Origin of the sequence: uncultured Oribacterium sp. (genome assembly GCF_902481605.1) — a bacterium.
GTDB lineage: Bacteria > Bacillota > Clostridia > Lachnospirales > Lachnospiraceae > Oribacterium > Oribacterium sinus.
Genome location: NZ_CABSXI010000010.1, coordinates 1 through 53,850, shown reverse-complemented (window position 1 = coordinate 53,850; position 53,850 = coordinate 1). Strand labels below are relative to the sequence as shown.

General features: G+C 40.7%; 50 protein-coding genes. 42 read left to right on the top strand and 8 right to left on the bottom strand.

What is annotated here, in order from left to right:
* From RDQ32_RS03345 to RDQ32_RS03230, 24 genes are all read left to right on the top strand, one after another.
* The coding region (locus RDQ32_RS03345) for a translation initiation factor 2 (protein ID WP_308579110.1) at nt 1–948 on the top strand (948 nt) is incomplete at its 5' end.
* Nucleotides 949–1,098: 150 nt separating this feature from the next.
* Nucleotides 1,099–1,575, top strand: coding sequence for a hypothetical protein (locus tag RDQ32_RS03340; protein WP_308579109.1), 477 nt, complete (start codon nt 1,099–1,101; stop codon nt 1,573–1,575).
* Nucleotides 1,576–1,700: 125 nt separating this feature from the next.
* Nucleotides 1,701–3,725, top strand: a complete 2,025-nt coding sequence (locus RDQ32_RS03335; protein ID WP_308579108.1) for a nucleoside-diphosphate sugar epimerase/dehydratase — start codon at nt 1,701–1,703, stop codon at nt 3,723–3,725.
* Nucleotides 3,726–3,904: 179 nt separating this feature from the next.
* Nucleotides 3,905–5,848 (top strand): sugar transferase, encoded by a 1,944-nt coding sequence (locus tag RDQ32_RS03330; protein WP_308579107.1) that lies wholly within the window; start codon nt 3,905–3,907, stop codon nt 5,846–5,848.
* 4 nt (nt 5,849–5,852) lie between these two features.
* A complete protein-coding gene (locus RDQ32_RS03325; RefSeq protein WP_308579106.1) occupies nt 5,853–6,977 on the top strand; it encodes a glycosyltransferase family 4 protein in 1,125 nt (374 codons plus the stop codon).
* A gap of 86 nt (nt 6,978–7,063) precedes the next feature.
* On the top strand, nt 7,064–7,852 hold the full coding sequence (locus RDQ32_RS03320; RefSeq protein WP_050768763.1) for a glycosyltransferase: 789 nt from the start codon (nt 7,064–7,066) through the stop codon (nt 7,850–7,852).
* Complete coding sequence (wzy, locus tag RDQ32_RS03315; RefSeq protein WP_007157043.1) at nt 7,853–9,181, top strand: O-antigen polysaccharide polymerase Wzy; 1,329 nt, start codon at nt 7,853–7,855, stop codon at nt 9,179–9,181. It abuts the gene before it with no gap.
* Nucleotides 9,174–9,959 carry a hypothetical protein gene (locus tag RDQ32_RS03310; protein WP_308579105.1) on the top strand — a complete coding sequence of 262 codons (786 nt, stop codon included), beginning with the start codon at nt 9,174–9,176 and terminating at the stop codon, nt 9,957–9,959. The genes wzy and RDQ32_RS03310 overlap by 8 nt, the downstream gene beginning before the upstream one ends.
* 10 nt (nt 9,960–9,969) lie before the next feature.
* Nucleotides 9,970–11,004, top strand: coding sequence for a polysaccharide biosynthesis protein (locus tag RDQ32_RS03305; RefSeq protein WP_308579104.1), 1,035 nt, complete (start codon nt 9,970–9,972; stop codon nt 11,002–11,004).
* Between the two features lie 51 nt (nt 11,005–11,055).
* Complete coding sequence (locus RDQ32_RS03300) at nt 11,056–12,438, top strand: oligosaccharide flippase family protein (RefSeq protein WP_308579103.1); 1,383 nt, start codon at nt 11,056–11,058, stop codon at nt 12,436–12,438.
* Nucleotides 12,419–13,567, top strand: a complete 1,149-nt coding sequence (locus RDQ32_RS03295) for a hypothetical protein (RefSeq protein WP_308579102.1) — start codon at nt 12,419–12,421, stop codon at nt 13,565–13,567. The genes RDQ32_RS03300 and RDQ32_RS03295 overlap by 20 nt, the downstream gene beginning before the upstream one ends.
* Before the next feature lie 12 nt (nt 13,568–13,579).
* Entirely contained in the window at nt 13,580–14,674 is a 1,095-nt protein-coding gene (locus tag RDQ32_RS03290; protein ID WP_308579101.1) for a DegT/DnrJ/EryC1/StrS family aminotransferase, read from the top strand.
* 54 nt (nt 14,675–14,728) lie between these two features.
* Nucleotides 14,729–15,157 carry an FdtA/QdtA family cupin domain-containing protein gene (locus RDQ32_RS03285; RefSeq protein ID WP_040649048.1) on the top strand — a complete coding sequence of 143 codons (429 nt, stop codon included), beginning with the start codon at nt 14,729–14,731 and terminating at the stop codon, nt 15,155–15,157.
* Nucleotides 15,158–15,191: 34 nt separating this feature from the next.
* Entirely contained in the window at nt 15,192–15,704 is a 513-nt protein-coding gene (locus RDQ32_RS03280) for a GNAT family N-acetyltransferase (RefSeq protein ID WP_308579100.1), read from the top strand.
* A gap of 65 nt (nt 15,705–15,769) precedes the next feature.
* Nucleotides 15,770–16,777: an acyltransferase family protein gene (locus RDQ32_RS03275; RefSeq protein ID WP_308579111.1), complete on the top strand. Its 1,008-nt coding sequence runs from the start codon at nt 15,770–15,772 to the stop codon at nt 16,775–16,777.
* Nucleotides 16,778–16,824: 47 nt separating this feature from the next.
* Nucleotides 16,825–18,021, top strand: coding sequence for an NAD-dependent epimerase/dehydratase family protein (locus RDQ32_RS03270; protein WP_308579099.1), 1,197 nt, complete (start codon nt 16,825–16,827; stop codon nt 18,019–18,021).
* A gap of 74 nt (nt 18,022–18,095) precedes the next feature.
* Entirely contained in the window at nt 18,096–19,229 is a 1,134-nt protein-coding gene (locus RDQ32_RS03265; protein ID WP_040648751.1) for an FAD-dependent oxidoreductase, read from the top strand.
* Nucleotides 19,219–20,157, top strand: a complete 939-nt coding sequence (locus RDQ32_RS03260) for a glycosyltransferase (RefSeq protein ID WP_308579098.1) — start codon at nt 19,219–19,221, stop codon at nt 20,155–20,157. Before RDQ32_RS03265 ends, RDQ32_RS03260 begins: the two co-directional genes overlap by 11 nt.
* A gap of 9 nt (nt 20,158–20,166) precedes the next feature.
* A complete protein-coding gene (locus RDQ32_RS03255; protein ID WP_007157030.1) occupies nt 20,167–21,090 on the top strand; it encodes a sugar nucleotide-binding protein in 924 nt (307 codons plus the stop codon).
* A complete protein-coding gene (locus tag RDQ32_RS03250) occupies nt 21,091–22,395 on the top strand; it encodes a hypothetical protein (RefSeq protein WP_007157029.1) in 1,305 nt (434 codons plus the stop codon).
* Between the two features lie 58 nt (nt 22,396–22,453).
* Nucleotides 22,454–23,245 (top strand): sugar phosphate isomerase/epimerase, encoded by a 792-nt coding sequence (locus RDQ32_RS03245; RefSeq protein ID WP_007157028.1) that lies wholly within the window; start codon nt 22,454–22,456, stop codon nt 23,243–23,245.
* A gap of 37 nt (nt 23,246–23,282) precedes the next feature.
* A complete protein-coding gene (locus tag RDQ32_RS03240) occupies nt 23,283–24,074 on the top strand; it encodes a glycosyltransferase family 2 protein (RefSeq protein ID WP_040648749.1) in 792 nt (263 codons plus the stop codon).
* Between the two features lie 326 nt (nt 24,075–24,400).
* Entirely contained in the window at nt 24,401–25,132 is a 732-nt protein-coding gene (locus RDQ32_RS03235) for a DUF6577 family protein (RefSeq protein ID WP_007157025.1), read from the top strand.
* A 331-nt stretch (nt 25,133–25,463) separates the two neighbouring features.
* A complete protein-coding gene (locus RDQ32_RS03230) occupies nt 25,464–27,527 on the top strand; it encodes an IdeS/Mac family cysteine endopeptidase (protein WP_007157024.1) in 2,064 nt (687 codons plus the stop codon).
* Between the two features lie 143 nt (nt 27,528–27,670).
* On the opposite strand, the gene RDQ32_RS03225 is transcribed toward RDQ32_RS03230, so the two are convergent.
* The 4 genes from RDQ32_RS03225 to RDQ32_RS03210 form a co-directional block, all read right to left on the bottom strand.
* Nucleotides 27,671–27,886, bottom strand: coding sequence for a DUF4160 domain-containing protein (locus tag RDQ32_RS03225; protein WP_007157022.1), 216 nt, complete (start codon nt 27,884–27,886; stop codon nt 27,671–27,673).
* The gene (locus tag RDQ32_RS03220; protein ID WP_007157021.1) at nt 27,870–28,112 is read right to left on the bottom strand and encodes a hypothetical protein; all 243 of its coding nucleotides are present in this window, start codon (nt 28,110–28,112) and stop codon (nt 27,870–27,872) included. Before RDQ32_RS03220 ends, RDQ32_RS03225 begins: the two co-directional genes overlap by 17 nt.
* Complete coding sequence (locus RDQ32_RS03215; RefSeq protein ID WP_040648747.1) at nt 28,096–28,380, bottom strand: hypothetical protein; 285 nt, start codon at nt 28,378–28,380, stop codon at nt 28,096–28,098. The genes RDQ32_RS03220 and RDQ32_RS03215 overlap by 17 nt, the downstream gene beginning before the upstream one ends.
* A gap of 218 nt (nt 28,381–28,598) precedes the next feature.
* The gene (locus tag RDQ32_RS03210; protein ID WP_007157019.1) at nt 28,599–29,915 is read right to left on the bottom strand and encodes an ATP/GTP-binding protein; all 1,317 of its coding nucleotides are present in this window, start codon (nt 29,913–29,915) and stop codon (nt 28,599–28,601) included.
* A gap of 315 nt (nt 29,916–30,230) precedes the next feature.
* Here RDQ32_RS03210 and rfbH point away from each other — a divergent pair, with 315 nt between their 5' ends.
* A complete protein-coding gene (gene rfbH, locus RDQ32_RS03205) occupies nt 30,231–31,586 on the top strand; it encodes a lipopolysaccharide biosynthesis protein RfbH (protein WP_007157017.1) in 1,356 nt (451 codons plus the stop codon).
* A gap of 400 nt (nt 31,587–31,986) precedes the next feature.
* Nucleotides 31,987–32,913 (top strand): cell wall-binding protein, encoded by a 927-nt coding sequence (locus RDQ32_RS03200; protein WP_308579097.1) that lies wholly within the window; start codon nt 31,987–31,989, stop codon nt 32,911–32,913.
* A 135-nt stretch (nt 32,914–33,048) separates the two neighbouring features.
* Here the strand turns inward: RDQ32_RS03200 and RDQ32_RS03195 are convergent, their stop codons facing one another.
* On the bottom strand, nt 33,049–33,558 hold the full coding sequence (locus RDQ32_RS03195; protein WP_308579096.1) for a BrnT family toxin: 510 nt from the start codon (nt 33,556–33,558) through the stop codon (nt 33,049–33,051).
* Between the two features lie 628 nt (nt 33,559–34,186).
* Here RDQ32_RS03195 and RDQ32_RS03190 point away from each other — a divergent pair.
* The 15 genes from RDQ32_RS03190 to RDQ32_RS03120 all read left to right on the top strand — a co-directional run bounded on the left by RDQ32_RS03190 (nt 34,187) and on the right by RDQ32_RS03120 (nt 47,845).
* Complete coding sequence (locus RDQ32_RS03190) at nt 34,187–34,570, top strand: Asp23/Gls24 family envelope stress response protein (protein WP_040649042.1); 384 nt, start codon at nt 34,187–34,189, stop codon at nt 34,568–34,570.
* Nucleotides 34,563–35,120, top strand: a complete 558-nt coding sequence (gene nusB / locus RDQ32_RS03185; protein WP_007157012.1) for a transcription antitermination factor NusB — start codon at nt 34,563–34,565, stop codon at nt 35,118–35,120. Before RDQ32_RS03190 ends, nusB begins: the two co-directional genes overlap by 8 nt.
* A 171-nt stretch (nt 35,121–35,291) precedes the next feature.
* The gene (gene xseA, locus RDQ32_RS03180; protein WP_308579095.1) at nt 35,292–36,710 is read left to right on the top strand and encodes an exodeoxyribonuclease VII large subunit; all 1,419 of its coding nucleotides are present in this window, start codon (nt 35,292–35,294) and stop codon (nt 36,708–36,710) included.
* A 165-nt stretch (nt 36,711–36,875) separates the two neighbouring features.
* A complete protein-coding gene (locus RDQ32_RS03175; protein WP_007157010.1) occupies nt 36,876–37,139 on the top strand; it encodes an exodeoxyribonuclease VII small subunit in 264 nt (87 codons plus the stop codon).
* Entirely contained in the window at nt 37,132–38,175 is a 1,044-nt protein-coding gene (locus RDQ32_RS03170) for a polyprenyl synthetase family protein (RefSeq protein WP_308579094.1), read from the top strand. The genes RDQ32_RS03175 and RDQ32_RS03170 overlap by 8 nt, the downstream gene beginning before the upstream one ends.
* Before the next feature lie 27 nt (nt 38,176–38,202).
* Nucleotides 38,203–40,074 (top strand): 1-deoxy-D-xylulose-5-phosphate synthase, encoded by a 1,872-nt coding sequence (dxs, locus tag RDQ32_RS03165; protein WP_007157007.1) that lies wholly within the window; start codon nt 38,203–38,205, stop codon nt 40,072–40,074.
* Nucleotides 40,075–40,184: 110 nt separating this feature from the next.
* Nucleotides 40,185–41,012, top strand: coding sequence for a TlyA family RNA methyltransferase (locus RDQ32_RS03160; protein WP_308579093.1), 828 nt, complete (start codon nt 40,185–40,187; stop codon nt 41,010–41,012).
* 137 nt (nt 41,013–41,149) lie between these two features.
* Nucleotides 41,150–41,965, top strand: a complete 816-nt coding sequence (locus RDQ32_RS03155) for an NAD(+)/NADH kinase (RefSeq protein ID WP_183682620.1) — start codon at nt 41,150–41,152, stop codon at nt 41,963–41,965.
* Between the two features lie 12 nt (nt 41,966–41,977).
* Nucleotides 41,978–42,430 carry an arginine repressor gene (argR, locus tag RDQ32_RS03150; RefSeq protein ID WP_007157004.1) on the top strand — a complete coding sequence of 151 codons (453 nt, stop codon included), beginning with the start codon at nt 41,978–41,980 and terminating at the stop codon, nt 42,428–42,430.
* A gap of 17 nt (nt 42,431–42,447) precedes the next feature.
* Nucleotides 42,448–44,124 carry a DNA repair protein RecN gene (recN, locus tag RDQ32_RS03145; RefSeq protein WP_308579092.1) on the top strand — a complete coding sequence of 559 codons (1,677 nt, stop codon included), beginning with the start codon at nt 42,448–42,450 and terminating at the stop codon, nt 44,122–44,124.
* Between the two features lie 156 nt (nt 44,125–44,280).
* Nucleotides 44,281–45,726, top strand: coding sequence for a glycogen synthase GlgA (gene glgA, locus RDQ32_RS03140; protein ID WP_308579091.1), 1,446 nt, complete (start codon nt 44,281–44,283; stop codon nt 45,724–45,726).
* 29 nt (nt 45,727–45,755) lie between these two features.
* A complete protein-coding gene (locus tag RDQ32_RS03135) occupies nt 45,756–46,226 on the top strand; it encodes a divergent PAP2 family protein (RefSeq protein ID WP_007157000.1) in 471 nt (156 codons plus the stop codon).
* Entirely contained in the window at nt 46,204–47,199 is a 996-nt protein-coding gene (locus RDQ32_RS03130) for a peptidylprolyl isomerase (protein ID WP_308579090.1), read from the top strand. The genes RDQ32_RS03135 and RDQ32_RS03130 overlap by 23 nt, the downstream gene beginning before the upstream one ends.
* A gap of 137 nt (nt 47,200–47,336) precedes the next feature.
* A complete protein-coding gene (locus RDQ32_RS03125; protein WP_007156998.1) occupies nt 47,337–47,597 on the top strand; it encodes a type II toxin-antitoxin system Phd/YefM family antitoxin in 261 nt (86 codons plus the stop codon).
* A complete protein-coding gene (locus tag RDQ32_RS03120; protein WP_007156997.1) occupies nt 47,585–47,845 on the top strand; it encodes a Txe/YoeB family addiction module toxin in 261 nt (86 codons plus the stop codon). The genes RDQ32_RS03125 and RDQ32_RS03120 overlap by 13 nt, the downstream gene beginning before the upstream one ends.
* A gap of 108 nt (nt 47,846–47,953) precedes the next feature.
* Here the strand turns inward: RDQ32_RS03120 and RDQ32_RS03115 are convergent, their stop codons facing one another.
* The 3 genes from RDQ32_RS03115 to RDQ32_RS03105 form a co-directional block, all read right to left on the bottom strand.
* Complete coding sequence (locus tag RDQ32_RS03115; protein WP_308579089.1) at nt 47,954–48,808, bottom strand: DegV family protein; 855 nt, start codon at nt 48,806–48,808, stop codon at nt 47,954–47,956.
* A 163-nt stretch (nt 48,809–48,971) separates the two neighbouring features.
* Entirely contained in the window at nt 48,972–50,678 is a 1,707-nt protein-coding gene (locus RDQ32_RS03110) for a hypothetical protein (protein ID WP_308579088.1), read from the bottom strand.
* Nucleotides 50,675–51,595: an AAA family ATPase gene (locus RDQ32_RS03105; protein WP_183682637.1), complete on the bottom strand. Its 921-nt coding sequence runs from the start codon at nt 51,593–51,595 to the stop codon at nt 50,675–50,677. Before RDQ32_RS03105 ends, RDQ32_RS03110 begins: the two co-directional genes overlap by 4 nt.
* Before the next feature lie 329 nt (nt 51,596–51,924).
* Between RDQ32_RS03105 and RDQ32_RS03100 the strand changes: the two genes are divergently transcribed.
* The gene (locus RDQ32_RS03100; protein WP_308579087.1) at nt 51,925–53,472 is read left to right on the top strand and encodes a carbon starvation CstA family protein; all 1,548 of its coding nucleotides are present in this window, start codon (nt 51,925–51,927) and stop codon (nt 53,470–53,472) included.
* Nucleotides 53,473–53,850 lie beyond the last annotated feature (378 nt).

Below are 53,850 nucleotides of genomic sequence, written 5' to 3'. Positions count from 1 at the left end.
AAGCGGATTCGCTTTGCATTTTCTATAAAAAGAAATATCAATATTATCCGAGGAGATAGTGCTACAGGAAAAACAACGCTTTTCTCAATGATTGAAGAATATGGAAATCTTGGCAAGGATTCTGGCGTGCAAATTCAATGCGATAAGGCCTGTGTAGCACTATCTGGAAAATACTGGCAGGAGACGCTGGAAAATATTCATGATTCCATAGTCTTTGTTGATGAAGATAGTAAGTTTTTAAAAACTAAGGATTTTGCAAAAAGAATTCGTAATTCCAATAATTATTATGTGCTGATTACCAGAGAAAATTTACCTTCCTTACCCTACTCCGTGGAAGAAGTATACGGGATTCATTGTTCGGGAAGATATATGGATACAAGGCAGGTATATAACCTGTTTTATAAGATATACTCGGAGACAAATCCCGGAAAGCTATTGGTAAAGTCCTTAATAACGGAGGATTCTCAAGCAGGATTTACCTTTTTTTCACACGTTTCCGAGATAAGGGGGATTTGTTGCGAGAGCGCAGGGGGAAAATCCAATATTCTAGGGATTTTACAAAAAAGATTGCTTGATAAAGAGCAGAAGGAAACTTTGGTGATAGCGGATGGTGCGGCATTTGGACCGGAAATGGCTCATATTTCTCAATTACTTAGAGAGAATGTAAATATCAAACTCTATCTTCCGGAATCCTTTGAATGGCTTTTATTGTATGCGGATATTTTAAATAAACCATTTATTCGTAAAAGGCTTGAAGAAGCAGAAAATTATATAGAGAGTGAAAAATACTTTACCTGGGAAAGATATTTTACAGATTTACTAATGGAAGAAACAAAAGATTCCCCCTATCCTTATGACAAGTCGAATCTGAAGGACTTTTATCTTCAGGATAAGGTTGTTCAAAAAGTGTTAGAGGCAATGGTACCAATCTGCTTGGCTAAAGAATAGATGTATCAGTATGATAGGGTACTTATAAAGTCTCTAAGATAAGAGAATGTGAGTCATAAAAAATTGCTAAAAAGTCCGTTCAATGCTATACTGCTTTAGCATATAAGATGTGAGAGAATATATAGGAAAATTAATTTTTAAGGAGATATCATGTTGAGAACAAGAGGATTTTTACTATGCCTTCTGGCATTATTTTTTCTGGTATCCTGTAAACCCAAGTACGGAGTGAATTCTGCTCCGAATTTAACCACAGCGGCGGCAGATCAAGTAATTCTTATCGATTTCGACCAGATTTCCGACGATGTGATAGAGAGCATGGATCCTGAGGATTTCCCTTTTGTAAAGAATCTGACGATTTCCGGAAGTAATGATACCCATATGGTGGAAGTCAATGCGGAAATTGTGGACAATGTCAGCAATGAAGCACTGACCATCTTCCTGGATCAGCTGATGCGGGAGATTTCCAATGCTGCAGCGGTACAGGATTTCCGTTATAGTAAGTCCACAGACGACAGCTATGGAAGCTTCTTCCAAAAATACGGTGTACACTATGTAATCACCAAGGGAGAAGAGACTATGGAGGATGTTACCGTGCAGCCGGGAGAGAGCTTCCCTTTCACGGCGTAGAGATAAAAAATTAGCCTCTCGGAGCAAGAAATAGGGTCTTTCACTTTATTGCCTGAGAAGAAAAGAGTGGCAGAATTTTTTTGCAACAAGTACAAGGACTGTAGCAATAGGAGAAATCATTCTTCATGGAAAATACTAAGGACAAGATGTCTAACGAAAATATAGACAATCAAGATAGGGGAAAAGTACCCCAACGAGAAAAGAGAGGGCAGGGTTTTCAATTAGAGCATTGGCATATCATTGCTTTGGGACTGATGCTTTATGATTCCCTTGCCCTCAGCTTTTCCTATTTGATTGCCCTTTGGCTTCGCTATGATTTGCGCTACAGCACCATTGACACGATATACATAGAACGTTGGAAAGCGTTTCTTCCCTTCTACATTCTAGGGTCACTGGCGGTTTTTTGGTTTTTAAAGCTTTATAAAAGCATTTGGCGCTTTGCCAGTTACTCCGAGCTTCTTCGGGTAAGCATGGCCACCGTCATTTGCTCCTTCTTTCATATCATCGGCATCACGTTTTTTTGGGGAAGAATGCCCATTTCCTACTACGTCATCGGAGCGATTTTACAGTATCTGGCGGTACTGGGCATTCGCTTTTCCTATCGCTTTATCCTGCTTCTCCGAAAGGTCAATAACAAGAAAAGCCATCATCGGATTATGGTGATTGGGGCAGGAGCCGCAGGGCAAATGCTGATTCGTGACATTCAACGCTCCGGAGAAGTAGACGGGGCGGTAGTTTGTATTATCGATGACAACAAAAACAAATGGGGAAGACTCATTGACAATATCCCTGTGGTGGGAGGAAGAGAAAGCATTTTGGAGGCGGTGGAGAAATTTGCCGTGGATAAAATCTTCTTAGCAATTCCTTCCGCTACCGTTTCTCAAAGAAGAGATATTCTGCAAATCTGTAACGAAACCACCTGTGAGCTGAAGAACCTTCCCGGAATGTATCAGCTGGTTACCGGACAGGTCAGTGCCAGCGCCATGCGGAAGGTTTCTGTGGAGGATTTACTGGGAAGAGATCCGATTAAGGTGGATCTTCGGGAAGTATTTTCCTTTATTAACGGAAAAACGGTATTGGTTACCGGCGGCGGAGGCAGCATCGGCTCGGAGCTTTGCCGACAGATTGCAGGCCACAGTCCTAAGAAACTGATTATCTTCGATATCTATGAGAACAATGCCTACAATATCCAATTAGAGCTACGGGAAAATTTTCCGGAGCTGGATTTACTGGTGTTGATTGGATCCGTACGAGACTCCCGGAGAATGTTCCAGATTTTTAAGGAGTACAGACCGGAAATCGTTTATCATGCGGCGGCTCATAAGCATGTGCCCTTGATGGAGGACAGCCCCTGTGAAAGCATTAAGAACAATGCCTTAGGAACTTACAAGACTGCCTATGCGGCTATGGTAAACGGTTGCAAGCGCTTTGTGCTGATTTCCACGGATAAGGCGGTGAATCCTGCCAATATCATGGGAGCAAGCAAACGACTTTGCGAAATGATTATCCAGGCTTTTGACAGCAAGATTAAGGCGGGACGGGTGCAGGATATTCCCCAGCTCTTCACCCATAAGGGAATGGAGAATGCGGACAAGGACGGCACGGGGGCAGTATTCCAGGATATTCAGACAGAATTTGTGGCAGTACGCTTCGGAAATGTATTGGGATCCAACGGATCCGTCATTCCCATCTTCAAAAAGCAAATCGAAAAGGGCGGGCCGGTAACCGTAACTCACCCGGATATTATTCGATATTTTATGACCATCCCGGAGGCGGTAAGCCTTGTCTTAGAGGCGGGAACCTTCGCTAAGGGGGGAGAAATCTTTGTCTTGGATATGGGAAGCCCGGTAAAGATTGATACCCTGGCCAGAAATCTGATTCGCCTCTCCGGCTTTAAGCCGGATATCGATATCAAGGTACAGTACAGCGGACTTCGCCCGGGAGAAAAGCTATACGAAGAAAAGCTGATGGCGGAAGAGGGCTTGCAGAACACCGCCAACGAGCGTATTCATATCGGAAAACCATTAAGTTTCGACATTGATGCCTTCCTTGGAAAGGTGGACGACCTGATGGAAGCTGCCTACAAGAACAAGGAGGATATCCGGGAAATGGTGAAGGAAATTGTGGGAACCTATAAGCCGGCGGAATAAGGAAAAGTCTTAGGTAATACCTATATTCTTGTGAAAAAAAGAGCAGAATGCTAAGAAGAAATAAGTTTGTAGAATGAGAAGTTGGGAAATAGGAGTCTAAAAAACAGGAAACTACAAAACAGGAATCTACAAAATAGGCACAAAGCGATGGAGACTGTAAGCAAGAGAGTGGAGGAGTTATGCGGAATCATAAAGATAGCAATCAGAAAGCTTGGATAGCGCTTATCCTGGGAGGATGTCTGGCAGGCCTTACCCTCTTACTTTCCCTGTGGAAAAAGAAATCCTGTTCCTCAGAACTTTCCGGAAAAGAAAAGAAGCTTTGCTTAGAAAATAAAAAGGCTTCTATTTTCCAAAATAAGAAACGAGGAAATCAATCTTCCGAATATCGGAATCCCTTTGAGGGAAAGAAGGTTATATTCGTGGAAAACCCTTTTGAAGCAGAAAATGCAGACGGGGTAAGAGGGCATCTGGAAGCGGTAGGAGACAGTGACTATATTCCTAATTTCTATACAAGAGTTATTAAAAGGGGAGGAGATACTATCCTCTCCGCTTTTGCTTTGATTTTACTGTCTCCGGTTTTTCTTTTCCTCTCTGCTGCTATATTTTTGGATGATCCGGGACCTATCTTTTTCACCCAAAAGCGTCTAGGGAAGAACAAACGCTATTTTCCCCTGCATAAATTCCGCAGCATGAAGATGTGTACTCCCCACGATACCCCAACCCACATGCTGGAGAATCCGGAGCAGTATATTACTCGCATGGGTAAATTCCTTCGGGCTCATTCTTTAGATGAGCTTCCCCAGATTTGGGATATTTTTGTGGGGAATATGTCTATCATCGGGCCAAGACCGGGTCTATGGAATCAGGATTTGCTTACCGCAGAGCGCGATAAATATAATGCCAACGATGTCCAGCCGGGGCTTAGCGGCTGGGCGCAGATTAATGGCAGAGACTCCATAGAGATTCCGGATAAGGCTAAACTGGACGGAGAATATGTGGAGAAAATCGGATTCCTTATGGATCTGCGTTGTTTCTTCGGAACTATATTTTCCGTGCTTAGGAAGGATGGGGTTGTAGAAGGGGGAACGGGACAGTTGAAGCAGGCAGGACATGTTGATAAGGATAAAGACAGGTCAGAAGTAGAAGACGATTTGAAAGGTAAGCAAGATAAGCAAGCTATTAGTATTTTAATCACCGGCGCTCATTCCTACGTAGGAGAACAGGTCGAGCAATATTTAGAAGAGTATAATCAAAAGCTATTTCCCGATTATCCTGCATCAAGACGATATTTAATAGACACGATTAGTTTATTTGGAGAAGAATGGAAAAAGATAGATTTTTCTTCCTACGATGTGGTTTTTCATGTGGCAGGGGTAGCGCATCAGGATGATGACACAAAGGGAGTAAAAAAAGTAGCTCATGAAAAAGACTCAAAGGATAAGGAAAATAGTCCGGAGGCAAAGTATTATGCGGTAAATCGTGACCTTGCGATTGCATGTGCAAAAAAAGCAAAAGCGGAAGGTGTTAAACAATTTATTTTTATGAGTTCCATGATTGTATATTCAGGAATAGAGCAAGATTGTATTACTTTAAAGACTCCTATGAAGGCTCTAAATTATTATGGAGATTCAAAGTTACAGGCCGATTTGACTTTACAGGAAATGCAATCAGATCAATTCAATGTTGTTATTCTTCGTCCGCCTATGATTTATGGGGAGGGATGTAAGGGGAATTACCCGAAGATGGCCAAATTAGCCAAGATGCTACCATTTTTTCCGGTAGTAGGGAATAGGCGCTCAATGCTTTATATTGGAAATTTGGCCGAGTTTATAAGGCTCATGATTGAAAATAAGGAAAGAGGGATATTTTTCCCACAAAACAAAGAGTATGTTGATACAGGGGAGATGATTCGGGAAATTGCAAGAGTACATCATTGGACATGTTTCACCGTACCGGGAACAAAACCACTTATTCATGCATTACAATTCGTGCCGGGAACGATTGGTACTTTAGGGAAAAAGGCATTTTCTTCCAGATATTATCGAGAAGATTGTTCCCGGTATATAGAAGATTATCAAATCTTTTCTTTTAAGGAGTCTATTCGAAGAACAGAGGGAAGATAGATTTATGGAAAAAAGAGTCTTAATATTAGCTTCTGTTGCATCAATGATAGGACAGTTTAATAGAGACAATATATCTCTTCTACAGAAAATGGGCTACAAAGTTGATGTTGCATGTAATTTTAAAAATGGAAGTACCTTTTCTGAAGAAAGTGCTAAACAGCTAAAAAAGGAGTTAATAGAACAAGGTGTAAGGTGTTTTCATGTAGATTTTTCTCGTTCTCCGGTTCAAATAGGAAAGCATGTTCAATGCTATCGTACAGTGAAACGACTGATGCTGGAAAATCAATACCTATTTTGCCATTGTCACAGTCCAATTGGTGGAGCGATTGCAAGAATTGCCGGGCATGTAACAAAAACAAAAATAATTTATACAGCTCATGGATTTCATTTTTTTAAGGGAGCAAGTGTTTTAAACTGGGCTATTTATTATCCAATAGAGTTACTTCTATCTTATTGGACCAACTGTCTTATTACCATTAATAAAGAAGACTATTACCGCGCAAAATATAAATTTCATGCAAAGAAAACAGTATATATTCCGGGAGTAGGAATAGATAGTAACAGATTCCAAAGTTTAGGCATTTCCAGGGAACAGAAGAGGAAGGAGCTGGGACTTTCCAAGGAAAATATCTTTATCCTATCTGTTGGGGAATTAAATAAAAATAAAAATCATGAAGTGGTGGTCCAAGCTTTAGCCGGAATAAAGGATCGAAACATTGTTTATATGATTGCCGGAGAAGGCAATCAAAAAGAGCATTTAAAAACATTGGCAGAGGAAAACGGTGTCTCTCTCCGCTTACTTGGTTTCAGAGAGGATATCTGCGCTCTTTTGGAGGCTGCTGATGTATTTGCATTTCCATCTAAAAGAGAAGGACTTTCCGTTTCAGTGATGGAAGCCATGTTTATGAAAAAACCTGTAATTGCGTCCAAGATAAGAGGAAATACAGACTTGATAAAGGATGGGGAAAATGGTTTGTTAGTGCATCCGAACACGGTTGAAGCTTGGGAGCAAGGCATGCATAAAATGATAAATACTATAGGTACTTATCATCTGGGAGAAAAAAAGAGATTAAAATCCTTAGAAAAAAAGAATATTAATGAAAAAATGATGCAAATATATAAAGGGTGATGCCTATATAAAGGAAAAGGCATAAAGTTAGACTCGGTGCAGTGTACTTTTATGTCGAGAATGATTTCATAGAAAGGATGGGAAAGATGGAAGTAGATATTATTATGGGTGTCTTCAACGAACAAAAAACGATTAAAAGAGCCATTGATTCCATTCTGGAACAGGATTATTTGCAGTGGAAACTGCTTATTTGTGATGATGGTTCTACTGATGAGACTGTTTCTATTATTGAAAATTATGTTCATAGCTATCCGGATAAAATTGTATTATATAGAAACGAAAGAAATAGAGGCTTGACCTATTCCCTGAATAGGTTATTAAAGTACAGTACGGCACGATATATTGCCAGAATGGATGCTGATGACTATAGTGTTCCATCAAGAATAAGAGTAGAACTGGAGTTTTTAGAGAAAAATCCACAATATGCAATGGTTGGATCTGCTATTGAAAAGTTTGATAAAAATGGTGTATTCGCAACAGTTTTATTTCCGGAAAAACCGGGTAGAAAAAGTTTGTTATGGAATAGTCCTTTTGCACATCCGACAATTATGATTCGTCGGGAAGTTATCCTTTCCTTACATGGATATAGAGACTTACCTAAAACCAAGAGATGTGAAGACTATGACTTATGGTTTCGGCTATATGCAAGAGGTTTTTTGGGATATAATATTCAGACTCCTCTTTTAAAATACTTTGAGGATAGATCTTCTTATAAGAAAAGAAAATATAGATATAGAATTAACGAAATGAGGGTGAGATTCGAGGGGTATCTTCATAATCATTTAATGCCGATTGGCTTGGCTTATGCTATAAAACCACTGCTAGTCGGATTGATACCCTATTCAGTAATACAGAAATTTAGGAGATTAAAATAAATGGGTTCGAAAGAAATAAAAATTATATTGCTATCGCAACTACTTTCGATTTTCTTAGGGATTTGCTCTTTGGCTTTTTTATCAAGCACAACCCTTCATTTTTTTTATGTTCTTATAGCTTCTATTTCTTTAGTGATTGTCCCTTTTTGTAAGAAGAATGGTCTCGTTTCGCCTCTCTCCTATTTCATCTTATCTTTTTTTGTGTTTGTTTGGATGAGATATCTTTTACATATTTTCTTCTCTATGTCTGTTATTTCTGTGGGTATGGGCATAACAGATACGAATTTACATTTGGTAGCAGCTTATTTGGGAATTTCTGCAAATGTGATTGTTATTGTTTCTAATCTTGCTACATGCTATTTCTCGGAGAAACCACGAATGATATTTAAGCAGGAATATCGAATGGTAGTACCCAAACTCATACAATATCTTATTCTTCTTTGCAGTTTATTGGCATTTGGTTTCTTTATTCTTGATTCCGTTCGAAAAATATCTATTATAAGATCATCCAATTATCTTATGATTTCAGAAACGATATTATTGCAGGGATACAGGTATTTTTCCATAGGAAAGCACTTGCTATTGTTATGGTTGATTTTTGGGAATTATAAGAATCGTTTTTTTATTGCCAGCTCTTTATTGGTGGTCTCTTCTGTGGGATATTTGATGAGAGGTGCCAGAGGATATGCAATTATGTATATTTTTTTGTGGCTGCTCTTTTTCTCTCTAAAAAGAAAAATAAAGCTTTTACCTTTAGTGGCCCTTGGAGTAGCACTTATTGTTATGGCTAATTTTATATTATCCTATCGTCTAAAAGGAAGTGTAGCATCGGGCTTTGGTTCCATATTGCTTTCGACTCTCCACTCTCAGGGAGCATCCGTAGAGTCAGTTTTCGGAAGTGTAGTATTTCATGATACAATTGCAAAAGAATTTTCATTTTTAGAACTGTTTACTCGAAATGACTATGGTATAGTAGTGGATCGTGTCAGAGGGACAGGATTTGAGAGAGGTGGATTTGGATCAAGTTTTTTTGGGGAAATATATTTGGGAGGAATTGCTTTAAGCTTTTGTTTCTTAACGATAGCAGGGATTTGTATAGGATTTCTTGAAAGTGCATATAATTATATTGTAAAATCAAAAAAGGCAAGTTTTTATGCCAATCTTCTCTTGTTTATGACTGTTCCGAATCTTGTATATCTGGGAAGATCCAGTATAAAAGACTTTGTAATGAAATGCATTTCAACTACCGTTATTCTTTTGCTATTACATACGTATACGATGTATAAAGAGGGAAGAATGATGAAAACTGGAGGAAATAAGAATGGATAATTCTTGTGCTATATTGGTTCTGGGATGTGATAAGAACATCAGTGTATTGAATATATTTTTTGATTTTTTAAAAAAATTTTGGCCGAATTGTAAGTATCCTATTTATCTTGGTTTGGAAAAATCCACAGTTCGGTATGAGGGAGTATCTACCTTAAACTCTAATGAAAAGCAATGGGCAAAGAGAATTAAATCCTATTTAATGTCTTTAAAAGAAGAACGGGTACTGATTATTTTGGATGATTTTCTTCCGGAAGCTCCTGTGGATTTTCATAAAATAGAAACTTATATTGCTTATATGAAAGAAAATCAGGATATCGTAACCATCAGTCTGGCTGAAATTTATGACAAAGCTAATTTCCCGAGTACATATCCGGGGCTGATGAGGAGGAAAAGCAGGGGAGATTATTTACTGAATATGCAGGTAGGCTTGTGGAATAAATCGATTTTGTGTGCTTTGCTACGAGATAAAGAAACTCCTTGGGAAACGGAGCTATTTGGATCGATTCGTGCCAGAAAATATGCTAAATATCAATTTCTCTGTATTCCTTCAGATCAAAACAGCCCTTATCGATATGGGAGAGGTTGGCTGTTGGTTAGAGGTTGCTGGAATGGCAATGAAATCAAAAGGTTGGGGCTGGAATCTTATTATAAAGATATTTTTGATGGCAAGGATATCATTTATAAAGGCTTCATGCAGATTAGTTTTGTACAAAGAGTAATTCGAAGACTGAGAATTATATACAGAAAGATGCTTAGTAGAGTAGGTGTTTATATTTAAGGAGGTTATCATGTCAATTTTTGCAAATAAAACATTATTAATTACCGGAGGAACAGGTTCCTTTGGCAATGCTGTTCTCAGAAGATTTATTGATACAGACATAAAAGAAATCAGAATCTTTAGCCGAGATGAACTAAAGCAAGATGATATGAGACACCTCTACAATAATGATAAGATTAAGTATTATATTGGAGATGTTAGAAATTTATCTTCTTTAGAGGATGCTATGTTTGGTGTTGATTTTGTTTTCCATGCAGCGGCGTTAAAAGAAGTTCCCAGCTGTGAATTTTTCCCCTTGGAAGCAGTGAAAACAAATGTCATTGGGACAGATAATGTATTAACGGCAGCTATAGCAAAAGGCGTAAAAAAAGTAATCTGTTTATCGACGGATAAGGCGGCTTACCCTATCAATGCAATGGGGGTGAGTAAGGCCATGATGGAGAAAATTGCAGTTGCCAAGTCCAGAACGGTAGACCCGCAGAATACCTCTATTGTTTGTACCAGATATGGAAATGTCATGTATTCCAGAGGCTCCGTAATTCCTCTTTTTATTAGCCAAATCAAGCAAGAAAAAGCATTGACACTAACAGAGCCCAGCATGACCAGATTTATTATGTCTCTGGATGAAGCTGTGGACTTGGTGATGTTTGCTTTTGAAAATGGCCAGTCGGGAGATATTCTGGTTCAGAAAGCTTCAGCAACGACTATAGATGTTTTGGCTTCTGCGATAAAAAATCTTTTTCATTATCAAAAGGAAAATGTGGTTATAGGTCTTAGACATGGAGAAAAAATGTATGAGACCTTATTGACTAATGAAGAATGTGCAAGTGCCATAGATATGGGAAACTTTTATAGAGTGCCTAGCGATAAAAGAGACTTAAATTATGATAACTACTTATCCAAGGGAACCAAGAGAAACGGAATCAATGAATTTAATAGTAGCAATACAAGAATGCTTAGTGTTGCTGAAACAATGGATAAGTTGATGGAAATTCCCGAAATGCAGAGAGAAGTGGAAAAGTATTGCGCACAAAAAGGTATCTAAACAGAAAGAGTATCATGGCAAGTTTGTATTTTGTTGGTATAGAGTTAAAGAATGGGAAATAAAAAGAAGTATTATGATTTACTAAAAAATATATTTGCATTGGGCTTTGGTTTGGTTGGCGCTAAGGGCGTCCAGTTCTTACTGTTACCGTATTTTACCAATGTCTTAACTACCGGACAATATGGTGTTATTGATCTTGTGGTTACTTTTGTTGGGCTGATGGTGCCGATTGTAACACTTGAACTTTCCGATTCAGTATTACGTTTTGGTCTCAGTGAAGAAACAAATAAAACAGACTTGATTCAATGCTCGACCATCATTTTGGCTTTTGCGACATTACTAACAATCATACTATCTCCATTGCTGTATTTTTATAAATCAATCAGAGAATACAGTCCTTATGTGGTTCTGATGATTGTTTTGCAAAGTATCAGAGTGAATTCTTCTCTTTATGTTAAATCCCAAAACCGTGTAAGTGTATATTCCATGGATAGCGCACTAACCGCATTTGTTACGGCTATCTTGGATATTTATTTTATTTCTATTTTAAAAATAGGGCTTCAGGGATATTTTCTGGCAGAATTAATAGGGACTTGTGTTTCCATTACGTTTTTATTCTTTGTGGGAGGTATATACAGAAACTTCAAGCTAAATCAGCCTTTAGATAAAGCGCTACTAAAAAGAATGCTGAGTTATTCTATTCCTCTGATGTTTAATGCGATTTCCTGGTGGATTGCCAGTTTTTCCGATCGTGCCATGTTGAATCTTTTTTTCTCAGAAAGCGAAGTGGGAATTTACTCCGTTGCAGCTAAAATTCCTGCAATTATTACGACGCTTTTGTCGGTCTTTACCCAAGCTTGGATCATGTCTGCTGTCAGAGAATATGAAAAAGAAAGAAATCCGATTTTCTTTGAAAGAGTATATAAAATATACTCTGCTTTTCTGTTTCTTTCTGTTGCGGCCTTATCTTTAGTTATTAGGCCAATCATGAAGATTTATGTCGGACAGGATTTTTTTAAAGCATGGTATTACATTCCCTTGCTTCTTTTTGGAACGGTTTTTTTAGGCATCAGTAATTACTATGGTGCAATATATGCAGCTGCAAAAGCAAATTTACTGGAGATAAAATCTACAATTATCTGTGCTGTTTCCAACATTATCATGAATCTAATTTTTATTCCTCATTATAGTATTTTGGGAGCCGTATATGCAACGGCCTTATCTTACGTTATTGTGGTAATTGTTAGAATTTTAGATACTAGAAAACTTATGCATTTAAAGATTAGTGTTTTGGACTTGGCAATGAGTAGTGCATTATTGTTGGCTTTGGTATGGCTGGTAATGCAGGGAAATATTGTTATATCTGTTCTGTTGTTTGTTATGCTTCTGGCATGGAAAGTAGGGTATTATTTCTATGAATATCGTTGTGTGTAAGCAAAATTTATATGGGGGAACAGATAAACTTTTAGAACGGATGATTCAATGGCTAAGAGTATATGGATACCATGTAGATGTATATTCTACTGAAGCTTGCCTTAAGAACAAAATATATGATTTAGCAATTATTCCCTCTTCTCAGTTTGGAGATTTATGGGAAATGAAGAAGTCGGGAATTGAAGTACATCATGTTTTAGTATGGATTATGGGTATGGGAGCCTTTAGAGATTCATATTATAACCCCAATGCTGAAAAAGGAATATTTCGTTATCTGATTCGATTTTTAAAGTACAAGGCAAGTCAGGCATTACGGCTTTTATATTCTCATCGCTCGATTGTTTTTACCGATATAGTAGGAGTATATAATAGCTTTCTTGCAGAGCCTATTGATTATGAGTCTTCCTTAGAGGAACTTCTTTTACCAATAGCGATTGAAGTTCCGGAGGAACAGAGCGCTTTGGAAAAAAAAAATAACTCAATCCTACGTATTATGTGGGTAGGCAGAGTATCCAAAGATTTTAAAGAGATTCCTTTGAAGAAAGTGATAAAAGACTTGGAGCATCTACAAGTAGAAGGAAAATCAAAAATAGAATTCACAATCGTAGGAAGTGGAGATGCGATAAATAGTGTAAAGGAATATGCAGAAGGATATAGCTTAAATATTAGATTTGTCGAGGAAGTGGAATATAATCAACTTGGTGAATTTATTAGAAAGAATACAGATTTGCTGATTGCCATGGGTACCAGTGCACTGGATGGAGCAAAGGTCTCTTGTCCGACAGTTATTGTTACACCGGTTCGAGAGTTTGACCGGCAATCGGTATATTATAGGTGGATTTATGAATCTAAAGGCTATTCTTTGGGCGAATTCCCCGGACTGGATACTGCAACACATCAAGTACAAAAAGATATTGAAACTATAATTGATGAATATTATAACGAAGATAATCAGGGAAAGTATTCTCGAGACTATGCCATGCTCTTTGAAATAAATCATGTATTTACAAAGCTTGTCCAAAGAAGTTTACCGGAACCGATTAATGCCGAAATGTGGAAACAGATACATTTCTTTTATAGAATGAAGAAAGTTAAAGCTTTAATAAAGCGATTTCTTAAGAAAGGATAAGGTGAAACGCTCATGGAATATATAATGCCGAATCGATTGGATAGAGGATTTTATCAATTTCAAAAAGAATTTGAAGAGAAGGCTGTTGAGGTACTCCGTTCCGGATGGTATATCTTGGGGAAAGAACTTAGTGCTTTTGAGTCGGAATTCGCTGAATTTACTGGGGCGAAGCACTGTGTTGGATTGGCAAATGGCTTGGATGCTTTGTGGATTGCTTTTCGGGTTTTGGGAATTGGCTCAGGAGATGAAGTGATTGTACAAGGCAATACGTATATTGCCAGCGTAATGGGCATCACTATTAATGGTGCAACGCCAGTTTTTGTAGAACCGGATGAGTATTTTAATATTGATACAAGTAAAATAGAAGAAAAGATAAATGCAAAAACAAAGGCCATTTTAGTGGTACATTTATACGGACAGGCGTCCAATATGGCTCCGGTAGTGGAGTTATGTAAAAAGTATAATCTTAAGCTGGTAGAAGATTGTGCTCAAGCCCATGGGGCAGAGTTTAGAGGAAAACAAGTAGGAACTTTTGGAGATATTGGATGTTTTTCCTTTTATCCTTCGAAAAATCTGGGAGCATTTGGTGATGCCGGAGCGATTATTACCAACAATGATCAAATAGCGGAAAGTATTAGGGTATTTAGAAATTACGGATCGGAAAAAAGATATTATAATAAAGTAGTTGGCGCTAATTCCCGCTTGGATGAAATTCAAGCAGGGTTACTTAGAGTAAGATTAAAGTATCTGAAGGACTTAAGTAGGGAGAAGGAATTACTTTGCAAGAAATATCTGGCAGAAATTAAGAATTCCAAGTTACTTTTACCACAGATTCGAGATGGAGCAACGCATATTTGGCATCAGTTTGTGATTCGTACAAATGAAAGAGATACTCTGGTTCAATATTTAAATGAAAAGCAAATCGGAACAATCATTCATTATCCAATTCCTCCTCATTTATCTGAGGCTTATGCCTATCTTGGACTTAAGGAAGGAACACTTCCCATTACAGAGGAGTATGCAAAAACAGTTCTTTCTATTCCTCTATATAACGGAATGACAGGGGAAGAACAGGATTACGTTATTTCCTGTTTGAATGCATTTTAATTTAAAAATCTGACTGTATAGCTTAGGAAATGAACAGAAAGGATGAATGTACATATGCATAACATGAATAAGGTGAGAATGTTGGAATTTCCTCAGAGAGGGGATCAAAGAGGACATTTGGTGGTTGTAGAAGGAAATCAGGACATTCCCTTTGAAATCAAGCGAGTTTTCTATATTTATGGTTCTGATGCGGAAGTTGTTAGAGGACAACATGCCAACAGACTCACGGAATTTGTTTTAATTAATGTCGCCGGACGAAGTAAAGTGAGGGTTGCAGACGGAGAGGGAAACGAGGCGATTTATTGCTTGAACAGACCACATACCGGCATTTATCTACCGACTATGATATGGAAAGACATGTATGATTTTAGTGAAGATTCCGTATTACTGGTTTTAGCAAGCGAGCATTATGATGCATCGGAATACATCAGAAATTACGAGGAGTTTGAAAAGGAAATCAAGACCTTAAATGGAGAAGTATAGATCAATTACTCTATAGAAGAAAAAAGAGAAAGTTATGGAACATTCCTACAATAAAAAAAATAAAAATATCCTAGTACGACAAATTGAGAAACAGGATCTTGAGCTGTTACGGAGCTGGAGAAATAATCCTGAAAATTGCAAATATCTTACTCCAATTCCCCACATTACAGAAGATGCACAAAAAAAATGGTATATGGAGTATTTAAAGGATAAGGAACAAATTATTTTTGCCATAGAAGAAACCGAAAAGCTGGGAAGATGTGTGGGAAGCATAGCTTTATACAATTTTAAAGATTCCAGTGTGGAGGTAGGAAAAATAATGGTGGGAGACCCGGATGCTCATGGTCTGCATGTAGCTCTCCACGCTTTAGAAGCTGTAATGGAAGTTGCCGTACAACATTTGGGAATAAAAAGATTTTATCTTCATGTTTTTAAGAACAATTTACCTGCTTTGATTACTTATAAACGAGCAGGCTTTAAGAAGACTTCAGAAGAAATAAAGCAAAATGGGGAAGTAGAATATAGGATGGAAAAGGATACATATTAAAAACTTTTACATTTTGATTTTTATGAAGATAAGGAGCAGCTACGGGGGAAGATAGCGGGAGAAAAATAATTTATGATAAAGTCAGAGGATTAGCGATTATATTGGTGGTTTTGGGACATGCCATACAAGCTTCATATACTGATTTTTTTCACGTAAATGCATTTAATATTATTTATTCATTTCATATGCCTCTTTTTATGTTTATCAGTGGACTCGTGACATATAAGAAGGATAGAAAGATTAACTTATCGTGGCTGAAATTGAGATTTCTGGGTCTTGCTATACCATTTTGGACATGGGTATTTATACCGTTTATGTTTAACCATGGATGGAGAGGAGGAGTTATTACTTATGTAAAAGAGGTACTTATTAGCCCTGATAAAGCACATTGGTTTTTATGGGTTTTGTTCTTGCTATGCATAGTAAATTATTGCTGTACCATTGTAGCTAACTTCTTCAAAATTGAGCATGGAGAGATTGTTGTATTTATTGTTATATTGTTGCTCAGTAAGAGTAGAATTCCATTTCTGGGGATACCTCTTTTAGTACATCATGCAAAGTTCTATTTTATAGGTTATTATCTTAGTAAATACAAAGCTTTCGTTAAGCGACCTGCTATTATTCTCGGGATTCTTTGTGGTGTCGTATGGTTATTTACGGTACAGTATTGGAGGTTTTTAGGAGACTATCCATTTCGAGATTTATTAGACCAATGTATTCGCAATGTATTTGAAAATAGCAGTTGGCAATATACATTTTTGTATAACAATTGTATTACAACATATAATACAATTATTTCTTTTGGTGGAATTTTTATCACAGCCTCTATAGCTTACTTTATGGATTATTTAGTAAAAAATGAAGCGATAAATAACGGGATTATCTTTTTGGGAAAGCATACGTTAGAAATTTATGTTCTCCATAGCTTCTTTTTGGGAACATATGGGGTATCAATCCCTATATTTAAGGTGATATTTAATTTTGTATGTTGTTTTCTCTTTAGTCTGATAATCATTTTTTGCTTTCAGAAAAATAAGGTTAGCCAATTAATGTTTGGAAAGAAAATAGTGTAGTGTAAAAATGGGTTAGAGGCTTGTTTTGAACTTGGGAGGGAAAAACGATGAATATATTAGTCACCGGTGCTAAAGGGATGGTAGGAACCGCTCTTGTCAATAATTTAAAAAATATTAGGGATGGAAAAAATAGAACGAGAGAGAAGATTTCCATTTCTGAAATCTATGAATATGATCAGGATTCCGGTGAAGCTGAGCTTGAGGAGTATTGTCAAAAAGCGGATTTTGTTTTTCATCTTGCAGGGGTAAATCGTCCGGAGAGGGTAGAAGAGTTTATGGAGGGAAACTTTGGCTTCTCCTCTAAACTTTTAGACACTTTGAAAAAGTATGGTAATAAGGCCGGTGTAATGCTTTCTTCTTCTATACAGGCCACTTTGTCAGGACGATTTGGTGATTCAGAATACGGAAGAAGTAAAAAAGCCGGAGAGGAGCTGTTTTTTTCCTATGGAAAAGAAACCGGTGCGAAGGTGTATGTTTACCGTTTTCCTAATCTTATGGGGCACAGCAGACCAAAGTATAACTCTGCGGTATCAACTTTTTGCTGGGCCATTGCCAATGATGAAGAATTTACTGTGAATGATAGAAATACAGAATTGGAACTTCTTTATATCGATGATTTGATAAAGGGAATGTTTGACCTATTAGAAGGGAAAGAGCAGCATTGTGAATTCTCCGGTACAGAAACTATTTTGGATGACAATGGAAAATATTGTACTGTTCCTATAACACACAAAGTCACTTTAGGAGAAATCATTGACTTGCTAAAAGAGTTTAAAAATCAACCGAAGACCGGAATGATGCCGGAGATTCCGGAAGGTTCTTTTGCAAAAAAATTATTTTCCTTATACCTGACTTACCTTCCGGAAAAAGATTTTTCTTATGCATTGAAAATGAATGTGGATAATAGAGGGAGCTTTACGGAGCTCTTGCATACGAAGAATCATGGGCAAGTATCCGTGAATATCAGCAAACCCGGAATCACTAAGGGGCAACACTGGCATAACAGTAAATGGGAACAGTTTATTGTTGTTTCAGGTCATGGACGGATTGAGGAAAGAAATATTAATACCGGTGAAAAAGTCGTATTTGATGTAAGCGGAGACAAGATTGAAGCTGTTTATATGATTCCTGGCTGGACACATAATATTATTAATTTGTCAGAGACAGAAGACTTGGTTACAGTAATGATATGTAATGAAAACTTCGATTCGAATCATCCGGATACTTTTTTTGAAGAAGTATAGGAATAAAACTAAAATAAATTGCCTATGGTGTGGTGAAAGTAGTATTGCAAATTATAGTTAAGGAGCTTAACCAAATGGAGACATTTGACAAAATAATATTTGGGGCAGGGTTCTATGGATTGTATTCTGCATTGTTTTGTGCAAAACAGGAACAAAAAATTCTTGTTTTGGAATGTGATCAAGCAGCATTCTGTAGAGCAAGCTATATCAATCAAGCACGTGTCCATCAGGGGTATCATTATCCGAGATCTTTATCTACAGCTTTAAAGTCTGCAAGCTATTTTGAACGATTTAATCAGGACTATGCCTTCTGTATCAATAAAGAATTTCAACAGATTTATGCGACTTCCGGTGAATATTCCTGGTCAAATAGTAAACAGTTCCAAGAATTTTGCTCAGCTGCCAATATTCCCTGCGAAGAACTACCTCCCAAAAAGTATTTCAAGGAATCAATGTGTGATGGAGTATTTAGAACAAGAGAGTATACTTATGATGCTATGATTTTAAGAGATTACCTGCTGCGGGAATTGGAAAAATATGCTTCAAATGTAGTCATAAGCTATGGAGTAAAGGCGTCCTCGGTTGATAAAGAAAGTGATGCCTATGTTATACATACAGAAGATGGTAAAACGTATAAATCAAATTTTGTTCTAAATGCTACTTATGCAGGAACAAATCAGATTCTTGAGTTATTTGGCTTTGAAAGCTTTAAAATCAAGTATGAGTTATGTGAAATTATTCTTTGTACGGTTGGTGATAAATTGAAGGAAATAGGGATTACGGTTATGGATGGACCGTTTTTCTCCATTATGCCTTTTGGAAAAACAGGATATCATTCCTTAACATCGGTGACTTTCACACCTCATATGACGAGTTATGATGAAGTACCTGCATTTTCCTGTCAAGAACATAGCAATGGCTTTTGTTCTAGGGCTCAACTGGGGAATTGTAATGATTGTCCGGCAAAACCTTTAACGGCATTTCCCTATATGGCTAAGCTTGCGAGAAAATACATGTTGGAAGAGTATGGATTTCAATATGAAAGATCATTATTTTCCATGAAACCCATATTAATGAGTTCAGAAATTGATGATTCCAGACCAACTGTAATTAGGAAATATTCAGAAAACCCAACTTTTGTGAGTGTGCTTTCCGGGAAAATCAATACAGTTTATGACTTGGATGAGGTATTAAGGGATGGTAAATAAAGAACAAAATTTTGTCTCGGCCATTATTTATGTACATAATGCAGAAAATAGAATCAAAGAATTTTTAGAAACTGTTATTGCTGTATTTGAGAAGAACTTTGAACACGCAGAAATTATATGTGTCAATGATGCCTCAAATGATAATTCAGTGACCATGATTAAGAAATCTGTTGATTTTTCTTCAACTTGCAGTATTTCTATAATTAACATGAGTTACTTTCATGGCTTGGAGATGGCCATGAAAGCCGGGATTGATTTATCCATAGGAGATTTTGTATTTGAATTTGATAATACATATTTGGATTTTGATTCCCAAATCATTATGGATATTTATCAAAGAGCACTTCAGGGCTATGATATCGTGAGTGCCTCAGCAAAAAGAAAAGAAAAATTCACGTCTAAATTATTTTATAAAGCTTTTGAGCGATATACAGACCTTTCCTATAAGATGTCTACGGAAAGTTTCAGGGTATTAAGTCGTCGAGTCCTTAATCGAGTAGAAGCCATGAATAAAACTATTCCATATAGAAAAATAGCGTATGCAAATTGCGGTTTAAAGACGGACAATTTGAAATATGAAGTAGTTCACCAGGTAAATTGGACAAATGATGAGAAGGAAAAAAGCTATCGAATAAGTCTGGCTATTGACTCTTTAATATTGTTTACAGAGATGGGTTACAGCTTTGCAAAAATGATGACAGTTCTTATGATGTGTATGTCTATTGCAATGCTATTCTATTCTCTTTTCATTTATATAACGGCGCATCCGGTTGCGGGGTGGACTACCACTATATTGTTCTTATCCATAGCATTTTTTGGATTATTTGGCATCCTTACCATTGTGATAAAGTATCTTCAGCTTTTAATTGATTTGATATTTAAGAGAAAGCAGTATACTTTTGAAAGTGTAGAGAAGCTTACAAAATAGGAGGGGGAAATGCATACATCGCTAGTTGGATATACCGGATTTGTAGGAAGCAATATTTATGCTACAGGTCAAATTGATTTGGCTTATAATTCTAAAAATGTCGAGCAAGCTTTTGGGACAAATCCGGAGCTTTTGATTTACGCAGGTCTTCCTGCAGAAAAATACTTGGCAAACCATGCGCCTGAAAAAGATAGGTCTGTTATTCTTCAGGCAGAAGAGAACATCAGTAAAATTAATCCTAAGAAATTAGTGCTGATCTCCACAATTGATATTTTTAGGGAACCCAGGAATGTAGATGAGCATTCTGTTATAGAGACGCAAGGCTTGCATGCATATGGATATAATAGGTATATGTTGGAGATTTGGGTAAGGGAGAAATTTCCGAATGCTCTTATTATACGACTTCCGGCTTTGTTTGGAAGGAATCTAAAAAAGAATTTTATTTATGATTATATCAATATCATTCCTTCCATGTTAAATACGTCCAAATATGAAGAGCTGGTGTCAAGAGAAAAGAGGTTAAAAGAATTTTATCAGTTACAAGATAATGGCTTTTATAAGGTGAATGTATCAGAAGAAGAAAAGATAGAATTGAAGTGTATCTTTAAAAAGCTAGGATTTTCAGCATTAAATTTTACTGATAGCAGGAGCGTCTATCAATTTTATAATCTAGAAAGACTTTGGGAAGATATTCAGATAGCCCTTGAAAAGGATATCAGAATATGGCATCCAGCGACAGAACCTGTCTCTGCCAGTGAGATTTATGAGTATTTAACAGGAGACAAATTTTTGAATCATCTGAATGCTATTCCTGCGGATTATAATTATAAGACTTTATATGCAAGGGAATTTTGGGGGACTGGAGATTATATTTTATCTAAAGATCAGGTTCTTGATGAGATTAAGCAATTTACAAACGAGAGGAAATTATAAATGGCATTTTGTAATGGCAAAAAGAATTTTCAAAAAGTTATATTGTGGCTCCCGATTATACTATATCGACTTTATTTTTGGCTAATTACAGAAGTGAAAGTTTTTCCGGATTCAAATGCATACATTGGTTATCCATTTTCTTCTCTAATTCATGGACAATTAAATGGCAGAACTCCGATATACCCACTGGTAATTCGTATCTTTCTGAAACTTTTTGGAGAAACACAGTATCTAGAGGCAATTACGATTTTTCAAAGTCTAATTTCCTTCATAGCAGTTGTGTATTTTTTTCGAATTTGCAAACTTTTTTCTATTAATCAATTCTATACTACGATATTACTGTATTTATATGGATGTAATACGTCTGTAATTGGATGGGATAGAGCTATATTGACAGAGTCGTTGGCGCTATCTCTTTTGGTAATTACTTTTTTTTATACCTTTGATTTTATCAAAAATCTTTCTATAAAAAGTGCAGTTATAGCTCAATTTATTGTCTTTGTGATGGTATTTGAACGTCCCAGTTCGATTATTTATTGGATGATGATTAATGTTTTTTTTGTTGTTTTTGGGCTGATAAATAAAATTCCGCGAATAAAATTACCAAATATAATGTTTGCAGTTACATCAATCATTATTCTTATATATATGTCCGTGTTTAATTCTCAATTTGGTGTGTTTTCTTTGACGGATGCAGTGCCTAGACAACATTTAATCGTAGTAATGGAAAAAGGATATTATAAATCTTCCGACAATAAGGGGTTCATTGAAAAGGTTGAGACAGCCATGAAAGCTTACCCCAATGATATTTGGCTTGTCACATATGCAGTTTTAAATGAATATGGAAACAAAAGAGTTACTCAACTTACAAATGAATGCTACAGAAAGAATCTTAAAGCCTTTGTTTTTGACAGGGTACATCAAATTCATGAGGACTCCGATGATGATTATATTAGTGAATATCTTCAATATAAAGATTTTACAAACAACATAAATAGCAAGGCAATGGTTTACTTTAATTCCTTATTTAGAATAAATGTAAAGCATACTTTGATTATGCTAATGATTCTTGCTGTTTTATTGTTTAAAGAAGTTCTGAATAGAAAGATAAAATGGATAAGTCTGGGGCTATTTGGAAGTATGCTGGGTACATATTATGTTTCATACTATGGTACATGTGCTGAATATCCCAGGACTATGCTTTGTGTGGTTCCTATAAGCTTTATAGCGTTGGTATATATTTTAAATCAATGCAACAGTCTTAATGGAGAGAAAGACTGCTTATCCTTTGGAAGACGAAAGTGATCATTGAATATATTCCTTAAGTGCTTACTACAGGGACAATCAGAAAGGAGCCGGAATTTTGAACTTATCTATTTCGAATATTTCATGGGACAAAGAGAATGATGAGCAAGTTTATCATTATATGAAGGAGTTACAATTTGAAGGTCTGGAAATTGCACCAACAAGAATATTACCTGACTCACCATATGATAAGCTGAAAGAAGCCTCAGAATGGAAGGAAAGGCTTTCTCTTCAGTATGGATTTAGTATTTCTTCCATGCAGTCCATCTGGTATGGCCGTAAAGAAAATCTTTTTGGATCTATTGAAGAGCGAGACACTTTAAAGGAGTATACAAAAAAAGCTATTGATTTTGCTTCATGTATTGGCTGCAAAAATCTTGTTTTTGGATGTCCTAGAAATCGCTTTTTGCCGGAAGGAACGGATAGTAATCAAGCCATTCCCTTCTTTAAAGAGTTGGGAGATTATGCCTTTAAGAAGGGAACTGTAATCGGCATGGAAGCCAATCCACCGCTTTATAACACGAATTATATAAATGGTACTTTTTCTGCATTAGAATTGATAGAACAAGTTGATTCTGACGGCTTCAAACTGAATCTTGATGTGGGGACTATGATAGTTAATGATGAATCAGTGATGGATTTAAAGTCTAAGGTAAAGCGCATTAATCATGTTCATATTAGTGAGCCTTGCCTAAGACCGATTGAGGAAAGAACATTACACTTTGAGTTAAAAGATCTTTTGCTTTCAGAAGGGTATAAAGGATTTATCTCTATAGAGATGGGGAAAGTGGAAGATCTTTCTGCCCTAAGAAAAAAGATGGAGTATGTAGCTAAAGTATTTATGAAATAGAGATAATAGTATTACCTTACCGGTAAGGAGAATTATATTGTTGTATGAAGGAATAAGAGGTGTCCCAACATTTGAAAGTTTTGAATATGCATCAAAAACAAAGGACTATGTCGTGCTGATTCCCATTATTAATGAGGGAGAGCGTATTCTAACTGAATTAACCCGAGCAAAAGAGTCTAAGATCAGTGACTTTGCAGATATCGTTATCTGCGACGGTGGCTCTACAGATGGAAGTACGGCAGAAAGCAATCTACGAAATTTAAATGTCAATTCCCTACTTGTAAAGAAGGACATCGGAAAACAAGGCGCACAGCTTCGTATGGGATTTTGGTGGTCTCTTGAACGAGGGTACAAAGGAATTATCACTATCGATGGAAATAATAAAGACAGCATAGAGGATGTTCCCCGCTTTATAGAGAAGCTACAAGAAGGATATGATTTTGTTCAGGGCTCAAGATTTATAAAAGGTGGAAAGGCTATTAATACACCATTGTTTAGATATTTGTCTGTGAAGTGTATTCATGCTCCGATTATCTCTATGACTGCGCATCAGAGATTTACGGATACGACAAATGCCTTCCGCGCTTATTCCAGACGTTATCTGACGGATGACAGAGTGCAGCCCTTTAGAGATATTTTTATGACTTACGAATTATTGGCTTACTTATCGGTTAGAGCATCACAAATAGGAATGAAAGCTTGCGAAATACCGGTTACCAGAGCATACCCTAAAAAGGGAAAAACACCTACAAAAATTAGCTTTTTTAAAGGCAATTCAACGTTACTGAAGATTTTGATAAGAAATGCAAGAGGTGTGTATAATCCGTGATTGGTGGAAACTCTATCCCATTTACCAAGAAATAAACTAAGTTTGCTACAAATCTCTTGTCCTGTTCCATTATGCTTATTGTATTGTTTTTATTTGTTGTATCCATGGATCAAGCTTCCTTTTTGCATTCGAATATCAATGTTATTCTGCATATTGATGAAAGATGTATCTGACATATAGTAACCAAACAATACATCGGTTTCCTATTCTGGACAGGTGGTTTTCACTTTTCCGGAATAGCGGTTCCTCTGCACCGAGATTTGTAAGTTGGCAAAAAATACAAATTTTGCCGACTTATAGAATATAGAGGTAGAACAAAGAATAATATGGTACATAATCTTTCGCATCAAAAAAACTTCTCCAGAGAAGACTTTATTACTGCCTTTCAGAAAGAAAATAAAAATAAAAGGAAAGACTCAGGAAGATATAATTTTCAGAAGTTATTGGAGAATGGGGATATTTATCGCGTAGGTAGAAATAGCTATCACATAGCAGAGGATTCGAAGAGAAATTACTCTTATCAGTATTCGGAGTTATCGTTAGACCTTGCCAAAAAGATTGAGGAACAATACCCGGAACTTGATTTTCGCATTTTTGAACTGGTCCAATTAAATGAATTTGTAAATCATCAGATTGCCCATAATGTGATATTTGCCTCCGTGGAATCAGGACTGGGAACCTATGTTTTTGATTCCTTAAAAGAACAATATACCGGTAAGATTCTCTTGAATCCTTCCGTGGAAACATTTCATCAGTATTGGTCAGATGATATGATTATTATAAAAAAACTGATTTCTGAATCACCGAAGGGTGAAAGAGCTGTCTGGGAAACTAAGCTTGAAAAGATGCTGGTAGATCTTGTGGCAGATAAGCTTCTTTTATCCTGTGTCAGTAGAGGGGAGTATGATAATATTTTTCATCAGGCGTTTCAGGATTTTTATATTGATGAGAGTAAGTTGTTTCGATATGCAAGCAGGAGGAATGCAAAGAGCAAGGTGTTGCTACATATAGATAAAACGGATTTAAGAATGGGATCGCAATATGCTGATAAAAAATAATTTTACAGGCCTTAGTTCCAAGCGTTGAGTGCATACTGGGAGATAAATTGACTACTTTTGCACCACAACGATAGGTGTTTGGCTTCGTAATGATTACTATAAATGAATAATTAAATAAGTTTCCTTTCGTGAAAATTGTTTATATTTTTTATGATTTTGCCGAAATTGCAGGTAGTACAGAATTTCTTCAATCATCCGTACTACCTACGATTTTTACTTTGCATTTTTGCAAAATTAGTTTAAGCGATGCCATCCCTAAGAAATATGATTGGAAGACGATTGTTAGTTTCTATCCTAGGACAATGGACTCGCCTATAGAAGGAGAAGCATTATGGGATGGGATCAGGATAGTCAAGTCAAGGATGGCTTGGCAGAATTTAGAGCTTATCATACAGCTGAAAAGCATTCACAGAAGCTTGTGCGGAACCATACACAAAAATATATTGATAAAACTATTGGAGCAAGAAAGAACGGGGGACATCCCTTTTCCGTTTTTTCTCGCTCCTTTATGCTGTCTATTCCTCTGGCTCTGACCCTTCCGTTCTTTTCCCTAACGGCCCAAGCAGAGGGAAAATGGGTGCAGGCTGAGGGACAGTGGCAGTATCAGGAGGAAGGACAAAACCAGAAGGGTTGGAAGGAGATTTCCGGTAGCTGGTATTATTTTGACCCGCTTACCGGGAAAATGCAGGATGGCTGGATTCTGGCAGACGGAAAATGGTATTTTTTGAAGACGGATACCGCAAACTGGGGAAAGATGGCTCAGGGCTGGACCTGGGTGGACGGCTATTGTTATTTTCTAAAAGATAATGGAACCATGGCTACTGAGGAGAAGACTTCGGATGGATACAGCATTTCCGCAAACGGCCAGTGGGTTCAGGATGGAAAGCCGGTACATGAAGAAGGGAAGGGCGTTTCTTCCCGGCGCTCTGCGCAGGTGGAAAAGGAAATTAAGGCAGGAGTTGCAGAGGGACAGCAGATAAATGCAAATGGAGAAGCACAAAATACCGGGATTAAGGGTATTGCCGGCTCCGGTGGAAGCGGTGGTTCCGGTGGCGGAGGCGGCTTTAGCGGCGGTTCAGGTTCCGGCGGTGGCTCAAGTTTCGGTGGCAGTTCAAGCTCCGGAGGCTTCGGTTCCGGAAGCGGCTCGAGTTTTGCCAGTGCTTCCGGCTCTACTTCAAGTGCTTCCGGCTCTTCTGCAAGTTCTGTTGGCGGAGGCTTTCATTTTGGTGCCGGCAATAGTTCCGGTACGGTTGAGAGCGACTCAAGGCAAAGAGACCTTTTCGGTGATAGCAAATACGATTCTGTAAGTAATACTGAAGACAATACAGGATTTTCCCCTGAAGCGACGGAAAAAGAAAATACATTTTCCGAAGAAGAGTTGGCAAGAAGGGCTGAAAAGCAGAGAAAGCAGGCGGAAAAAGAGCTTGCCAAGCGAAAGAAGCTTTTAGAAAAAATTGAAAATGGACAAAACAACAATACAGTAGAATATGAAACGGAGGAGGGAGAAAAGCGGACTGTCCTTTTTGTAAAAGGGGTTAAAGCTCCAAAATTGGGAGAAAATGGTGATTTTCGTAAGACGGAGGATCATGGCTACATTGATTACAAAGCTCCCTATGAGGAGGGACAGGGCTATTTTGATGTGAACAAAGCCCCCTTTGGAACGAATAAAGAGATTGATCGAAATCTTTGCTTTGCGGCAGCAGCCAGCAACACCCTGCATTGGTATTTGCAGCAGAATAAAAAAGAAATCGAGGACTATATCAAAAATAACGGGGATGTTATCAGAACGGTAGGCGCTAATACATATAGCTTAAAGGACATGCTGAATCAGGATGTGGAGCAACAGGGAAGCCTGATTTATCAGTATTTCAAGGAAATGTATGGCAATAATGAGACGGGCTACTATACGGTTCCGCTTATGGATCTTTTCCTAAATGGCTATACTCCAAAAGAAGACCGAAAAACCAATATAGAAAATAAGGATTTACAGCCGGATGCAAGAGGCGGATTTTTATATGGAATTATAGGAACTAAACCGCAAACCGGTATGCACTTGGTAAATAGCTTGAGTGATTTGGGGAATAGTCTGCAGCATTACCTGTCCAATAACTTCGTTGTTTGCCTGTCTTATACGACTTTCAGTTATAATCATGTGGTTACCCTCTGGGGAGCGGAATATGATGAGAGCGGTCTTCTCCGTGCCGTGTATGTGACGGACTCAGATGACCAGGATGAAACCGGCGTGGAAACGGATGTGGCCATGAAGCGCTATGTCGTAAAGGGCAATGGAAACCTCAGCTATCTCAGTAATGCCATCAGCGAAGAGGCGAAAGGTGCGAGAATAAATAGTTTGCAGTATCTGCGTTTTGGTGGTGAGGAAGACTTGGAAGATTAAGAAGGAATATAAGGAGCAATTTCCTGCAGGCTTTGTGAGGAATATTTCTTTGAACAGGAAGAGGAGGGGGATTAGCCCTCCTCTTTTCCGTAAAAATCTTGATCCGATAATTCACGCCATGTTAAATACATTTCTTTGTAATTCTATTTTATGAAATTTTGAATAAGGCGGATGTCTCTCTGGGAGAGGATACCGCTATGTGCTACTGTAGTGTCTCCATTTTCTTTAACAAAAAATTTTGCAGATCCTGCTTCTGTAAGTCGCTTATCACTGGCATGAACATGCATCGCTTCGATGACGCAAGATGCTGTGTAATAGAGATAATAACCATGAATTTTGTAACTATAATACTTCGGCATAGTTCTTCTCCAAAAATTCTTTGTTTTTGTGATAATAATCCAAAACGATTTGACATTCAATTTCATCCATATTCGTTTCAATAATATTATCATGGAAAATTACAGCAACATGGTGAAAGGACTCTAAGTGGACAACGAAGACCTTGTCTTCTTTTTTTGTGAAGGCATAGCCATTGATAATCATATCGGCTTCATCTGCAATTTTCTTTTTATCCTGTAGCTTCACGGATTTTCACCTCCTTAATATGAGATAGAAAGGAATCGACATCATAAGAAAGATCTTCCAGAATAGGAACTAAATCAATATATTCTTCTATTTCTGCTAAGTCCTTATATTTCGCAATTACAACCAAATAGCCTGCATCCCATTCTAGGACTTTCTGATATTTTTCTAATCGAGGAGAGGTCATAAAGCGTATAACATCGTTCTGAAATTGGAAAATGCTATAGTTACCGGAATTGCTTAGAAATGCTAAATTTTTTCGTTCTTCCATTCTTTTCTCCTTGTGCTTTCTACTGTTTACATATTTTATCACAAAAAAATATAGAGAGTAATAGCCTGATCAAAAAGAAGCTTTAACAAGAAGCTTTAGCAAAGTTAAGAACCAGAAGAGGAGGGGATTAGCCCTCCTCTTTTCCGTGAAAATCATGTATTTTTTTGTAAAGACTGCAAATATTCAATGGCTTCATGCACATTGGAAAAAGTGAGGCATTATTCGACCTCCTCGATTTCAATATTAGGGGTGGCACCATATTTTCCAACCAGATACGCTTTACGGATATTGTCACTGGTCCTGGTGGAGAATTCACTGATACTATAAAGTTCGGAAGAACCGTCGCTATTCTGTTTATCTGCAAAATAAATCTGATCTTTTCGAAGGTATTCCAGGCTTAAAAGCTCTGTGTTATGAGTGGTAAAAATGAGTTGGGCTCCATTTTTGTTACTGTCTTTACTTTGAAATTTTGCGACAACGAAGTTGATCAATTGAGGGTGGAGTTCCTTTTCCAGTTCATCTACCAGTAAAATACCACCTGTTCGTAATGCCGATTCAATGGCGGGTGCAAGAGCCATAAGCTTTCTGGTGCCATCAGACTCATCAGAAAGATCCAGGTAAAAATTATCTTTTTTCCCGTCTTTCTTAACGCCTTGGTGGCTTGCTTGAGCAGATACTTCCTGTAGCTGCAGTAAAATGGTGCCGTCAGAGGAGGTCTCAGAGAGTGCACGTATAAATTGTGATAATTCAGTTTTGAAGTCCTCCGGAATGTCTGTAGGAAGAGGTCCATCTGATCGAACTTCCTTATTGTTGATTTCGAATTGAACATCCAAAATGCCTAAGTCTGCAGCCTTGGCATAATCAGAAATTGCTTTTAGCATCAGCTTATCTTCTGCATACTCTAAGATTTGACCGGGAATATCAGAATAGTCACGAGAAAAATATACTTCATTTCGAAACCACTGCATGGCTGAAACGCATGCTGCGTCATTCATAGTACATGCTACTGAGAAAAACAGTTGATTTTCTGCAACCATTTTCCCGATTAAAGTTCTTTTGGATTTATCTTCTGTGAAAGAAAAGTTTTGCTCTTTTCTATCAAAAATGAGGGCTTTTTGTCCTTTAGGAGCATGGTATAGATATTCTGAAAAGATTTTTTCTCTTGTTGCTGAAAAACCATACCAGTAACGAACGCCGTTAGAACTGTAAACAAATTCAAATTCTGTAGGATCATTTTTTGAATAATCATTTAAGGAAAATGGGCGAACCGGGATGATGGCACGATCATGCTGAGTTCTCTGTGCATTTCGGATAAACTGTACCGCAAGCCAGAAAGCTCGAATGACGTTACTTTTACCGCCACCATTTTTTCCATATATTGCACAGGATGGAAGTAACTTTACTTTAGAGGATAGAGGGATGAGTGACTTTTTTAAAGAATTAATGCCGCTTGCTTCCATAGATAATACGGTTTCGTCTCGAAATGAACGGTAATTTTTAAAACGAAATTCAATGAGCATATTGACCACCTCCATAGATCATCTTTGGTGATAATAGCATCATGAAATACTAAATGCAAGAAAAAATATCAAAAAATTTGATTTTTAATATCCAATTTCTGCTTTCGACTATTTTTGTAATCCGGTTTTTCTGAAAAGATAAGATTTCTTCAGAGGAAATACCTTGCAAAGAAAAAGATTCTCCTATACTCTTAACGATAGCTTTTCCATCATTCCTGTATAGGCTGTGAAGGTGCCTATAGGATGAGAAAAGCACTAAGGTGAATAAAACGTATAGTATCATCAGAAAAGTTTGAGTTTAAACTAAGAAATAAAGGAGACTAACTATAAATGAAGAATTGGAAAAATGAAGCGGAGGCCAGGGAAGAGATTAAGGCATTGGTGGCGGAGTATTACCATAGCTTTAAGGAGCAGAAGAAGCCCTTTGAGCCGGGGGACAGAGTGAGCTATGCATCCCGCGTGTTTGATGAGAAGGAAATGCTGTCCTTAACGGATGCCACTTTGGACTTTTGGCTAACCACTGGACGCTTTGCGGATGAGTTTGAGAAGAAATTTGCGGAGTGGATCGGTGTGAAGCATGCCTATTTGGTAAATTCCGGATCCTCTGCCAATTTACTGGCTTTTATGACCTTAACCGCACCGGAGCTGGGAGAGCGGCAGATTAAGCGGGGAGATGAAATCATTACCGTAGCCTGCGGCTTCCCCACCACGGTAACGCCCGCTTTGCAGTATGGGGCAGTGCCTGTCTTTGTAGATGTGACCGTTCCTCAGTACAACATTGATGTTCGTCGTTTGGAGGAGGCTTTGTCCGAGAAAACCAAGGCGGTGATGATTGCCCATACCTTGGGAAATCCCTTTGATTTATCGGCGGTAAAGGCATTTTGCGAAAAGCATTCTCTCTGGCTTGTGGAGGACAACTGCGATGCTTTAGGCAGTCGTTACACCATTAATGGAGAAACAAAATTTACAGGAACCTGGGGAGATATCGGGACCAGCTCCTTCTATCCCCCTCATCACATGACCATGGGAGAGGGTGGAGCAGTATATACCAACAATGCCCAGCTGTCCAAGTTGATTTTGTCCTTTAGAGATTGGGGAAGGGACTGCATTTGCCCCTCCGGACAGGATAACTTCTGTAAGCACCGCTTCCTGGGGCAGTACGGGGAGCTTCCCAAGGGCTATGACCATAAATACACCTACAGCCACTTCGGATATAATCTGAAGGTTACGGATATGCAGGCGGCGGTTGGTGTGGAGCAGCTGAAGAAATTCCCGAGCTTTATTGAAAGACGTAAGGAAAACTGGGCTTTTCTGCGGGAACGGCTTAGCTCTTTAACGGATGACTTGATTCTTCCGGAGCCTGCGGAAAATGCAGATCCCTCATGGTTTGGTTTCTTGATTTCCGTGAAAAAGGATTCTCCGGTAAAGAGAAATGCTTTGACTGCCTATTTGGAGGAAAGAAATATTCAGACTCGATTGCTGTTTTCCGGAAACCTGATTAAGCACCCCTGCTTTAACCAGATTCGAAACACCGATGCGTATCGGGTGGTAGGCGACCTTACGGAAACCGACTATATTATGGAGCATACCTTCTGGATTGGCGTTTACCCCGGAATGACCAAGGAAATGCTAAGCTATATGGCAGAGCAGATTTCCGCAGGGGTAAAAGCGTTAAAGGGACTATAGGATTAAGAACAGTTTTTGAAAAATGTAGATAGAGTCGGGACAGGATTTTGTTTGTCCTTTTGAATTGGGCAGTAGACTGTAATGGTCTGCTGCTCCGTTTTTTATATGCTTATTTTTTATGAAATCACAGATATAAAGCTAAGGGTTAGCCATCAATACACTTAGTTCCATAAGCCTGCTGTTATACTGCTCCTTTATTCTTTCCCTAATTCTAACCGATAATCTATAGAAACTATGATTCAATAGAGGCAATAATTCAATAGAGGCAATAATCCAACGGAGACAATAAACCAGCAGAGACAAGAATCCAATGGGAAAATGCTCTAATAGAAAAAATACTCTAATAGCAACAATGTTTTAATAGAAACTATAATCCAAGGAATAGGGGAAAGAATATATCATGAAGAGGAATCCATATCAAAGACGGGAAGAAGAATATAGACTCTTGACAGAGAAAATGCAGCAGGCTCATAAGCCCTATGCCATTAGCAAGGCTCGCGTTATTTTTGATGAGAAAAATTCGGAATTTTATGGAAAAGGCGGAGAGTTGAAAAGTGGAGACAATCTCCTCCCTGTTCCTGCTTTACGTGGTTTGGCTTGTCTCTTTCTTTTATTTTTATTCCTGCTTTGCAGCATTTTGGTTCATGCGGAGGAAAGGGAGCAGGGCGTTTGGGTATATGAAAATAAAGAGTGGGGCTATCACACCAAAGCCGGAACGCCTTTAACCGACTGGATTTCGGATAAGGAGGACTGGTACTACATCAGTCCCCAAAGAGAAAAGCTGCTGATCGGTTGGTTAAAGGATGGGGAGCAGTGGTATTTTCTCAATAACAGAGAGAAGAATCTTGGGAAAATGATGAAGGGCTGGGCTGTGATTGACGGCTACGCCTATTATTTTTCGGAAAACGGCAGTATGGCGGTAAATACCAAGGTGGAGGGTCAGTATCCTGTCAATGATCAGGGGCAGTTCCTTGGAACAAATGGTCAGCCTACATATTTTTCCAAAAGCACCTATAGAACAAAGCCCAGTATTGTGCTGGATGAGCTTTTGGCTAAGGCAGAGGCGGAACTCAAAGAAAATTCCGTTCCCAGAATTACGGCTCTTCCCAATGGAACCTTTCAGGCTCACTACGGAAATACTATGATGGGAATTTATGTACCCGGTCCGGTAAATCCCTGGCAGGAAAAGGTGGAGGTGGACATGGAGCAGTACGATTTAAAAGAAGAAGATCCCATTGAAGTCCCGGATGAAGAACAGCCGGAGGACGAAGGCGAAAATGACAATGAAGAAGAGGAAGTAGATGAAGAGGCGGATGTAGCGAAATAAAGAAGCTGTTTGAATAAGGGTATTTATAAAAAATAAAAAAATGAATAGCTTATATACTATAGGTCTGAAAGAAGGGAGCGTGCCTCTGATTTCAGGCCTATATTGCGTAGAAAAATATAATTTTTTACAGGCTCTCTATTTCCATGATAATTCAAGTTGACGATTATTCTTCACACAATCCTTTAAATATAGATTAATTAAAGTCTGATATGGAATCCCTGTGTTTTCTGCTTTGTTCTTAAAAAAGAGAATTACTTTTTCGTCAAGGTTAATGGTTATCTGCTTTTTCAGAGCCTTAGCATACGGATTTTTTATAGCCTTGCTAAAATCAAATTCTTTTTCTAAAAATTCATCTCTATCTTTCATCACCTTACACTCCTCATAGCCTGTTTTCTCAGCTGCAGTTGCCTTTCTTGATGAGATAATACGGATTGTCGTTTCTTCCCGTATACAATGAACTACAAGAAGAATATTGCCCTCATCGCTACAACCAAGGATACGAAAACGGTCCTCATTTACGGAATGAAGCTCGTCATACTCCAGCAGAGCTTGCTCATCATAAAATACTGTTTTTGCTTCTTCAAAGGATACCCCATGCTTGATTTGGTTTATCCGATTTTTGGTTTCATCCCATTCGAATTCCATAGGGCACCACCTTTCTATAGGTACAGTATAATTATATAATAATTATACTTCAAGCGGAAATTTATATTACTAATAGGAAATCAAATAAAGAGAATGCAGTCTGTTATGAGATGTTAGTTTCTTCTTTTAAGAGATTAGAGTAAAGGTAGTCTAGGCATAGCCGGATTTTAGACTAAGAAATCCCTTTTCAAATAAACAGAGGACATAAAAAACCAAGCGAATTGAATAACTTTTCGACAATATAGGTCTGAAAGAAGGGGTAGTCTGAGCCCGCGGGTTCTTAGCTTTTGTTTTGTAAAAGCTTAGAACCCCTGCAGGGCGAGGCTAGCGGGAGCGTGCCCCTGATTTCAGGCCTATATTGTACAGAAAACCAATTTGGCTTTTTTCATCCTCTTTTTGGTTCCAGCGAGAGCGTACCTCTGATTTCAGGCCTATATTGTACAGAAAACCAATTTGGCTTTTTCATCCTCTTTTTGGTTCCAGCGAGAGCGTACCCGTTGGGACTTGCCTATCGTACTAGAACCGAAGCTATTTCTTACTTTTCTCTTCAGCCTCCTTTTTTCTTTTCCTTTTTTCTGTTTTTATGGTAAAATTTCCAAAAGATTGTTGTTATTTATGGGAGGTCTTCATGGAAGAACAAAGAGCATATAGAGTAGAAGAACAGGATCAGGATAGTTTTGGAGAGGTTATCATTGCGGATGAGGTCATTTCCATCATTGCCGGCATTGCGGCAACGGAGGTGGATGGCGTAGATTCCATGGATGGCGGCTGGTCCGGAGCCCTGGTTTCCCGTATGGGAATTAAGGATCTGGCTCGTGGCGTTAAGGTGGAGATTTCCGGTGAGGAAGTGGCTGTGGATTTGCGCTTAAACATTTGCTACGGTTATGCGATTCCCGAGGTTTCCAAGGCAGTACAGGAAAGAGTGGTTTCCAGCATTAACAGTATGACCGGTTTAACAGTCAGAGAAGTCAATGTTAAGATTTCCGGAGTGGTGAATAAAGAGAATGAATAAGAGAGAAGAAAGAGACCATAAATTTAAACTCTTGTTTTCCACCTTATTTTACCCGGAAGAGGGAAAACAGGAGCAGTTGAGCCATTATTCCTATAGCAAGGAAGAGGATGAGGACTTTTTACTTCCGGAGAAGGAAGAAGAACATCTTTCTGAAGAGGAGGAGGCATTTTTGTCTCAGGAAGTCATGAAGATTTTGGAACGGCTTCCTCATTTGGATGAGCGAATCAACGCGGTAACAGAGGGCTGGACCACCAGTCGTATGTCAAAAACAGACTTAACCGTTCTTCGTTTGGCCTTGTACGAGCTGGAGTATCAGGAAGAAACCCCGGATAAGGTGGTTTTTAACGAGGCGGTGGAGATTGCGAAGAAGTACGGGGGAGCGGATTCCGGCTCCTTTGTCAATGGTGTCCTGGCTCGTATCACCGGAAAGCAGGGTGAGGGAGAAGAGAAGGGCAAGTCTTCTAAGAGCAAATCCGGAAAGGTGGAGAAAAAGTCTTTCCATATCGTAAAATCAAAAGCTAAAGATAGTAAAGCGCCAAAGAGAGGATAGAATTCATCCCAAATCACAATTTCACTGAGGCGATTGCTTTATTGTATGGGGAAAGTGTTCCCCGGGCAGAGACTTCGCTCTTTAGAACGTCTGAAGCGCATGCCTTGCGGAGAAAGTGCACTTCGGGCGGGAGCTTTGCCTTGAAATGTGACGGGATATCAACAGCAGCCTATGGCAAATAAAGAATATACGGTTAGTCAGGTAAATCGCTATCTGGCACGAATGATGCAGGAAGACTTCTTCCTTTCCCACATTACCGTCAGTGGGGAAATTTCTAACTTGAAAATGCATCCTTCGGGACATATTTACTTCACCTTAAAGGACCAGGCTTCGCAGCTTTCCGGCATTATGTTTGCGGGAAAGAGGGCGGGGCTTGCTTTTCCGTTGGAAAATGGAATGAAGGTGCTGTGTTCCGGCCGTATCGGTGTTTATGAGGCAGGAGGCAGTTACCAGATTTATGCGGATTCTTTCCAAAAAGCGGGCCAGGGAGATCTCTACCTTCGCTTTGAGGCCTTGAAGAAGGAATTACAGGAAATGGGGCTTTTTGACGCTATGTATAAAAAGCCGATTCCCAAGTATGCCAGAAAAATCGGTATTGTTACCGCAAGCTCCGGAGCGGCGGTAAGAGACATTATCCAAATTGCAAAGCGGAGAAATCCTTTTGTGGAGCTTTTCCTCTATCCGGCTTTGGTACAGGGTGAGGGGGCTGTGGCTTCCATTTGCAAGGGGATTGCCCGTCTGGACCAGATGGGCTTAGATGTGCTGATTGTAGGGCGTGGCGGCGGTTCCATAGAGGACCTTTGGGCCTTTAACGAAGAGGCGGTGGCTAAGGCTATTTTCAATGCGGACACCCCCATCATTTCCGCTGTGGGACATGAAACGGATACCACCATTGCGGACTTTGTATCGGATTTGCGAGCACCCACTCCCTCTGCGGCGGCGGAGCTTGCAGTTTTCGACTATATGCAGTTTGTGGATGATTTGGCAAGCTATACCTATAGCTTCCATCAAAGGATGGAGCGTATTATTCAGAAAATGCGTCAAAGGGTTAAAGAGGAGGAACTTCGTTTTTCCGTCCTTCACCCAAGGAACATTTTACAGGGAAAACAGCATAGAATTTTGGATTTGGAAAGTCGTTTTCAAAGGCAGATGGAACTATGCATTCAGGAAAATAAATCGGCGCTTTTTCCTTACCGGGTATTCCCTCAGTGGATGGAGCGAAAGCTTACAAATGCCAAGGACAGGATGGGAGAGTATCAGGTCTTTCCCCACAAGATGAAGGAAAAAATTCTTCTTGCGAAAAACAAAGAGGAGCGGTATCGACATTTTCCAAGTCTCATGGAAGGGAAGCTGGAAAAGAAGAAGCATCAGTTAGCTATCCTTTCCGAGCAATTCGATGCCCTTTCCCCCCTGCGCCTGCTGTCCAAGGGATTTTCCTATGTGCAAAGGGAAGACGGTAAGCGGATGAGCAGTGTGGAGCAGGTGAAAATGGGAGAGATTTTACAGATTCATTTTACGGACGGCACTGCCAAGGCCAAGGTTTTGGAAAAGCAGAAGGAAGAGCGGCTTGGGGCGGAGAAGCCGGAGTAATAGAGGCTTGGATTGGAAAAGCCGAAGGAATAGAGGTTTGGGCCGGAAAAGTTAAAGCAATAGTGGATATGCATGGAAAACTCACGAAATAGAGCTTAAGTATAAAAGCCGGAGCAATAGCAGCTTGGTATAGAATAGGAGAAACGCCTAGAGAAAGGAGCCTGTATGGGAACAGAGGAAAAGAAAGTCGAAGAGCAGAAGCTGAAGAAGGCGGAGAAAGAGCAGAAGGAAAAGAAGGATTTAAACGAGATTTTTGAAAATCTGGATGGACTTTTGGAGAAGATGGAGGGCGAGGATAGCTTGGAAAAAAGCTTTGCCATCTACCAAAAGGCGGTTTCTTTGCTGAAGGAAGCTAATGAAAGCATTGACCAGATTGAAAAGCAGGTGAAGCTTTTAGACAGCGAGCAAAAGGGTGGCTTGGATGCTTAAGGGAAATCAGGGTGCCGAAATGAGGAATCAGGGTGCCGAAATGAGGAATCAGGGTGCCGAGATGGGAAATCAGGGCACCGAGATGGGGAATCATTCCGTGGAAGAGGGATTTCAAAAGAGAAGAGAGGAAGTGGAAGCCATTCTGACCACATTTTTGCCGGAGGAAAAGGGGCCTGCGAAGACCGGAATAGAAGCCATGAACTACAGTCTTATGGTAGGCGGAAAACGGATTCGTCCCATCCTGCTTCGAGAGGCCTTTTTGCTTTTCGCCGGGGAGGAGAGACAGAAGCTTTTCCTACCCTTGACTGAAGCTTTTATGCTGGCCATGGAGATGATTCATAGCTTTTCTCTCTGTCATGATGACCTGCCTGCCATGGATAATGACAAGTATCGTAGAGGAAAAGAAGCTACCTGGTACCGTTTTACGGAGGCTCAGGGGATACTGGCAGGAGATTCCTTAAGTCTTTATGCTTTTCAATGGGTTTTGGAAGTTTTGGAAAGGGAAGGGAAAAAGGGCAACAGCGTGGAACTTCTTTCCCCTATCATGCAAGGCCTTAAGATTTTGGCAAAGTCCGCCGGGATAGAGGGCATGATTGGGGGACAGGTGCTGGATATTGAAAAAACCGGACAGCCTCTGACGGAGGAAGAGCTTTTCTTTATTTACAAAAAGAAAACCGCAGCCCTCCTTTCCGCTTCCTTAGAAATCGGGGCTTTACTGGGAGGGGCTAATCCGGAAGAGCAGGAGAAGCTGTCTTCCTTTGGAGAGAAAATCGGCCTGGCCTTCCAGATTCGGGATGATATTTTGGATGAGATTTCCAGCTTTTCCGAACTGGGAAAGCCCATCCACTCTGATGCGGAACAGGCGAAAACTACGGCTCTTAGCCTTTATGGCATGGAGAAGGCGGAGGCCATGGTGGAGCAGTATACGGAAGAGGGCAGAAGCCTCTTACAAAGCTTGGATCGAAATGCGGTAGATGGGGAAGCATTGGATTTTCTTCTTTCCTTTAGTCAGTATCTTTGTTCCAGAAGAAATTAGAGGAATGAAAGAGTTAGGAGATTTTTCATGATATTAGAGTCAATACATGGGGCGGAGGATATAAAACGTCTGTCCCTTTCCGAACAAAAGACCTTGGCTAAGGAGCTGAGACGCTTTATTTTGGAAAAAACCTCCATGCATGGTGGCCACTTGGCCTCCAATCTGGGGGTGGTGGAGCTTACCATTGCTCTTTTTCATAGCTTAAATCTGCCACAGGATAAGCTGGTGTGGGACGTGGGACACCAGTGCTATACCCACAAGATTCTTTCCGGAAGAAAGGATGACTTTGACGGGCTTCGACAGCTGGGAGGAATCAGCGGTTTCCCTAAACGAGAGGAAAGTCCCTATGATTGCTTTAATACCGGCCACAGCTCCACCTCCATTTCCGCAGCTCTGGGGATAGCCCAGGCTAGGGATATTTTGGGAGGAAAGGAAACGGTGGTGGCGGTCATTGGTGATGGAGCCCTCACCGGAGGCATGGCCTATGAGGCTTTAAACAATGCTTCGAAAATGAAGAAGAACTTCATTATCATTTTAAACGATAACGAAATGTCTATCGCCAAGAATGTGGGGGGGATTTCCACCTATCTAAACGGCATTCGTTCCCATGAGAATTACACCCATTTCAAAGAGAATTTTGCGGCAGGGCTTTCCAGGGTGCCTATCCTTGGGCCAAGTCTTGTGGATCGTTTGAAAAATACCAAAAATTCTATTAAACAGCTTTTTGTCCGGGGCATGTTTTTTGAAAACATGGGCATCACCTATCTGGGTCCTGTGGACGGACATGATATTAAGGCCTTGGAAACGGTGTTACAGGAAGCGAAAAGGGTGGATCATGCGGTGTTGATTCATGTGGTCACCAAAAAGGGAAAGGGCTATGTACCGGCGGAGCAGTCCCCCAGCCATTACCATGGGGTAAGCCCCTTCCATCTGTCCACCGGAAAGGACAAGGCGGAAAGTACAGGACTTAGCTATACCAAGATTTTTTCTCAGACCATGGTGGAAGAGGGCCGGAAGAATCGGAATATTGTAGCCATTACCGCGGCTATGCCGGACGGCACCGGATTGGATGCCTTTGAAAAGGCCTTCCCCAGACGCTTCTTTGATGTGGGGATTGCGGAAGCCCACGGTGTAACCTCTGCGGCAGGGATGGCCAGCATGGGCTTAAAGCCGGTGATGGCGGTATATTCCAGCTTTTTGCAAAGAGGCTTTGATCAGCTGGTGCATGATGTTTGCCTGCAAAAACTGCCGGTGGTTTTCGCCGTTGACCGGGCGGGACTGGTTGGGGCGGACGGAGAAACTCATCAAGGGATTTTTGATCTGTCTTACCTTCGCCTCATGCCCAACATGACGGTGATGGCACCGAAAAATGCTCGGGAGTTACAGGAAATGCTCCGTTTTGCCTTAGCCTTTTCCGGCCCGATCTGTCTTCGCTATCCAAGAGGGGAGGCTTATCAGGGCTTTTCTGAGCAGCAGGAGGAAATCCTTTTGGGGAAAGCGGAGATTTTGAAAAAGGGAGAGGGCACTGCCCTTTTGGCTCTTGGCTCCATGGTGTCTACAGGAGCCCATATTGCGGAAAAGATGGAGAAGAAGGGATACAACTTAACGCTTGTGAATGCCCGCTTTGCCAAGCCTATTGATACAGAGATTTTGGACAGGCTTGTGGAAGAGGGACATCACAGCATCATTACTTTAGAGGAAAATGTGCGAAACGGCGGCTTCGGTGAGGCTGTCCTGGAATATATGAATGCCTGCCATCCGGAGATAAGGGTGGAAACAGTGGCTCTTCCGGATGCCTATGTGGAGCACGGAAGCGTTTCCGCTCTTAGGGAAATCTTAGGCATTGACTCCGACAACATTATCAGGAAAATGCAGGAGAAGGGGATTTTTAAAGACTAAAGGGGAATTTCCGTAGTCTTCCGTAACTTCTCTTAGGAGGCTACCGGCGTAGTCTTCCGGGAAGGCTTGATGGGATAAATAATAACTTGGAATCTAAGAAAGGATAAAGCATGGCTGGAAAGAAGGAACGGCTGGATGTTCTTTTAGTGGAAAGAGGGCTTATGGAAAGCCGGGAAAAGGCTAAGCGGGCCATTATGGCAGGGCTGGTCTTTGTAAATGGGGAAAAGGAAGATAAGGCCGGTAGCAGCTTTCCGGAGGATGCGGAGATTCTTGTGAAGGGAAAGGCTCTTCCCTATGTGTCCAGAGGGGGCTTAAAATTAGAGAAGGCTCTAAAATCTTTCCCGATTTCTTTGGAGAATAGAGTTTGTATGGATATCGGTGCTTCCACCGGAGGTTTTACGGATTGCATGCTGCAAAACGGAGCGGTGGAGGTTTATGCCGTAGATGTAGGCCACGGACAGTTGGATTGGAAGTTGCGAAATGATGAAAGAGTGCATTCCATGGAGAAGTGTAATATTCGCTATGTGGAGGAAGAGGACATTTTAGCGCTGGGAGAAAAGCCCTCCTTCTTTTCCATTGACGTTTCCTTTATCAGCTTAACCTTGGTGCTTCCTGTGGTGAAGAAGCTGGGAAAGCTTCCTTCTCAGGTGGTTTGCCTGATTAAGCCCCAGTTTGAGGCAGGAAGAGAACAGGTAGGAAAAAAGGGCGTGGTACGGGACATTGCCGTGCATCAGGAAGTGATTCGAAAGGTACTGTCCTTTGCTTCTTCCATCGGCTTTTCGGTACAGGGCTTGGATTTTTCGCCTATTAAGGGACCGGAGGGAAATATTGAGTACCTCTGCTTTTTAGAGGATAGGGGAAATGCCGAAGAGGCATTATCGGAAGCTTGGGAAGCCGAGCTTATGCGTATTACGGAAGATTCCCACCGGGACTTATAGTTAAGCAAGTTGACAGCAAGAATTAAAGCTAAAATAAAATTCATTGCAGGAATTAAAGCTAAAATAAAATTCATCGCAAGACTTATAGTTTAAGCAAGCTAGAGGAAGATATGCTATACTAGAGAGGAAAGAAATACATGAATTTGGCACTCATTGTGAATCAAACAAAGCCAGAGGCAGAGAGCTTCCAGAAAATCATAGAAGAAGAATTAGCGAAGAAAGGCATTCGTCCCAAGATTTTTTTGAATAAGGATTTTTCCAGAGAGGATTTTGTGGGGATGGATTGCCTGATTACCTTGGGAGGAGACGGCACTATTCTCCATACCACCGGAGTTTTACAGGGAATGCCGGTTCCGATTTTAGGAATCAATGCGGGACATCTTGGTTACCTTACGGAAATTCGCCAGAGAAGAAGAATTGCGGAAGCTATAGAACGGCTTGTGGCCGGGGATTATGTGGAGGATCGAAGAGCTATGCTTTCCGGCAGCATTTTCCGACAGGGAAAGGAGATATTTTCAAGGTCTGCCTTGAATGAGCTTTTACTCTCCAGAGTGCGAGGGGTGTCCATACATCATTTTCAGGTCTTTTGCGACGGGATGGAAATGGTTCACTATTCCGCAGACGGAATCATCATTTCCACGCCTACAGGTTCCACCGCCTATAATCTTTCTGCGGGAGGCCCCATCATTTCCCCGGAAGCGCCGGTATATATCATGAATCCTATCTGCGCCCATTCCTTAAATGCCAGAGCGGTGGTTTTGGATAATCGGAGAACCCTGGAGATTGTGATGGAGGGGGGAGATCAGGTACTGTCCTTTGACGGAGAGGCTCCTATCGAACTTTTGGCCGGAGATGTGGTACGAATCAGGAAGGCCAAGGAAGAAACGGTTTTGATTAAATTTTCCAAGGAAAGTTTTCTTCATACTTTGCGAGAGAAGATGGCAAACTTATAAGAGAGGTTTTTGATGAAAAAGACAAGACAGGATAGAATTCTTTCTTTAATCGAAGAACAGGATATTGAAACCCAGGAGGAGCTGGCTAAGCAGTTACAGTTGGAGGGATACTCTGTAACCCAAGCTACCGTTTCTCGGGACATTAAGTCTTTGCAGCTTACGAAAATGCAAAAACACGGCAAGATGGTTTACCAGAGCCTTTTAAAGGAGTCTCCGGAGAGAGATTTGGAGAAATTTGTCCGGGTTATGCGGGATGGCACGGTATCCATGGCGGTGGCAGGTAATATTTTGGTCATCAAAACCCTTTCCGGTATGGCAAATGGAGTGGCTATGGCCATTGACCAGCATCATTTTTCGGAGATCGTGGGAAGTCTTGCGGGAGATGATACCATCTTTTGTGTAACTTCCGGTGAGAAGGATAGTCAGGCTTTAAAGGATAGTATTGAAAGCCTGATGAGAGGCTAGCAAATAAGGAGGAAGGCATGCTGGATCGACTGCTGGTAAAAGATTTGGCTTTGATAGAAAAATCCGTTGTAGAGTTTTCCGACGGCTTAAATGTCTTAACCGGAGAAACCGGAGCAGGAAAGTCTATTTTGCTTGGTTCCATTCAGCTGGCTCTGGGGCAAAAGGCCAATAAAGACCTGATTCGTCATGGAAAGGAACAGGCCATTGTGGAGCTGGACTTCTCCTTAACGGAGGAGGAAGTGCGCCGGATTCAAGCTTTAGAAGAGGATTTAGAGCTGGAAGAGGAAAGACTCTTGATTCGCAGGAAGATTTCTGAAAAGAAGTCCGATATCCGGGTCAATGATTTAGGGCTTACCCTGGCTAAGCTTCGGGAAATTACCGGCGGTCTTTTAGATTTGCACGGACAGCATGAGCATCAAAGCCTGCTTCGGGAAGGCTCTCATTTAGAGATTATCGACGGCTTTCGGAAAAAGCAGGGGGGGAAGCTTTTAGAGGAAGTGGCGAATGCTTACCATTTGCTACAGGAAAAAAAGAGAGCCTTGCAGAAATTTTCCTTAAAGGAAGAGGAAAGAACAAGGGAGCTGGATTTTCTGGATTTTGAGATTCAGGAGCTTGCGGATGCCCATCTTTCCGAGGGGGAAGAGGTAGAACTTACTAAGGAATACAGCCTTTATGAAAATATGGACAGGCTGAAGAGCCTGCTTCTTTCCGCAAAGGAAAGTCTGGAGGAAATGGATTTTCACCGTCCCATTCAGGCGGTGGAAGAGGCCAAGGATTTTGATGAAAGCTTAAAGGGGCTTTCCGACAGCCTTTATGATTTGGAGGCGGTGGGAGAGGATTGTCTCCGCTCTTTAGACCATTATCTGGACCATGCGGAGGTGGATGAGGAAAAGCTCTTTACCTTGGGAGAACGGCTGGAACAGATTCGCAGAGTCATGATGAAGCATGGAGGCACGGAAGCTAAGGCTCTGGCTGCATTGGCCAAGAAAGAGGAAAGAAGAACTTTTCTTTTAGACTATGAGAAGGACGAAGAGAAGGCAAAGAAGGCCATAGTGGAACAGGAAAAGCTCCTACGAGAGAAGGCAGTGCTGCTTTCCAAGGAACGGCAGGAGGATGCCAAGGTATTAGCCAAGCAAATCCAAGGGGAAATGCAGGAAATGGGCTTCCTGGACACCAAGTTCGAATTTCATTTTCAGGAAAAGAAGGAGCCGACGGAAAAGGGCCTGGATGAGGTGGAGGCCTATGTGAGTCTGAATCCGGGAGAGCCTCTTCGCCCTCTTCGGGAGGTAGGCTCAGGAGGAGAGCTTTCTCGAATTATGCTGTCTATTAAGACGGTACTGGCGGATACGGAGGGTGTTTCTACATTAATTTTTGATGAGATTGACAGCGGAATTTCCGGAAGAACCGCGGAGAAGGTGGGAGAAAAGCTTCAGAAGATTGCGAAGAATCATCAGGTGATTTTGATTACCCACCTGCCCCAGATTGCGGCAAAGGCAGACCATCATTTTCTCATTGAAAAGACGGTGGAGAATGGAGTCACCCACACAGGGATTCATCCCTTGGAGGAGAAGGAATCCATAGAAGAGCTGGCAAGGCTTCTTGGTGGAGATGAGATTTCGGAGGCTTCCTTGGAAAATGCAAGAGAGCTGAAGGCAAAGTCCAAGGCAAAGAAGACTAAGGCTTCAAATGCATAGAATAAGGAAGAAGTGTCTAAGCTTTCGCATCAAAAGCTTCATAGAGATCTACTTTGTTTCGAAATGACAGAAAAAGCAAATATAAGCAGCTTCTACGGAAGGATAAGCAGTTTAGGATTTACGGAAAAGCATGTGATATTTAGGAAGGAGGATAGGATGAAAAACATTTTATTTCTTGCATCAGAGGCAGTTCCCTTTATCAAAACAGGAGGTTTGGCGGATGTGTGCGGTTCTTTACCCAAAGCTCTGGATTCCAATTACTTTGATTGTAGGGTGATGATTCCCAAATACATGTGTATTCCTGAAGAGAAAAGGAATGAACTGAAATACAAGACCCACTTCTATATGGACTATTTAGGACAGTCCCGTTACGTAGGTGTCTTAGAACAGGAAGTAGACGGGATTCTCTACTACTTTATTGACAATGAATATTATTTTTCCGGAAACAAACCCTATGGAAACTGGTACTGGGACTTGGAGAAATTCTGTTTCTTCTGTTATGCGGCTTTATCAGCCCTTCCTCTTTTGGATTTTCATCCGGATGTGCTGCATTGTCATGACTGGCAGACCGGATTGGCACCGGTTTTATTAAAGGATCGTTTTGCGGGAAGTGAATTTTTCCGTTCCATTCGTTCCGTATTTACCATTCACAATCTTCGCTTCCAAGGCGTGTGGGATATCAAGACCATTAAACGCTTTACGGAGCTGTCGGATTATTATTTCACTCCGGATAAGCTGGAGTGTGAGAAAAATGGAAATCTTTTAAAGGGCGGTTTGGTTTATGCGGATGCCATTACCACGGTCAGCAAAACCTATGCCAGGGAGATTCAGTATCCCTTCTTCGGGGAGGGGCTGGAAGGTCTTTTACAGGCCAGAGACCATGACCTTCGGGGAATCGTAAACGGAATTGACTACGAGGAGTGGAATCCCAAGAGGGATCCCTTCCTTCCCGCCAGTTATGATTCTGCCTCCTTCCGGACGGGAAAGCCGGAGGTGAAGAAAGCCTTACAGGAGGAGCTGGGCTTAGAGGTGGATCCGAATTGTATGCTGATCGGTATGGTTAGTCGTCTTACGGATCAAAAGGGCTTGGATCTTCTGGTAAGAGTCTTTGATGAAATCTGTCAGGATAAGATTCAGTTTGTGGTTTTGGGTACAGGGGAGGATGGCTATGAGAATTTCTTCCGGCACTATGCTTGGAAGTATCCTCAGAGGGTTTCTGCCCAGATTTACTATTCTGAAGAGAAGAGCCATAAAATCTATGCAGGCTGTGATGCCCTGCTGATGCCATCTCTCTTTGAGCCCTGCGGTCTTTCCCAGTTGATTGCCCTTCGCTACGGCACAGTTCCCATTGTCCGGGAAACCGGAGGCTTGAAGGATACGGTAGAGCCCTACAACGAATATGAAGGAAAGGGAACAGGCTTCTCCTTTGCCAATTACAATGCCCATGAAATGATGGCCGGCATCCGTTATGCGGAGCAGGTGTATTATGACCATCGGGAGGCCTGGGAGGAAATGATTGCCAGGGGCATGGAACAGGATTATTCTTGGAAGAGTTCCGCTCTTCAGTATCAGGAGCTTTATGACTGGCTGGTGGAAAGATAAAAGCCGAAGAAAGGAAACATAGAAAAGGCATGACGTTTCAAGAGCAACTTTTAGACAATTATTTATTGATCTCAGCTCTGCTATCCTGGTTTGTTGCCCAGGTTTGTAAGACAGCGATTGATGCTTATTTTAATAAGGGAATAAATTGGGAGAGAATGACCGGTTCGGGAGGAATGCCCTCCAGCCATTCCTCTACAGTGGTGGCTTTAGCCACGGCGGCCGGGATTTCATACGGGGTGGATAGTGCTATTTTTGCGGTGGCTCTGGTTTTTGCTGTTGTGGTAATGTATGATGCCACCGGAGTCAGAAGGGAAACCGGAAAGCAGGCAGTGATTTTGAATCGTCTCTTACTGGATAATCCCTTTGCCTGGACCGGTAAGGAATTTGAAAAAAAGCTAAAGGAATATGTGGGGCATAGTCCCCTGCAGGTTTTAATGGGAGCCATTTTGGGTCTTGCTATTGCAGTAGGAATGGGGTATGTCTATGGCTATTTTGGATAAGAAGAAAAGGATAAGGCGGTTTTTCTGCCTTATCCTTTCCCTGCTTTTTCTTCTAAGCTCCTGTAAAGGAATTGCCATCAGCGGAAAAACGGAGAATATCCCCGGTTATACTGAGGCACAGGCTATGATTGTGGTGGGTTCTGAGCGAAATCGGATTCAAAATGTGATGGGGAAGGAAGTTTGGGATCTCCCTGTAGCCGGACAGGTGGAAAAAACTTACGGAGAATATTTCTTGGCAAAAACCAAGGAGTTTCTGCAGGATATCCGTACTTTGAATCTAATGGCGGAGGAAAAGGGAATTATTGCCAACGGCACGGAGATGGAAAGCATTAGAACTGCGGCCAATGCCTTTTACCAAAGTCTCAGCGAAGAGGACAAGGCCTTTTTTGGAAACTGCAGTCTGAAGGACGTGGTGGATATGTATGTGGCCTACTTTGTGGCGGAAAAGACGGCAAAGTCCCTTTTGGCCAACGTGGATACGGAATTAAGTGCGGCGGAAGCCAAGGTGATTTCTGTGGAACAGATTGTGGTACAGGATGAAAACCTGGCGAAGGAGCTGGAAGAAAAGGTAAAGCTTGCCGGAGCCAATTTCTCCTATTATGCCAGGCAGTATTCCGAGGATCCGGAATTGCAGAAGAACTTGGCCTTTGGAGAAAGGGAGGATGAATACGCGAAGGTGGCCTTTTCCTTAGAGGACAATGAGATTTCCTCGGTATTTTCTCAGGATGGAAAGTACTACATTTTAAAATGTCTAAGCTCCTATGATGAGGAAGCGACCAAGGAACGAAAGGAGAGGTTGGAAACCGCTATTCGCTCCCTGCATTTTCAGGAAAGCTACGAGGCCTATCAAAAAGAGCATATTGTCCGCTTCCGGGAACCCTTCTGGAAGGAAATCGACCTTCATAGTCATGAGGGAAGCACTGCGGATTACTTCTTTTCCTACTATCAGGAGAAGGTGGCGGAGGCGAAGTAATGGATGGGTTACTTACTCAAATAAAAATATTTGAGACTTATAGTATGAAAATATATTTTTGCGACTTTTCAAGGGATAAGAATAGTGATAGCCTTAAGGAGACGAAAAATAATTAAATAAAGCTAGAGGAGAAAAATATGATTATCACAAGTGAAAAAAAATTCAAAAATAATTTCGATGACTATATTAAGTCCTTAGATACAAATCGTGAGATAGCAGTAACAAGAGATGAGGGAGAGAATTTCTTTGTGGTTTCGGAGAGTTACCTGAATAGCTTAAAGGAATCTCTTTATATCGAGAGCATTCCCAATTTAAAAGAAAAAATATTAGAAGGAATCAATGAGCCAATCGACGAATGTTTGTCCCGTGAGGAGCTTAGAAAACAATGTATGAGCTAAAGTTTACTAAACAAGCATCAAAGGACTATAAAAAAGCACTCCAGTCAAATTTAAAGGATATTTTTGAAAAAATTTTAGACGAGTTGGAGCAAAATCCTTATCAGCCACCTACTGAAAAATTACTGGGATATCCAATTCCTACATTTTCAAAGAGAGTAAATATAAAACATAGAATTGTCTATAATGTTGATAATGAAAACAACGTGGTTAAAATACTATCGATGTGGTCTCATTATGAAACAATATAAAAGGAAAATAGTTCTCATGGAGCGATTTAATCATACTCCATGAGAACTATATTGCTTGTACCTATACTATGAATGTTAAATAATCGTTGTGTTTTCCAAAGCTTTTACTTATAGTGCAGCAACAATTCCCTGATCGTTAGCATAAATGGTGGCTACACCGGCGGCATTGGTCACCACAATTTCTTTATAGCTTCCTTCCTTCAGGAAGTCTTCTTTTACCTGTTCTGCCCGCTCCGGAGCATTGACATGGGTGATTACCAGTCGTTTGTCTTTTACCGCTTCCGCGCCCCCGGCACGCTCAACAGCTAACTGCACCATTCTCTTTAAGGCCTTCTGTATACCACGCTGTTGATCTAGCTTCACGATGATACCGTTTACCGCCCCCATGACGGGCTTAATGTTTAAGGCGGAAGCCAAGAAGGATTTTACGGCGGAAAGCCTACCGTTCTTCCGTAAGGTTTCCAGGGACTCCAGTACGAAAACCGTTACGATGTCGTTACATTTTTTCTCGATAATATCTACTACTTCCACAAAACCGAGACCGGCTTCCTTACATTCTCGAATATCCAGGCAAAGCTTGCACTCACCGGCGGAAGCGGACTTGGAGTTAAACAAATGAATCTTCTTGGGAGAATCTTCATGGGACTCCGTATAGAGATCAATGCCGATTTTGGCTGCCTGATAGGTTCCGGAAAGCTGGTCGGAAAGGGTTACAATATATACCTCATCCGCATCGGATTCCTCAATGGCCTTCTGAAAGGCCTCCGGAGAAGGACAGGCGGTCTTCGCTCCGATGGTGGATGCAGCCATTCTTTTGATGAAATCTGCCTGATCAAAAGCTTCATCATCCATGATCCTATATTCCCCGATTTCCAAGCTTAGAGGAACCATACGAAAATGAGGATCCGCCTTCATTTCCGGTGTGAAATCTCCACAGCTGTCACAAATAATCTGATATTTCATAGGGTTTTCCCTTTCTAAGTAGTTTTCAATACTACATCCATTATAGGACAATGCGGAGTACTGTCAAGGTATAGCTTGATTCCGGCCTTTGATTACTCTCGTTTTGTTTTTTATCTACTGACAAAATCTTTACTTTTATCCACTGGCAAAATCTTTACTTTATTTACATTCTTTGAATTTCCGCCTGAATCATTTTTCCCATCAACTCGGAAAAATGCTCTAAGGACTGGACCTTCGCAAAATTTCTGCCGAAAATCTTCTGAGCATTGGGAACGTCCTTGTCCTTTCCGGTATAGGCCAGTAGTACATAAATATCTTCCATATGGGCTTTATGCACCATTTCCTGAATGTCGGAGATGGCCAAATCTCCGGAATAGTTTCTGGCCTTGTTCTTTACCTCCAAAAGGTCGTTGGGACTTAAATCCGTAAGCCAGATTACCAGGCGATGTGAGGCTGTATTTTCCTTTAACTGCTCCAAAACGGCGGAAAGCGCCAGGCCGTCCCGGTTTGCTCCGGTGGTGAAGTAACGGAAAATTTCTTTGTTCTTATTTCGTTCCGTATAGTCCCGATATCGATTTAAAACTGTATAGCCGCTCATGGAGGAGTAGCCGAAAACCCGAACCGGAATCTGACAGTTATCCAAAGCCTTTGCCAGAATGTAGCCCTGTTGGGATACGGTTTCCATCCGATGAATCTGGGAGGAAGAGGCATCCAGCAGTAAATCCACCGTGAGAGAGCCTTGACTGTCTGCAATTTCCTTTTGGAAAATTTTATTGTGGCCCTTTAGATATAGGGGCTTCCACAAAAGAGAAGGAATCAATTTGCCCTGATTGGAAAGGACAGGACTTGGCTCCAAGCTGCTAAGAAGCGCATTTTTCAACATCTGACTTAGCCTGAAAATCTGCGTCTGGTTATAGCTTTCTTCTTTTTCATAGGCCTGTTCATTTTTCTTTCGCTGGGCTTCCATTTCCTTTCGCATCTTCGCCGCGAAGCCCTTCAGATTTTCTTCCTCCTTGCCGTTAGTAAAATACAGCCTTGCCCCCTGATGATTTCCGGTGCAGCAGGCTTTTTCCATAGCTTCGGATTTTTTCTTATCAAAGAGTGGCTGTCCGAAATAACTTTGAATGTATTTTCGGAGGCCCTCCTCGGTGATTTTTTGGTATTTTTCGGAGGCAGTTTCCACATCCCGGCTGTCCGCCCCTCCCTTGCTTCGCTCTAAAAGTCCTAAAACCAGCTTTTTTGGACTTCCGGAGGAACTTCCATTTTCATCCTTTAGCCAAAAGAAAAGATGGGGAATCTTGAATTCCCGCTTTTTCTTCTGCATGGCAGCCGGAAGACCGGGGAGATAGGTAAAATATTTTTGTAAGGTCTTGGAAAGACTTTGAATCCATTCTTCAGTATTCAGCTCCCCGGAAATTTCCACTTCTTTTAGAAGCTTTCGATCCACCAGATCCGGTAGACCGCAGTCCTCTCCCAGGGCTGTCTTATAATGTCCTTCTAAGATCCAGCCTTCTCGGCTTTCCGCAATACTGGGAATAAATTCCTGAAGCTTCCGTTTGCAATATTCTCTACGAAGGAGAGCCAGACTTTCTCTTAGAGGACTTTCCTTTTCGAAGGTGGCATTTTCCAAAGCCAGCCAAAAGAGCGTTTCGTAGGTTTCCTGCCCCAGAGTTTCGTGAAAGGTGCTGTAGAATGCCGTTAATTTCTTCCAGTCAAAATGAGTATAGCTGGCACCAATGATGGTATTCCAATACAGGTCCGCCTTGCCTTCGTAGTCATACATACGGTAGCCGGGAGAGACCTTATAGTTATGGGCACCGTTCCAAATCATATTGGCAGCCCGTTTTTTTTCAAATTCTGTCAGCATCATAGGAAAATACGCTCTCCGGAAAGCTCTTTAGGAATTCTGGCATCCAGTAAATCCTGTACCAACTGTCTTTCATAAAGGTCAAAGGACTTATTTACCAGTCCCATTTCCAAAGCCTTGGATACGGATAAGCCCTTCTGCATTGCTTTAATAGAAGAAATTAAACCTCTAAGGTCCAAGCTCCTGCTGGAAATTTCACCCCCGGAAACCTTTTCCTGAATTTCAGAAAAAAGGAGGGCAAACTGCTTTCTGTATTCCTCCGACAAGTTCGGAAATTGGTGCATTAAAAGCTTATCCAGATTCTCCGCGCTGATCACCGGCATGTGGAGCACCAGAAAACGGGAAGCTAAGGCCTCATTTACCTCTCTGGTTCCTGCATAACCATAATTCATGGTGCCGATAAAGCGGGTAGCTTCATGCAGGGGGAACTGGCCGTAGCCCGGCAGGTCGATGCTGTGACGGAAGTCCAGGGTAGCGTGCAGTACCGCCAAGGATTCATTTTTCGCCATATTGATTTCGTCTAAGATGCCGAAGCCCCCACGAAGGGCACACTCCAGAATCGGTCCCTTACGAAGCTTCACTTCTCCTTGGGAAAAGGTATCGCTACCCACCAGGGAGGAGGCGTCTGAATTGACATAAAGGGAAATATCCCATTCAGGACGGGAAAATGCCAGAGCCAGTCCCTGGGCTAAAACGTTTTTGCCCGTGGCCTTAGGACCGTCCAAAAGCAGGTTCGCTCCGGAAAGCAGGGCGGCAATGGCGGCTTCCCAGATTTCCTTTCCGTAGTACAAATACTCCATTTTCGGCAAACGCTTCTCGTCCTCTTCTTCCAGCTTGTAAAAGGAACGGAAGGAGCGCAGCTCCTCTAAAAGCTTTTCCGAAATACCTTCTTCTTCTAAAAATGTCAAAATATCCTTCATTTTCTATCCCCTATCTACTTTTATTATTCTTTCTGACGGCTATTTTACCGCAGTTTAGTACAGAAATCTTAAAATTCCTAATCTTTTATTTGAATAGCACAAAAAAATGTAAAAACTATCCTTTGATTTTAGAGGATAATGTATGTGTACAAAATACAAAATTGCTATTTATTTAACAGATTATCGTCAATAGAAAGGAAATTTAGGCAAATAAACTATAATAAAGTACTTATTGATTTTGAAATAAATGGATAAAATATTGAAATTTCTGTGAACAAGGTGTATTTTTAGTTTTGCACAAAATTGAGGAAAGAAGGGGAGGATTACTTATGGTTACCTTTATGATCGGCCTTGTGATTCTCATCGTCGGCGGAATGGCTATGGGTCGCCTTTGCGATCATGTATTCCAGCCGGACGACAGAGAGACACCGGCTTACGCCAAGCAGGATGGTGTGGATTATGTTCCGATGCCTACTTGGAAAAATGCTTTAATTAACTTACTGAACATTGCCGGAACAGGACCTATTCTTGGACCGATTCAGGGTATTTTGTTCGGACCGATTGCACTGCTTACCATTCCTATCGGAAATGTTATTGGCGGAGCGGTACATGACTACTTTGCGGGAATGATTTGTACTCGTGACGGCGGAGCCCAGATGCCGGAAATGGTAAGACGCTATACCAACAAGGCAGTGTTCTGGATTTATGATGTGTTTGTATGCGTGCTTTTACTCTTGGTAGGAACCGTTTTCATTTACACCCCCGGAGACATTACCGCAACCCAGGTATTCGGATTCAGCGGTGCGCCTACAGAGGCTTCCACCTGGATTATCTACGGTATTATTTTCGCATACTATTTAATTGCTACTGTATTCCCCATCGATAAGATTATCGGAAGAATCTATCCTATCTTCGGTGCAATCCTGGTATTCTCCGCAGTAGGTGTATTTGCTGTAATGGTAATTTCCCATTACCCATTAGTAGAGATTTTCGGAAACTGGAATACTCCTTCCTTTAACTATGGAGATTATTTCTGGACACAGAACTTTTTCCCGATTTTCTTCGTAACCGTAGCCTGCGGAATTCTTTCCGGATTCCACTCTTCCCAGACTGCTCTTGTAGCAAGAACCATTAAGAGTGAGAAGGACGGAAGAATGACCTTCTATAACATGATGGCTGTAGAAGGCTTCATCGCCATGGTATGGGCGGCAGGAACAATGGCATTGATTCAGTTCACTGCAGACCAGGGCGGAATCAGCATGGTATTTAATGAGAAGGCAGGAACCTTCCAGTACATGATTCAGAAGGCGGGAGAGTTGGTTGCTATTTCTCCAACCTCTGTAGTCGGTGTAGTTTGTAGAAGAGCTTTAGGACCTATTGGCGGAGCAATAGCACTTATCGGTATTATTATTCTTCCTATTACCTCCGGAGATACTGCACTTCGTGCATTACGTCTTACCATTGCAGATACCTTCCACATTAAGCAGGATAACAATTTCAGAAGATTAAGCCTTGCCATTCCAATCTTTATCCTGGTAGCAGGAATCTTAGTTTGGGCAAAGGTAGATCCTAAGGGCTTCCAGATTCTTTGGAGATACTTCGCATGGTCTAACCAGACTATGGCATTATTCCCCTTGGCTGCGGCAGGTATTTATCTCATGATTAACGGAAAAGCAAAATGGGCATGGATGCCACTGCTTCCCGGTACCTTCTACACCTTCATCTGCGCAAGCTATATCTTAAATGCAAAGCTGGGCTTTGGTTTAAGCTGGCCAATCGCTTATGTGGGCGGTGTAATTGTGGCTGTTATTTACCTTGTTCTTGTAATCATTAGAGGGAAGAAGGGCGGCACCACTCCTGAGCCTACCGTAAAGTAATGGGTGATGGCTGAAAGTGTTTCGCCTTTGAAATAGGCAAGTCCTTTTGAAAAGGCATGGTTGATTAGGTGAACTTTGCCTGTAAAAGATTGTTTTAAGGATGAATTGAAAGATTGATTGCTTCGGAAGAGGCAGTCAATCTTTTTTTATATATTTTTTATAAATTAAAAATTAAGCATTTATTGATTTTCTCTTAGGATATGGAGTATATTTACTTTGGATTTTAATAATCATCTGTAGGCGGGATGGGAATCGGAGGGAGAAGACGATTCCCTGTATTTAGTCCGGCCTACTCGTACCATAGCAGAAATCAGGGAAGAGAGTTGTAGCTACTATGGGACAAAAAATTACCTAGTAAGGGAGAATGAAAAATGAAGA

Coding starts and splice junctions, on each gene's coding strand:
- RDQ32_RS03340 (WP_308579109.1), top strand. CDS start 1,099: ATGTTGAGAACAAGAGGATTTTTACTATGCCTTCTGGCATTATTTTTT.
- RDQ32_RS03335 (WP_308579108.1), top strand. CDS start 1,701: ATGGAAAATACTAAGGACAAGATGTCTAACGAAAATATAGACAATCAA.
- RDQ32_RS03330 (WP_308579107.1), top strand. CDS start 3,905: ATGCGGAATCATAAAGATAGCAATCAGAAAGCTTGGATAGCGCTTATC.
- RDQ32_RS03325 (WP_308579106.1), top strand. CDS start 5,853: ATGGAAAAAAGAGTCTTAATATTAGCTTCTGTTGCATCAATGATAGGA.
- RDQ32_RS03320 (WP_050768763.1), top strand. CDS start 7,064: ATGGAAGTAGATATTATTATGGGTGTCTTCAACGAACAAAAAACGATT.
- wzy (WP_007157043.1), top strand. CDS start 7,853: ATGGGTTCGAAAGAAATAAAAATTATATTGCTATCGCAACTACTTTCG.
- RDQ32_RS03310 (WP_308579105.1), top strand. CDS start 9,174: ATGGATAATTCTTGTGCTATATTGGTTCTGGGATGTGATAAGAACATC.
- RDQ32_RS03305 (WP_308579104.1), top strand. CDS start 9,970: ATGTCAATTTTTGCAAATAAAACATTATTAATTACCGGAGGAACAGGT.
- RDQ32_RS03300 (WP_308579103.1), top strand. CDS start 11,056: ATGGGAAATAAAAAGAAGTATTATGATTTACTAAAAAATATATTTGCA.
- RDQ32_RS03295 (WP_308579102.1), top strand. CDS start 12,419: ATGAATATCGTTGTGTGTAAGCAAAATTTATATGGGGGAACAGATAAA.
- RDQ32_RS03290 (WP_308579101.1), top strand. CDS start 13,580: ATGGAATATATAATGCCGAATCGATTGGATAGAGGATTTTATCAATTT.
- RDQ32_RS03285 (WP_040649048.1), top strand. CDS start 14,729: ATGCATAACATGAATAAGGTGAGAATGTTGGAATTTCCTCAGAGAGGG.
- RDQ32_RS03280 (WP_308579100.1), top strand. CDS start 15,192: ATGGAACATTCCTACAATAAAAAAAATAAAAATATCCTAGTACGACAA.
- RDQ32_RS03270 (WP_308579099.1), top strand. CDS start 16,825: ATGAATATATTAGTCACCGGTGCTAAAGGGATGGTAGGAACCGCTCTT.
- RDQ32_RS03265 (WP_040648751.1), top strand. CDS start 18,096: ATGGAGACATTTGACAAAATAATATTTGGGGCAGGGTTCTATGGATTG.
- RDQ32_RS03260 (WP_308579098.1), top strand. CDS start 19,219: ATGGTAAATAAAGAACAAAATTTTGTCTCGGCCATTATTTATGTACAT.
- RDQ32_RS03255 (WP_007157030.1), top strand. CDS start 20,167: ATGCATACATCGCTAGTTGGATATACCGGATTTGTAGGAAGCAATATT.
- RDQ32_RS03250 (WP_007157029.1), top strand. CDS start 21,091: ATGGCATTTTGTAATGGCAAAAAGAATTTTCAAAAAGTTATATTGTGG.
- RDQ32_RS03235 (WP_007157025.1), top strand. CDS start 24,401: ATGGTACATAATCTTTCGCATCAAAAAAACTTCTCCAGAGAAGACTTT.
- RDQ32_RS03230 (WP_007157024.1), top strand. CDS start 25,464: ATGGGATGGGATCAGGATAGTCAAGTCAAGGATGGCTTGGCAGAATTT.
- RDQ32_RS03225 (WP_007157022.1), bottom strand. CDS start 27,886: ATGCCGAAGTATTATAGTTACAAAATTCATGGTTATTATCTCTATTAC.
- RDQ32_RS03215 (WP_040648747.1), bottom strand. CDS start 28,380: ATGGAAGAACGAAAAAATTTAGCATTTCTAAGCAATTCCGGTAACTAT.
- RDQ32_RS03210 (WP_007157019.1), bottom strand. CDS start 29,915: ATGGAGGTGGTCAATATGCTCATTGAATTTCGTTTTAAAAATTACCGT.
- rfbH (WP_007157017.1), top strand. CDS start 30,231: ATGAAGAATTGGAAAAATGAAGCGGAGGCCAGGGAAGAGATTAAGGCA.
- RDQ32_RS03200 (WP_308579097.1), top strand. CDS start 31,987: ATGAAGAGGAATCCATATCAAAGACGGGAAGAAGAATATAGACTCTTG.
- RDQ32_RS03195 (WP_308579096.1), bottom strand. CDS start 33,558: ATGGAATTCGAATGGGATGAAACCAAAAATCGGATAAACCAAATCAAG.
- RDQ32_RS03190 (WP_040649042.1), top strand. CDS start 34,187: ATGGAAGAACAAAGAGCATATAGAGTAGAAGAACAGGATCAGGATAGT.
- nusB (WP_007157012.1), top strand. CDS start 34,563: ATGAATAAGAGAGAAGAAAGAGACCATAAATTTAAACTCTTGTTTTCC.
- xseA (WP_308579095.1), top strand. CDS start 35,292: ATGGCAAATAAAGAATATACGGTTAGTCAGGTAAATCGCTATCTGGCA.
- RDQ32_RS03175 (WP_007157010.1), top strand. CDS start 36,876: ATGGGAACAGAGGAAAAGAAAGTCGAAGAGCAGAAGCTGAAGAAGGCG.
- RDQ32_RS03170 (WP_308579094.1), top strand. CDS start 37,132: ATGCTTAAGGGAAATCAGGGTGCCGAAATGAGGAATCAGGGTGCCGAA.
- dxs (WP_007157007.1), top strand. CDS start 38,203: ATGATATTAGAGTCAATACATGGGGCGGAGGATATAAAACGTCTGTCC.
- RDQ32_RS03160 (WP_308579093.1), top strand. CDS start 40,185: ATGGCTGGAAAGAAGGAACGGCTGGATGTTCTTTTAGTGGAAAGAGGG.
- RDQ32_RS03155 (WP_183682620.1), top strand. CDS start 41,150: ATGAATTTGGCACTCATTGTGAATCAAACAAAGCCAGAGGCAGAGAGC.
- argR (WP_007157004.1), top strand. CDS start 41,978: ATGAAAAAGACAAGACAGGATAGAATTCTTTCTTTAATCGAAGAACAG.
- recN (WP_308579092.1), top strand. CDS start 42,448: ATGCTGGATCGACTGCTGGTAAAAGATTTGGCTTTGATAGAAAAATCC.
- glgA (WP_308579091.1), top strand. CDS start 44,281: ATGAAAAACATTTTATTTCTTGCATCAGAGGCAGTTCCCTTTATCAAA.
- RDQ32_RS03135 (WP_007157000.1), top strand. CDS start 45,756: ATGACGTTTCAAGAGCAACTTTTAGACAATTATTTATTGATCTCAGCT.
- RDQ32_RS03130 (WP_308579090.1), top strand. CDS start 46,204: ATGTCTATGGCTATTTTGGATAAGAAGAAAAGGATAAGGCGGTTTTTC.
- RDQ32_RS03125 (WP_007156998.1), top strand. CDS start 47,337: ATGATTATCACAAGTGAAAAAAAATTCAAAAATAATTTCGATGACTAT.
- RDQ32_RS03120 (WP_007156997.1), top strand. CDS start 47,585: ATGTATGAGCTAAAGTTTACTAAACAAGCATCAAAGGACTATAAAAAA.
- RDQ32_RS03115 (WP_308579089.1), bottom strand. CDS start 48,808: ATGAAATATCAGATTATTTGTGACAGCTGTGGAGATTTCACACCGGAA.
- RDQ32_RS03110 (WP_308579088.1), bottom strand. CDS start 50,678: ATGATGCTGACAGAATTTGAAAAAAAACGGGCTGCCAATATGATTTGG.
- RDQ32_RS03105 (WP_183682637.1), bottom strand. CDS start 51,595: ATGAAGGATATTTTGACATTTTTAGAAGAAGAAGGTATTTCGGAAAAG.
- RDQ32_RS03100 (WP_308579087.1), top strand. CDS start 51,925: ATGGTTACCTTTATGATCGGCCTTGTGATTCTCATCGTCGGCGGAATG.